The sequence below is a fragment of the Haloterrigena salina JCM 13891 genome (assembly GCF_000337495.1).
In the GTDB taxonomy this organism is placed as follows: Archaea; Halobacteriota; Halobacteria; order Halobacteriales; family Natrialbaceae; genus Haloterrigena; species Haloterrigena salina.
Genome location: NZ_AOIS01000031.1, coordinates 1 through 57671 on the forward strand (window position 1 = coordinate 1; position 57671 = coordinate 57671).

Here is a 57671-nt window from a genome sequence, read left to right on the forward strand (position 1 = left end):
ACCGACGATCACGTACCGGGCGCCGAAGAGGAGGAGTTCGAACCCATCCAGGTGTTCCCCGAGGCCGAGGAGATGGACCTCCGGCCGGGAGCTGACAACTGCTACAAGTGCTCGACCTGCGACACCAACTGTCCCGTCGCCGAGGTCGACGACGAGTTCCCCGGCCCGAAGTTCCAAGGCCCCGAGCAATGGCGGCTCAAGCGCCAGGACGACCACGACGTCGACGACTCGGTGATGAAGTGTTCGAACTGCATGCGCTGTGACAGCGCCTGCCCCTCCGAGGTACCTCTCTCGCAGATGCACAACACGGCCCGCGGGGAGTACGTCGAGGAGCAGATGGACAAATTCTCTCGGGAGTACCTTCGAAACCGTATCCTCGCGAACTACCGGCGACTCGCGCCGCTCGCGGCGGCGTTCCCCCGCACGGCGAACTTCGTGATGGGGCTATCCGTCACGAAGTGGATGGGCGAGAAGCTTCTGGGGATCACGAGCGAACGGGACTTCCCCGAGTTCGCGACCGAGACGTTCCGCGAGTGGTGGACGCAACGCGGCGGCGCGAAGGTCGAAAACCCGGACAAGCGGATCGCCTACTTCCACGGCTGCTACTCGAACTACAACACGCCTGAGGTCGCGAAGGCGCTCGTCCGCGTCTACGAGCACTTCGGCTACGAGATCATGGTCCCCGACCAGTCCTGTTCTGGGACGCCGATGTTCGCCAACGGCATGCTCGAGGACGCCCGGCGGGCCGCCGAGACCAACGTCAGCGAACTCGCCGCGGCCATCGAGGACGGCGCCGATATCGTCGCCTCCTGTAGCTCCTGTTCGATGTCGCTCCGCCAGGAGTACCCCGAACTGTTCGATTTCGAGAACACCGAGACGGTGGCCGAAAACACCTGGGACGCCGTCGAATACCTCCGAGTGCACGAGGATCTCGAGAGCGAACTCGAGGGGCGCTCGGTCGAGGGTGACGAGTTTGACGACTTCGCCTATCACGCACCGTGTCATTCACGTAACCAGGGACTCGACGGACAGACGATCGAAGTGCTCAGCGTGATCGACGGCATCGAGGCCCACGACGTCGGCGACTCCTGCTCGGGGATCTCCGGCACCTACGGCTGGAAGGAGGAGAACTACGAGACGTCGATGAAGATCGGCGAGGAGATGTTCGAGCACATGGACGCGGCCGACGCACAGACCGGGCTGACCGAGTGTCCGACCTGCTCGATGCAGATGGAACACGGCACCGGCTACGAGATCAAACACACGCTCGAGGTCCTCGAGGCGGCGCTGGTTGGGTCCGGCTCGGCTGCGGGCGGACGCCGGGAGGCCGGGTAGATGGAGCTGCGGGAGCGCATCGCCCGGCGACGATCGGCGCGACAGGATCGCGAGATCCTCGTCGACCGGGACTACCTCAGTCCGGTGGTCCACCCCGCGGACCCGATCGGTCGCGGCCCCGTCCTGGAACAGTTGCTCGACGCGCTCGAGGCGGTGTTCGACGGCGAGTTGCCGCCGCCGATCGCTGTGGTCGGCCCGGCGGGCGCGGGCACGTCCGCGATCGTCACCGCCGTCTTCGACGCGTTGAACGAGCAGCTCGGCGAACCGTCTCGGTCGATCGGCACGACGACCCGGGCGGGTCGGACCGGGTCCTCGACGTGGTTCGTCTACGTCGACGGCCGCCGCGTCGAGAGCGCCTTCGCCCTCTACCGGACCGTCCTCTCGGTGCTCTCGAGCGAACCCGTCCCCGAGAGCGGCGTCGGAACCGACGACCTTCGCGACCGGCTTCAGCGACAACTCGCGCGGCCGGATCGCCACGCGGTCGTCGCGGTCGACCACCACGACGAGCCCGAGACGCTCGCCTACGAGCGGGCCCGCGAGTTGCTCGCGCCCGTCGACGACAGCGTCTCGACCGTCGCCGTCGGCCGGGAGGCCCCCGACGAACTGGCGGCCGAGCAGCCGACCGTCACCGTCCCGGCCTACCGCGATCACGAACTCGTCGAGGTGATCTCCGACCGCGCGTCGACCGGGCTCGCCGCCGGCGCGCTCGATCACGAGTCCGTCCGCGGGCTGGCGGCGTGGGCCGACGGGAACGCCCACGACGCGCTCGCGGCCCTGTTCGGCGCCGCCGTCCTCGCGAGTCGGGACGGGAGCGACAGGATCGCCACGGAGCACCTCGAGCGGGCGAAAGCCGACGTTCCAGACGACAGCGTCCACCTCGATCGGGTGCTGGCGCTTTCGGAGACCCGCCAGCGCGTGCTGCTCGATCTCGTCGCCATCGACGCCGCCGACCGCCCGATCCGCGATCTCGCGACCGAGATCGCCGACCGATCGTCGCTGACCGCCGGCACCGTCAAACGATTCCTCTACGAACTCGCCGATCACGGCGTCGTCGAACGCGTCCCGCTCTCGGCGACCGGGAGCGGCCGCCGCCCCAGCACCCTCGCGGTGCGGTTCCCGACGATCGCGTTCCGGACGCTCGGACCGAGCTCCGACGAAACCGACGGTGGAACCGACGAGCCCGCGGACGGAGACGGGACTGCACCCGCATCCTGATCGCTCCGCTCGAGTCTCCGCTGTCGAACCGAATCCTCGCTATCGTCTCGGACGTTCTCCGTCTCGCGTTCCTCGTCGCCGCTCAGTACTCGAGGTCGTCGGTATACCAGTCGACCAGTAACACGGCGCCGGCGCCGACGAACGCCATCGCGACGGCGATACCCGGCGTTCCGAGCGACGTCTCGCCGAGGTTGCTCAGGACGCGCTCGGCGGGCAGTCGCAACGCGCCTACCATCAAGCTCACCAGCGCGGCCAGCGTCGCGGCCCGGTAGCGCTCGAGGGCGTAGCCGACCGCGTGAGCCATCGTGAACAGGCCGACGACCGCGCCGACGCCGAAGACGACGACGATCGTTCCGGTCTCGAGGACGGGCGCCAGCGCGCCGCCGTCGAGCAGGTCGAAGAGGGCGTCGATGAACCCGCGTAACGTTCCCGTCATGTACTCGTACTGGCCGAGGATCAGGAGGAAGAACGCGCCCGACACGCCGGGGAGGATCATCGCACAGATCGCGACCGCGCCGGCGACGAGGACGATCGGCAGCCCGTGCGGGACGTCCCCCGCGGTCGTCCCCGAGACCGCGAACGCGAGCGCGATCGCGCCGACCGAGATCGCCACGCGGCCGACCGTCCACCGGTCGATCTCGCCGTAGAGGACGACCGCCGAGGCCGCGATCAGCCCGAAGAAGAAGCCGTACGTCGCCACCGGATACGTCGTCGCCGCCTCGTGCATGAGACTCGAGAGGAGCACGATCGCCGTCCCGACGCCGAGCCCCAGCGACAGCAGAAACGGAATCTCCATTCGCTCGAGTTCCGTTCGGAGTTGCGCTCGAGCCTCGGGATCGTGCGGCCGCAGCGCCGGGCGAAAGGCCCGGGGATCGATGGCGGTGATCGCGCGGATCAGCCGGTCGTAGATGCCGACGATGAGCGCGATCGTCCCGCCCGAGACGCCGGGGACGACGTCGGCCGCGCCCATCGAGAACCCCTTGCAATACACGGCGAGAAAGTCCCGCATTACCGGAGCTATTTCGGACGGGGAGAAAAGCGTTCTCACTTCCGGAGGTCGCTGTAGGAGGTCGGATTTTGCGACGCGAATTCCGGTCGAAAATCGACTGCGACGGCGGGGATCGGGTCGGGGTCGCCGTTAGTTGTCCTCGGTGTCGGCGCCGTCGTCGGTTTGGTTGCCGTCAGTCTGGTTGCCGCCGTCGGTCTGGTTCCCGTCGGCAGTTTCGTTGCCGCCGTCAGTTTCGTTTCCGTCAGTCTGATTGCCGTCGTCGGTTTCGTTCCCGCCGGTCTCGTTGCCGTCCGACTCGTCGGGGTCCTCGAGTTCGGTCTGCTCGAAGCCGTCGACGGTGATGGTGTTACCTTGGACCACGTCGGTCTCGGGAACCGCCGTCTCCGTTGCGTAGCCGGTTTCGCCCGGCTCGCCGACGGTCACCTCGTACTCGCCGGTCGCTTCGACGGAACTGTTCGTGTAGCCGTCCTCGACGCCGAGTTCGTCGTTAGTCGCGTAGGGGACGGTTAGTTCGAACGAGCCGTCCTCGGCGACTTCGGTCTCCTGGGTGTAGTTGAACGTCCGACCGGCGTTCGTCTCGAGTTCGACTTCGACGCTGGCCGTCGTCTCGTTTCCGAGCACGTCGGCGTCGTCGTCGACGGTGCCGGTGAGCGTCGCGCCCTCGACGCGCTCGAACGTCTTCACCGCGGCGGCGCTTCTGGCACCGAGCAGCTGCTGGGTCGGGCTCTGCTGGATGCTCTGGATCCGCTGGAAGCCCATCTGCTGTATCGCCACCGACGGGCGACCCTCACCGGGCGCCGCGAACTCGCCGTCCTGGTAGTAGATCACGTCGCCCTCCTGGTAGCCCAGTTCCTGCAGTTCCTGGCCGGCCTGTCCCTGGATCGCGGGGGTATACACCTGCGCATAGGCGACGATCGTCGCCGTTCCGGCGTCGGCGTTCTCGTGGACGGTCCGGTAGTGCTCGAGCCCGTCCGCGTCGTCGAAGTACAGCTGGGACTGCATCGTGTTGTAGTAGGGGATGGTCCCATTCTGGTAGTCGTTGATGTTCACCGGTTGTCCGTCCTCATGGCCCTCGGGCGTCACGTAGTGTTCGTAGTTCGGCCCGGACCACGCGGTGATCGCGGAGAACTTCCCGGACGCCATCTCGTAGTCGATCATCACGTACCGCAGTTCCTCGTTGGTGGCGCCCTCGGACAGCGACTCGAGTTCCTCGGTGGACTTATCGGCCGGGTTCTCGCCGGCGGCGATGGTATCCAGCACCAGTTCGCCGCGTTCCTCGGACTCGGCGGTCAGGAACGACGAGGCGGACGGCGCGTTCTGCTGGAACGGGTTCGCGTGGGGTATCCGCTCACCCTGCGTCGTTATCAGGTGGCCGTAGTCCCACCACGACATCACGCCGTAGGCCCCGTCCGGATAGTCGTAATCGCCGTCGGCGGGAGCGCTGTACGTTCCGAAGTACTCGAGCTGATCGGCGTTTTCGTGCTCGCCCCAGTTGCCCGGCGCGGGCGTGTTGTTAGCGAGCCACTCGTTCGATCCCTCCCAGACCATCGCGTCGCCGGAGGGACCTGTGTTTTCGGCCTGTTCCCAGGAGGACGTGCCATCGGCGGCGATCGGCGGGAGCAGCGGCGCGAACAGCAAGATCACGACGAGAAAGAGCACGATCACCTGGTAGGTTTCGATCCCTCGAATCGACTTGAGACTCGCCGTGAGATCTAGGTCGAAGAGGCGAACGAACTCCGCGACGAACGCGGCGTTGACGACCGCGATCGCCAACACGAGATAGTACATGAAGCGAACCTGCGTCGCGGCCATGCTGATCAGGAACAGCGACCAGACGACGACGAGGGTGTGCTCGGCGCGGATCCGGCGGCCGAACAGCGGCCGAATGACGACGAAGGCGAGGCCGGCGAGCATCGTGTAGAACGCGCTCCCGAACTCGCTAAAGACGCGATCGAAGAAGTCCTCCGGGGGTTGGGCCTCGGAAATCGTGAGGTCGGTGGCCGTCCCGCCGATCGGGAGCATGCGCCGCGTCGCGTTCCCGACGGTCGAATCGAACAGGCTGGGGAGGAGGAGCCACATCGCCAGCAGCGCCGCGGCGATGAGTCCCCCGATGGCAACGGGGTAGTACCGTCGCTCGATATCGCGATTATTCCACTGACGGGCGAACCAGGCCATGAAGACGCAGCCGACGGCCACGAGGAAGGCGGCGAGCGGCTGAAGCAGGCCGAAACTCGTCGACCCCGTACTGCTGGGGTTTTCCATCAGGAGCAACGTCAGGATCGTGGTCACGCCGAGACTCACCGCGCCGACGAAGGCGACGTGGTCCGGAGAGATCCCGCGGAGGTAGTCCAGACAGAGCTGGACGGCGAAGAAGACGCCGAAGATACCGACCAGAAGGACCGCAGAGGGCCAGACCCAGATGTACAGCGTGAGCGCGACTCCGGCGAGGACGCTGTAGATAGTCGACGTTCGCAGTGCGTCCCAGTCCCTGTCGACGACCAGTTCGTAGATCGGCTGTTCGCGTTCGGCGACGGTCAGCGCGACCATCATCGCGACGACGGAAATCGCCATGAACAGCACCTCGCCGATGTGGTGGTCGAGTTGGCCGACCGTCGATCGCGTCAGGAACTGTCCCTTCGCGAGTGCGAGCACGAGGACGGAAACGATGCCCCCGAGCGTGCCGCCGAGGCGCCGGCCTGCGTAGAAGACCGGGATCGCCACGAGCGCGGCCATCGCCGGGATCATTAGCAACGCGACAGTGTAGACGGTCTCCGGCGACGGATCGCCGAGCCCGACGATCATCGCGACCGTGACGATTAGTTGGTCGAACAGGGTGCCGAACTGGCCCACGTAATTCCCTTCCGGAAACCCGGTCCATACCTCGTAGGGCATCGTATTCGGGTAGTTCTCCGCCGTCCATTCGATCGTCCGCCACTGATACCACGAGTCGATCCCCGCCAGTGCGGGTGATCCGTCTTCGGTGACAAATTGGTCGTACGCCTGGGTCCGCACCCAGAACATAAACAGCATCACAGCCCCGAGCACGGGGATGTGATACCAGTTAGACCACGTCTCGAGGAGGGAGGATGACGTCTCGGAGTCCTCCTCGACGTGTTCGGTATCCGTACTCATTAGGTTGGACCAGACCCAAGTGGAGAATAAGCCTTGTCATCTACTCGCGGCGGTTTCATGTAGCCGCCTGCGTCGATTCGTATCGTAATCGATGAACGTCGGCACACCGTGAGTAACGGCGAAACACTGACGGGGATATTTATGGAACCGCCATCAATGGAGGGTAACGCGGACGTGGACGTTTCGGTCGTGCTCTCTACCTACGATATGGACGCGTACGACGACTTCGACGACGCCGCGACGAGCGTCCTCGAGCAGACCTACGACGACGTCGAACTCGTGATCGTCGTCGATGGGACCGAGGCCGTCTACGAGCGCGCTCGCGACGACTACGGCGATCGGGACGACATCGTCGTCCACTGCAACGAGGAGAACCGCGGGCTGCTGGCCAGCCGGAATCGGGGCGCCGAGCTCGCGAACGGCGACGAGACGTGGATCGAATCGCTCGTCGAGGCTTACGAGTCGGAGCACGCCATCGCCGCCGGGGGGAAGATGACGCCACGATGGGTCGCCGGGCGACCCGACTTCCTCCCCGACGAGTTCTACTGGCTCGTCGGCGTGACCCACCGCGGGTTCGCCGACGGCGAGGGGGAGGTCCGGAACACGTTCGGCTCGAACATCTCGTTTCGACGCGACGTCTTCCTGGAGCTCGGGGGGTTCGACCCGGACATCGGCGGTCAAAAGGGCGACAAGAACCTCCAGGGAGGGGAGACGGAACTGTGCGCCCGGATGCAACGCAAGTACGGCCGCGGAGTGTGGTACGTTCCCGACGCGGAGGTCGAGCACAAGGTCTTCGAGTACCGGACGAAACCGACGTGGCTGTTCGAGCGCGCGTTCTGGCAGGGCTACTCGAAGCGAGCGATGGAGACGCTCGTACCCGACTCGAGCGACGAGGAGAGCGAGTACCTCGGGAGGCTCCTCCTTGAGTTCGCACCCGACCGGGCGCGATCGCTGGCGGCCGATCCCGATCTCGGGCGGGCGAGTCGCTTCCTCGCGCTGTTCACCTTTACGGCCGCAGTAGGCTTCGGGTACCTGTACGGACTCGTTCGATACCGATGACCGACCCGACCGATTCGACGCGGGTGCTCTGGCTCACGCCGGACAAGCCGGAAGACATCAGCGTCGGTCGCCGCCAGATCGCCGACCATCTCGCCGACGATGGAGTGTCCGTGACGCTCCGCGGGACCACGCCGCGGACAGTCGCACGGTCGCTCCGCGAAACGGATCGATACGACGTCGTCATCGGGACGACGCGTGCAGGCGCCATCGCGGACGCAATGCTGAAAGTCGCGACCGGTACACCGCTGATCGTCGATCACGTAGACCCGATCCGACAGTTCACAGAGAACAACTCGAGGTGGCTCGCGGCGGCCGTTCGTCGCCTCGAGAACGCGGCGTTTCGCGTCGCCGATCGAACCCTCTACGTCTACGCGGAGGAAGCCGACCGCGTCGAACGCTTCGGACCGACGACCAAGACGGCCCTCGGCGTCGACTTCGATCGGTTCGCGGACCCCGGTCGGTCCCGAGATCGTCTCACGGGGCGAATCCGCCCTCGAGGGGCGCGTCTCGGAGAACGTCGCGATCTACGTCGGCGGGCTCGAACCGATCTATCACGTCCTCGAACTGGTGGCCGCGGCGACGGAACTCGACGAGACGTGGACGCTGCTCGTCCTCGGGAAGGGGTCGCTCTCTGACTACGTGGAGCGAGCGGCGGCGTCTCACGAGAACGTCGTCTACCCGGGGACGGTTCCCCACGAGGATATCCCGGGCTATCTCCACGCGGCCGACGTCGGTGTTTGCCTCGTCGACGACCCGCACATGTTGAAGGTCCTCGAGTACGGCGCGGCGGGATTACCGACGGTTCAGGTGCGAGGCCGTGCAGAGGAGCGATTCGACGGACTGGTTGAATACTGTGACACGACGCCGGAGGGCATCGCTCGCGCGATCGAACGCGCCTCGGACTCCGACCGAACGACTGCGTTGCAGTCGTTCGTCCGCGAATTCGACTGGGCCGATATCGCCGATACGTATAAGAAAACGATCACAACCGTGAAATAACCCGACGGTGGAATCGTCGACATGAAGGACGTTCTCCTCGTTACGGTCGACTCTCTCCGCGCGGACCACGTCGGATGGCACGGCTACGAGCGGCCGACGACGCCCAATCTCGATCCCCCGCGGCTCGCGGCCACACTTGCACTAACGCCTTCGCCCACGCCTGCAGCACGCGACCGTCGTTCCCGTCGATTCTCACCTCGTCGTACGCCCTCATGTACGGCGGGTACGAGCGGATCTCCGAGGACCGGACGCTGATCTCGGAGGCGTTCGACGACGCTGGCTATCGGACGGCCGGCTTCCACTCGAACCTCTATCTCAGCGCCGATTTCGGCTACGACCGCGGCTTCGACGAGTTCTACGATTCCAAGACCGATCCGTCGGCGACCGCGCGGCTCCGCCAGTTCGTGAAAGACCAGTTGGACTCGGACGGGATCCTCTATCAGACCCTCGCTCGAGCGTTCGAGACCGCCGAGGAGACTGCTGGGATCAACGTCGGTTCCGCATACGTCAGCGCCGACGAAATCACCGACCGCGCGCTCGAGTGGGCCGAGTCAGTCGCGACCGACGGTCCGCGGTTCCTGTGGGTCCACTACATGGACGTCCACCACCCGTACGTCCCGCCCGAGCGCCACTAGCGGGCGTTCCGCGACGAACCGATCGGCGAGCGGCGGGCGATCCAGCTGCTGCGTTTCTGCATGGACTTACCGAGAAACACGATCTCTCCGAGGCTGAGTTTCTCGTCGATAGTGCTGGCTATCTGACTGCCCTCTCTCGATTAGGATTGAGCGGTCACCTCGACTACGTCGATCGAAACCACATCGAAAAGTGGTTTCAACCCCTCAAAGTGCGGATCGACCGCTTCCATAACTCGTGGGTTGGCAGTCGGGCAAGTGTCAGAGATTGGCTTGAACAGTTCGTACACTACTATAACACACAGCGACCACACCTGTCACTCAACGGATAGACGCCAGCGGAGGTGCTAAACTAGACGGTGACAGCCTATCAGGTCAATCCCTCGTACTCCATGCCGTCGCGGGGCGTGACGGCTCGCCGGCCGTCGACGACGATTTGCTGGTGCATCGCGTCGAACTCCTCGTCGAGTGCTGCGAACTCGTCCCAGTCAGTACAGACCACACACGCCGTCGACTTATGTAACGCGTTGGCCACAGAGGATGCGTAGTCGAGGTTCGGGAAGTATTCGCGCATGTTCTCAGCGGCAACCGGGTCGTAGGCGACGACGTTAGCGCCGCGCTCGCGGAGCCCCTCGATCATCGAGATAGCGCGCGAGTTCCGTACGTCGTCAGTACCTGGTTTGAACGCGAGACCAAGGACAGCGACGCGTTCGTCAGCAACGTCGACGTGGTCGTCAAGTAGTGAGAGCAGTCGCTTCGGCTGGCGATCATTCACCTCGACGGCGGCTTCGAGGACTGCCGGGTCGTACCCTTGTTCGCTCGTGGCATGGATGATCGCGTGCGTATCTTTTGGGAAGCAACTGCCACCCCATCCCAAGCCGGAGTGTAGGAACTGGCCGCCGATGCGGTCGTCTAGCGCCATAGCGTCGGCGACTTCGTAGGCGTCGACGCCGAACTCCTTGCAGATGTTCCCGATGTCGTTGATGTGGCTGACTTTCGCCGCGAGGAAGCCGTTGTTCGCGTACTTGATCATCTCTGCCGTCTTGGTGTTCGTCTCGACGACGGGCGCGCGCGTACGTTCGACCAGCGGGTCGAACACGTCGTGCATGTCTACGAGCGTGCGGTCGCTGTCCGCGCCGAGCACAACCTTGTCTGGGTTCAGGAAGTCTTGAACGGCCGTCCCCTCCCGGAGGAATTCGGGATTCATTCCAGTACCGAACTCTTCTCCGGCAGTTTTGCCGCTCGCGTCTTCGAGTACTGGCGTCACGACATCCTCAGTCGACCCTGGAACAACAGTGCTCTTCACGACGACAGTATGCCAGTCGTCTTTCCGGGCGAGAGTTTCGCCGAGCTGTTCGGCACCAGCCTCCATAATCGAGAGGTCGATGCTGCCGTCCTCGGACTGCGGGGTGGGGAGGCACAGGAACGTCACGTCAGTCTCCAGCACGACGCTATAGTCCGTCGTCGCGCGGAGCCGTCCTGTCCCGCCTTCGCCAGCGTGCTCGGCGACGAGCTCCGGGAGGCGGTCCTCGTGAATCGGGGACTTCCCAGCGTTGATTGTCTCGACGATGTCTTCGTCAATCTCGACGTTCACGACCTCGTGACCCAAGTCGGCGAAACACGTGGCGATGGTGGTTCCGACGTACCCAGAGCCGATGACGGAAATACGCATACTCGCCGTAGTTGGGTCCAGTATAAGAAACGTGCGGGCTACCGGTTCTCGTACCAGTCAACGAACCGTTCGACGCCTTCCTCAAAGTCGACGGTAGGTTCCCAGTCAAGTTCCGCACGAGCACGAGCGATATCCGTAACGTACACCTTCTGGTCGCCTTCCCGCCACTCGTCGAAAGAGACGTCCGTTCGCTCGCCGGTTTTCTCCTCTAGGAGGTCGATGAATTCCAGCAGGCTCGTCGTGTTGTCCGGGCCACCACCGACGTTGTACACCGCCGGCTTCCCTTCGGGGTCAGAGAGGAACGCGTCGTAGGCACGAATCAAGTCTTTCACGTAGAGCACGTCCCGAACCTGCTTGCCATCGCCGAAAATTGTCAACGGCTCGTCGCGGAGCGTGCTGATGGCGAAGTGCGCCACCCAGCCTTGGTCTTCGTTCCCGAACTGACGAGTTCCGTAGATGCAGCTCATGCGGAACGCCGCCACGTCCACTTCGCCGCGGTCGGCGTAGTCCTGCACGTAGAGGTCTGCAGAGAGCTTCGACACGCCGTACGGTGTGTGCTCGCAGTCGTCGATGGACAGTGACTCCGGGATCCCATCCTCGTACTCGGGGTCGTCGTACCAGTACCGCGTCTTCTCTTCGCGAACCGGAATGTCATTGACGTTGTCACCGTATACTTTATTCGTTGACGCCATCACGACTGCCGGATCACTTTCAGCTTTCCGAGCAGCTTCGAGAACGTTAAACGTTCCGAGTGCGTTCACCTCAAAATCAGTTCGCGGGTCTTGAATGGAGGCCGTGACGGCAACCTGTCCTGCGGTGTGGACGACGGCATCGTGGCCCTCCACAACATCTTCCATCAGCTCCTCGTCGCGGATGTCGCCCTCGACGAGTTCGACGTCCGGGTAGTTCTCGGCGATGTACTCCCAGTTGTAGGCGGCCGTATTCCGACTCTCGTCGGCGGTTTCAAGCGTGTCGACGCGGCTGAGGTTGTCGAGTGCCGTGACGTCCGCTCCTTGCTCAGCATAGTACTCTACGGCGTGACTGCCGACGAAGCCAGCACCCCCGGTGACGAGGACGCTGTTTAGTTGGGTCATATCTCGGAGAAATAGGTCAGCATTCATAGTCGTTCCTCATCGGCGTGGCTACTCAGCCACTTACGATTTGAGTCGTATACTGGGTACTGTCGATAGCGATACATCTCGTGATCAGGACAGTACGTCAGAATATACCGAGCGCAATACGGCCCTGAGGTTCGAACTAATTGTCACGAGTGTAAGGCCGTAGACAATAGCGCCAGTTCCAATGATCACCAGCAGATCAGTAGAACTCCGAATTGGGAGTCGCGCGTTCGCAAGTTCGACAACTGCGAACATCACGAGGCCCGCCAAGAACTGCTCAAATAGCGTCCTCGGAAATACGTTGACACCCAATTCGTATTGTTTGACGACAGCGATGTAAAGGACGTATCGGAGGAACTCAGCGACGATTGTCGCGATGACAACGCCGAGCGACCCGTATGTAAAGACGAGCGCTATACCGAGGATGACGTTCACCGCGAGAGTGGCCATGCTGATTCGAAGGTTCACGTCTGGTAGGTCGATTGCATTCACCGCCCGACCGTACATCGTCGTCTGAGTGTTCAGAATCTGGTAGAACGCGAGGCCGACGAGTAGTGTTGCGGCCGCACGATACTCACCGCCGTATACGGTGACAACGATACCCTCTGATATTGAGAGCGCACCGAAAAAGATGGGGATCGCTAACGCACTACTGAACGCGATAGCGTTCGAGATATCCGCCGAAACATCTTCCCCCTTCGAGTGAATCTTCGACACCTTCGGCAACAGTGCCGGTGCGATGGCCATACTGAGAAGCGTCGCTGGCATAGTCAGTTTATACGCGGTTTCGTATTGGCCCGCCGCACCGGTCGTGATGAAAAACGCGATGAGAAGGATGTCTAGCCGGGAAAACGCTGTTCCCATCATGGCATTTGGGATACTGTATCTCGCATACCGCCAGACCGATCGTGCAGTTTCTTTCGTTGGGAACTTCGGTCGAAGCGGTAACACATATTGGACAACTGGCACCGTGAGTATCGTTGCGGCCGCCAGCCCGTACCCCATCCCTGCGGCGCCCAGTCCGTAGAGAACGAACGCCAACTGGAGTACTATCGTCAGAACGGACCGCAACGTGTCGGTCCAGATTTGTAGGGCTGGATGTCCGTGTCCAGAGAGATGGTGCTGGGTGACCAAAAATAGGTTTATGGAGACAAACAGGGCGAAGAAGACCAGGGGTGCGTTCGCCACGTTCGTCTCCGCCGTTAGCAAGTCACCGAAGGCGAATACGAGGACCGCTGCACAAGTAAAGACGACGAGTTGAACGAGTAGGACTCCACCGAGTATTTCTCCGCTCGCCGACTCGGCCTCGGAGACACGCTTTTCGAGTGCGACTGAGAGTCCTCTGAGGGGGTTGTCGAATACATTCACCAGCGATAGGAGAAAGTAAAATCCGCCGAAGGAGGTCGGGCCGAGTATTCGAGCGAACAGAACGGTTCCGATGAATCCGAGGATGAACTGCGTAGACTTGCCGAGAAACCCCTTCAGTGATTCGAGACCCAAGCTGATGGTGTCGTCGTCGCTCATCGATACCCGAGGTTCTCGAGTCGACGTTCTGTTGCCTCGGTGATAGTGTCTTGGTCAGCCTCGATACGGATTCCAGCGTCTTCAAATCCGTCGAAAACAGATTGAATTCGTTCTACCCCTACACCCCGATCGGTAAAGTTCGTCGCCGCATCAATAGAACGTACCGACAGCGTTCTATCATTCCATCTGGCTTGCTTGTAGACGAAGTCATCGCCACTCTCGTAGAGGACATCAGATTCACCGACTAATGGATCGATATCGATGCCTGCCTGACTGAGTTGGCCCTGCTGGGGCGCTAACATCCCCTGTGTGCGGGCCACGACAGGTGGTTCTGTGAACGCTCCTAGGTCCCGCTCGCCTTCCACTGCCCGGCGAACAGCACGTGGAATCGCCGTGAGCGTCGCGGGGGCATCCACCACGCCCCCTTCGTCCTGTTCTGGGTGACTGACGACTAGCGGCACGTGGAGATTTTCCTCCGTCTCACCCACGTTGTGGCCAGCGATACGAACGTTTCGCAGTCTGCTTCGCTCCCCGAATCCCTCGCCATGGTCGCTCGTTACTATGAGGAGAGTATTCTCGAAATCACCACGTTCCCTGAGCGCCTTCACGAGGCGCTGTACTTCCCGGTCCAGTTGTCTAATAGTACCATCATAGAGATATTCGAGCAGTTCGCACTTCCACCACTCGTCGCTCCCGTCGTAGAACCCGAGTGGCATCGAATCGATGGACTGCTGGATAGCAGTGATGGCCCCGTCGTTCCACTTGTCGAACTCGGCGTTCGGGAGATATGGATGGTGGGCGTCCATGAAGTTGATACACCCCGCCCAGGGTTCGTCGGTGCCCTCGACCCAATCCAAGAACAGGTCAGTGAACGTCGATCCGGGAACCGTTCCGGAGCCAAGTCGGCGTTCGAGCCTGTCCGGGAGCAGGTCTGGATAGTCCCAGGCGAGTTTCGCGACCATACCGTTCGCGAGGGAACGGGCTGGTCGCCCAGAGCCGAGGGCCGCTTGGAGGAATCCCCCAACGTCCCCCTTGAACTCGTCTGGGTTGGCACCCTCGAACAGTGGTTCGCGACTCGCCCCCGCCACGGTGTCAAACCCGGAGTCTAGACCGGTTTCGAGCGACGTCAAGTAGGGGTTCTCAGAGAACAGACCAGTCTCGTAGCCCGCTTCGTTCAGTTCATCGAAGATGGTCTCCCCAGAACGGATTCCCGCATCGGCAGCAGTCACGCCGTGTTCGGGAACGTGATAGCCCGTGAACATACTTGTGTGACTTGGAAGACTCCACTGTGAGGGCGCACGTGCCTGCGTGTATTGGGTAGCGGCGTCTGCGGCGAGAGAAGACAAGAAAGGGGTCGTCTCGTGGCGGGCATCATGCAGGGAAGTGTTCTTGGCGCGCACGGAGTCCAAGATGACGAGAAGAACGTTCGGAGAGCTCATGCTCGCCCCAAGGAATTGGCGGAATACAGTCTTTTTGTCTTCGAGTGACACAGAATCTTCTGTTTCGATTTCCCGAAACGCGTTCAAGCATCCACTTCACAAACTCTCTATCCCGGATCACATCTCTAATGTGCTTATTTTTGCTCGAACGTGGGATCGCTACCGCTCCACGGTACGTTGATAGCCGTTCGGTTCCGTGCTTCCTTGACGATGCTCTGGAACTGTCTCTGGTAACGGTCGACGTCGAAGTTTTGTGCGAACTCCCGAAGTTCCGACTCAGTCCACTTGACGCCGTTGCCCTCGAAGGACTCGACCGCTGAGCGTAAATTTTCGACACCACGGTCGAACTGCACGCCGTTTACGCCATCAATAATTTGATACTGAGTGAATCCGTCATTCACTCCGATAACTGGCGTCCCACTCGCGAGGGACTCGATGGGGGTCATCCCGAAGTCTTCGTTTATTGCGTTGGCAATCATCGCTTTGGCCTCGGCCATGTACGCGGCTTTCTCCTCCCCAGAGATGTAGCCGACGAACTCGACGTTATCGCCGGCCATAGACTCCAGTCGGGACCGTTCCGGTCCGTCTCCGGCCACGACGAGTCTCTGGTCGAGTTCGTTGAACGCCTCCACGACCGGACCAATTTGCTTCAGTTTCGACAGTCGCGAAATCGAGAGGTAAAACGGTTCCTCGTCGTTCAGTGGTCCTGCTTTTTCCGGGCCGAATTGGCCAGTATCGACCGGCTCGTAGATGACAGTCACGTCGTCCTCGGAGACCCCCCAGTACTTGCGAAGTCGATGCTTCACGAGGTCGGAGTTCGCGACCATTGCGTCCGGTGTGACGGTATTCGTTTCGAAGAACGTTCGCCACCCGGATTTGAGGAGTTTTCGCGGCGTTCGCGGGGATTCGTAGTGGAACAGGTCGTATCTGCCGCTGGCGGGTGAATGAACGTTCCAGACAACCGTCTGTCGATCCTCCGGGATGAAATACCTTGGTTCGAGTTTGTTTAGGATGAGGGTGTCGAACTCGTATAGTTCCGACGGGTCCTGCCACTGCAATACGCGATACAGTTTATTGTAGAAGTGCCCACCAGACAGTAGCCGCCTCCTGAATCCGTCGGGGCCAATTTTCCGAACATCGACATCATCGGGGACCTTCGCCTGGTCGACTTCCATCGCGAAGAGTGGACAGTCGAACGTTCGCGCCAATATAAACGCGGCCTCTGCCGCACCGCCAATCGTCGACAATTGGTCGTGTACGACAGCGATTTCCTCGTCCATGTCGGACCCAACACAGACGTACGACTAATCAATTATGACTGGACCTTCGGTGCCGGCTTCGGAGAGAAAACACTTTATCCGAACTGGTCCTAGCAAACCCGTGAAGCCGAACGTCCTGGTGGTGGTTCTCGACACGGTTCGTGCAGCGAACTGTTCTGTCTACGGTTACGACCGGCAGACGACACCGAGATTGTCAGCACTTCGCGGTGAGAGCGTTCGATTCGAACACACAATTGCCCCCGCCACTTGGACCGTTCCGAGTCACGCCGCGATGTTCACCGGGCGATACCCAAGTGAGCTCGGAGTACACGCACGGAACAAGATTCTCCCGGCTACGGCTGAGACGGCCGCAGACAGGCTTAGTCATGCGGGCTACGAGACAGCCATCATGAGTTCGAACCCGTTTCTCACGGAAGGGACTGGTCTCCACCGCGGATTCGACCATCGATATACGTCGGGGATGCGAAGAGCGTTGTTCGAGGATGCGTTCGACCCGGCAAGATACATCAAGACCCGCGAACACGAGCAGGGGATTCAGAAAATCGCTGAACTCGCCGGAGAACTGAGTTCGCCGCTCCGAGACCTCCCAAAGAACGTCCTGAACGCATTATATTACAAGTACAGAACGACTTGGGGAACTGGCGATGGCAGCGACAGTCATGACCCAACTCAGGACGACGGTGCGACCGAAACCATCTCCGAGTTCAAGCAGTGGGTTCCAGATGACGAACCGTTCTTTGCGTGTCTCAATTTCATGGAGGCACATACGCCATTCCGGTACCGAGACCGATTCCTTCCTGAGTGGGCTTCCATGGAGGACGTTCGGGCGTTAAGTCAGGACCGCGAAACCTATTTCAGGGGAGAAGCGACGCTGGACGACCGACAGAAGGAACTCTTGCAGTCCCTCTACGACGCCGAGATTCGATATCTGGACGAGCAACTGCAGTCTCTATGGACGTATTTGCGGGACAACGACATGTGGGAGGACACGCTTCTCGTCGTGACCAGCGACCACGGCGAGAATCTCGGCGAAGACGGTTACATCTTCCACCACTCGAATCTCCTTGGTGAGCACCTCGTACACGTACCATTACTGGTGAAGTACCCCGACAACAAGCACGCAGGAGCAACCGTCGAGGAGACAGTTAGCCTCACCAACCTCTATGATACTGTGGTCAATGCCGGAGAGGAGTCGACGGGTAGGCTGAACCCACTCGAACCCGGCATGGTCACTGATCTGGTGCGTAGCGAGTTCGTCTGTTTGGACCCACAACACTCCACGGAGGAATACGTGGAACCGTACCGACGCCTCGACGTTCCGTCCCGTGCAGTCTACGAGGGCGGAACGAAGTACGTTCTGTTCGGCGACGGACGTGCGTACACCTTCGAAGGTTCAGACGACTACGGTTCACTACTCGACATCGAACCAGGGCCTCTCGAGAAAGTGCCAGCACACGTGCGGTCGTTCGCGAATCTAGATGTCGATCTCGATTCGGGCGAAGGCATCGAGGTATCCGACTCTGTTGAGAGTCGTCTCGAGGAACTGGGCTACCGCTGATACGGATATCTCAACCGTCACGGACGGCGGTTACTTTGGCTGCTTCGTATCCAGTTCTCGCAGTACTTCCTGCCAAGTGACTCTCGTATTTCGAACGTCGTATGTGCGAGCGGCCGCCTGAATCTGGGCCTCGTCCCATTCGGCGTCAGTGGTACGTTCGACAGCTGCCACGAGATCCGAGACATCGGGCTTGAACAGCACGCCTGTCTCTCCTGGGTCAACCTGATACTTGGTGAACCCTTCGTCGACGCCAACGACTGGTTTACCGGACGCCATGGCCTCCACCGGTGGCATCCCGAAGTCCTCGTGTTTACCCGCGAATATAAGCCCGCGAGATTGTGCCAGAAGGTCAACTTTCCCCTCGCCTTCTACCCAGCCGAGGAATTCGATGTTGTCGTTCGCAAGTTCCCGACAGGCCTCGGCGTAGTCCTGTGTCGTCGGTCGGGTGTCACCAGCAATCTTGAGTGGCAGGCCCAGGTCGTTGAACGCCTCGATGACGAGTTTTACGCGCTTCTCGGGAACCAACCGATTGACCATAACGTAGTAGTCTTCGCTCTCTTCAGCACGATACTGGTATGTGTCGACGGGACAGTACGCCACCGTCGCATCTTCACCGTAGTAGGCGTCGATTCGTCCGGCAACGAGATCGGAGTTACCGACTATGCGGTCAAACCGGCGGATGCTGCTGACGTCGGTATTCCGAATGTGATTCGCGAAGGCCCGCATGAACCAACGGATGGGGCCAAATCGGTCGTTCCAGAGATCGTGAGTGAGATCCCACAACCAGCGAGCAGGCGAGTTGAAGAAGTGGATACGGGCCTGTTCCGGATGTTGAATCACCTGCTGGGAGAGCGGACCGGTGGTAACGATGACATCGAATTCCCGGGGTGGATTCCAGTCCTGATAAGCCAGCATCTGGTGGAGGTAGAACAGTCGGTTAAGGCCGCGCCGTCGGATCTGACGCTGGAGCCAAGATTCCCTACTCCCGAACGACCGAACGTCGACGTCTTCGAGCGGTTTCGGTGATTCGGTCTGCCGGAGGGTGTAAAGCGGCGCGTCGAGAAACTTCGTGATGTTCGCGATGACGTCGATGCCGCCGTTCTTTGACCAGATTGGATCGGTCACCACAGCGATTTTTAGGTGGCGAAGATCGTCGGCGAGGCCATATTGGGGGTCAGTCTCAGATACCATTGACTGGGTCGCTTGCGATTTCACCACGATTTCGGAAGTGTCTTTGCATTTTGGAGGACTCAGAACACAGAAGCCGGGTCTTGGGTCACTCCTCGGCGTATCCGAGAGCTGCCAGGTGTTCCTTAACCTCTCTTTCGGTCGCCTCTGTCTCGGAACTAACGTCGCTAGTGTTGATGCCCCTACGTTTTCCATCCACGACAGCCCACGGTACGTCCGTCAGTGCTGAGTGTCGTCGATGGCCGGGGTGACCGAACAATCGAACCGGAATCGGCCAGGATCGCTCACCGAAGGCATTCCCGTGGTCGGACGTGACCACCACCCGGCGGTCCGTGGACTCGAGAAGTGCCGCGACTTCATCCATCACGATTTCGAGATTGTGTTCGTAGGCCTCCCAGACGTCGGCGGCGTCGATGGCACCTGCTTCGAGTGCCTCCCAGGGATTGTTGTAATCATCGCCAGCGTCGAAGTTCGGGTGTGCTTCGCTGACCTCGAGTCCCCATACGTCCGCATCCCCGCTGAAATTCAGTTCTGGGTAATCTATGAACGGCGCGTGGGGCTGCATGTAGTGGACGATGACCCGCTTGTTTGGATGTTCGCGAAGGGCAGTTCTAGCGGCCTCGGTAATCGGCTCTGGCCTAAGCACACCACTTTCCTCGTCCCAGGCGTCACGCCAGACCTCGATGAGGTCGTGGAAGGCCCCCGGTTTCACGTTGGATACCATCGGGTTCCCGGCCACGTACACGATGTCTCCGAACGTGCCATCGAAGGTCCGGTTGAGCCACTCTTTCGTTTCCGTCGCCGGACTCCGAACCGTGGTTACGTCGTCGAAATAATCTTCGTCGACGACGTTCTCGAAGAGGTCGGCACGGCAGGCGTCGAGCACGACCAATACGTTCCAGTCTTCTTCGAGGTAGTTCAGCGTGTTCTCTCGACTCCGCAGCAATCGCTGGACCGGGCTGTTCACACGTGTTCTGATGCGCTCTGCCCACCAGGCGTCGCTCCGCCAATTTGCTCGCAACTCGGCGATTACGTCCTCGATGCGACGTCGCAACCCACTCATTTCCCTTGCGTTAGCGACAACGACGTTTCAATCTCTCGCCTCGTTTCCCGCCCCAGAACGTCGAGTCACTAACACTACTACCTGCTGATTGGTCGAAACCTTCAACTTCGGTCATCGCCACCGGACACATCATGACCTCTCTGTTGGGGAGGGCTCGGAATGCTCTCCGGAAGGGCGGGCTATCATACGTCATTCGCGAGGCCATCCCGCATCTCCACAAGCATTACCTCCGGGACCATCTGCCCAGAACGAAGACGAAACTCAACGGGGTAATCGTCAAGAGGAATCGTATCTTCGACGGACTCGTCCCCTGGGAAGTGAATCGACCGGACCCGGAAAATTACGAATCGGCCATCGTTTCCAGACTCAAATCCGGGGTCACTACTGGTGACACCGTCGTCATCGTCGGTGGCGGGTGGGGTGTCTCCACCGTGGTTGCTGCCCAGGCGGTCGGTGAGAGTGGCTCAGTCCATACCTTTGAGGCGTCACCCGAATACGCGGAATATACCAGAGAAACCGTTCGATTGAACGATGTCGCAAACCGCTGTACAGTGACTACTGCAGTAGTGGCGAAAGCGGTTTCCACTCAGGGGGATGCCGAGAGTGAGGTCGTTCTGTCGCCGGCAGAACTCCCCGACTGCGAGGTCCTTGAACTGGACTGTGAGGGAGCAGAAATCGAGATACTCCAAGAACTCCAAAGTCAACCACGAGTCATCATTGTTGAGACTCACGGCGTGTTCGGTGCGCCGACCGAAGCGGTAGCAGAGGCACTAGAATCAATGTCATACGAAATTGTTTCAACAGAAATTGCGGATAGGGGACTAGCGGAGATGCACGAAGCACAAGACGTCAGGGTGCTGACCGCGCGAGACGAGACTCAATAAACTCAGTTCGTCAACCAGCCTAACCACTTACCTAAGCGTCGGTTAACGAGTACACCTTATCCTCTGTCGCATTGAAGCACGCTTGGTCCACGTGCTGCGGTGGTGTTAGTCGGATATCCTCGTAGGTTCCCTCTTCACAGCCTTCGTAGAGCTCTTTGTCGATTTCGTACGCGAGCGGATCCCTTTTGTCGAACGTCTCGTAGTGTTCCTTATTGAGTCCCCAGAGATACGTGAGAAGAATCGTTCCGGTGTCCAGTAGCTTCCGCCAGATCGGCAGGTTCGATGTGTAGAGATGTTCGTAGGCGTATCGAAGGGAGATTCCACACCTAAGCTTTTCCCGGTAGTTGTAAAGGTAGCGGCGAACGGCCGTCTCAAAACCGAATTCAGGATGCAGATGCTTGGCAACTCGAACGTCCATTAGGCGGAGATACCCGTGACCGAAGAATCGCCGCGTCAGTTCGTTCTCTTGGAACCCATGGGGGAACGGCCGCCAACCGCCGAGTTCTTCGTGGAGTTCTTGAGGAGTAATCCGCAGACCCTTAGTATACAATTGGAAAGGTCCCTCGGTTTCGACCGTTTCGAGATAGAACTTGACGAGTTCGTCGAAGCAGTCCGCGAACACCATATCGGCGTCAACCTGCTCAAGAAGGTAGTCTCCGCGCGCGTTGTCGACACAAACCTGACGAGCAACTCCAAGGCCTGGTTCCTCCTGGGTAAAGATTCGAATTGGGACATCCGATTTCGCAGATCGCTCCTTGACGTGTTCCAGCGTCCCGTCTACGGAGCCGCCGTCCGTCACGACTAGTTCGTAGCGGTGGTCCAACTGGGGAAGAATACTATCTAGACAGGCCTCGATAGTCTCGGCGTCGTTGAACGTACACAGACAGACGCTGAATATTGGAGTGTCCGAATCAGTCATCGTTGGAGTGTTCTGGGTGATCATTCGATGTACCCGAGTTCGCGGAGTCGCTCCTCGGTCGCTTCGTCGAGATCTTCGTCACCGGAGGAAACCTCAGAGAGGTCCGCATTGAGCTGTTCGACGAGTGCCTCCTCGAGTTCGACTGGGTGGTCTCCCCACCGATTGTCCCGTTCCATTGGGTCTTCAGGCCGGTAGTAGGCTTCCCAGCTTTCCTCGTCGAATCGCTTGGCGCCCCAGTCTCCTTCGGGGTGATAGAGGACCTTCCACTCCGCCCCGACTGCTGCGGCCATGCGTTTGCCGTCTTCCATCACGTTCTGGACGGTCACGTAGTCACGGTCCGAGCGTTCGTCGCCCAGCAGTGACGGTCGATCGCCGAGGCGCTCCGCGGAACCCGCCAGGTCGAGAATCGTGCTGCCGAGGTCCAGCAGCGACGTCGGTCCCTCAATGCGTCCCGACTCGCCTACATTGTCCATCACGAGAGGGACCCTGGTGACGGTGTCGTACATGAGTGGCCGGTGGCCGTAGTTCGCGTGTTCGCCGAACTCGTCTCCGTGGTCACTGTGGACGATGAGAGGAGCGTCACCGTGGCCTGCCTCCTCGAGGCGCTCGGTGAGTTCGCCGACGAACGTGTCCGCGTACCGAATCGTGTTGTCATAGGCGTTGACGATGCCGTTTCGTCTCTCACCGACGAGATTCCGATGGCGGCGCATCGCGTAGTTCCAGGCGTACGTCGAGCGGATACCCGGTTGGTCCCACTTATGGTGTTCCTCGGGGACGTAGTAGGGGTGATGTGTGTCGATGAGCAGCACCCAGAGGAAAAACGGCTCCGGGGCTTCCTCGATGAACGACTCGATGTCTGCCCACATGTCCTCCCAGGTTGGTGGCGTTTTCCCTTCGGCTGTCCGTTTGAGATCCACCACGAAGTTCCCCATCCCGGCCTGCTGGAGGGCGTCGTGGGCGCGTTTCTTCCATCCTGATTCGGTGCTATCGTCGGCATCCCACATGTGATCCTCGTAGACATCCCAGCCCCGATTCCAGCCGAAGGACGAACTCACTAGGGCGTTGTAATGGAACCCGCCCGTGTGGTAGCCCTCATCCTGGAGAACTTCCGGAAGGAACGTCCGGTCCGCGTTCGCTTCTCGCCAGTGCTGCGGGTTCGGATACTCCATGCTTCCCGAAGCGTGTTCGCCCGAGAACATGCCAGTGAAACTGGCCGGTGTTCCGACAGCTGGGACCTGCGGGTCGTTGAACACGAGGCCATCTTCCGCTAACGCTTCAAGGTTCGGCGTTGTATTGCGGTCGTATCCGTACAGCGGCAAGTGATCGGCCCGGACGCTATCCCACGAAACGAGGACGATATTATCTTTGTCTATCATTTGTTGGCGGTCAGACGTACCCGATGTCTGCCAGTAGGTTTCCGTACTCATAGGCGAATGCTTTGAGGCCGGACGCTTCGTTGAAGCCAGCACCGTACCCCGACGCCAGCGTGCTGAATTGCTCTCGTTTATTCTCGGAGAGCGAGAAATACCAGTCTATCGCTACGGCGATGGCAGTCGGGTCTGCATCCGCGACGAATCGACCGTGAACGCCACGAACCAACGTTGCAGTCCCGACACCCGGCGTCGTCACGACGGGCAGGCCGGCACAGAGCGCCTCTAACGTCGCGACCGGGAATGCCCCGGCAGGCGCTGGAAAGACCATCAATGCGGCCGATTCGAAGAGGTCGACTAGCTTTGCTTCACTTACGAAGCCGTGTGTGTTCACGGCCTCTGGCCCTTCGATTTGCTCCGTGTCCGGGCCGACGAAATCGACCGTGCAGTCCAACCCTACGTTCGATAGCGCATCGACGAGGACATCTTGGCCGTTCTTTCGCCGATACTTTCCAAGACACAAAATGCGAGTTCCGTCCAGTGAAGGGTCAAGCGACCTGAGTTCCTCGTACCGGTTTGCCTCGACAAACGGGTGGGTCACTCGTGTCGGCTCGTTGGTCAACTCTGCGGCAATCGTCGCGATGCGTTCGCTGACAGCGAGCGTCCCGTCAACGAATCGCTGGGCGAAACGGTGGGCCAACCGACTCGTCGCCGTACGGCCCGTCATCGGATTGCGGATGTCGTGGTAGGTCGAATCGGCGCCGAGCGCTATTACCGGCCCAGACGACCCCAGAAGTTTCAACGCGGCCCCTTCGACAAGCGGCACCCCGCCCTCAAGGATTACCGGCCGATTCCCAAAGTCGTGGCTTCGACCGGCCCGAATACGAGCGAACGCACCATCCGTCTCGCACTGCACCATCTCGGCGTCGAGGTACGACGCCATCTTCTCGTGGACCGGATGCGGGTCGTAGTAGAGAAACACCGGCGGGGGGATGTCCGGACCTGCAGTGACCATCTCAACACCCGAATGCTGGCGTGACGGCATTAAAAGTACTCCGCTTCGACGAACCCCTCGACTTGCTCCCTGAACCTGTCGGTGCTATACGCCGTCGCACGTTCGCGGATGGCGGCGTGGTCCCATGTCGTCTGTTCGACGCGCCGGACGCCCTCGGTAACTGCGTCAGGTGTCGGGTTGACCAGGACACCGGTCTGCTCGTCCACCTGGTTTTTCGTGTTGGGTTCGTCCACCCCGACGACCGGCGTTCCCGCCGCCATATACTCGATGGGGGTGATTCCAAAGTCCTCGCGTTCGGCGAGGAACAGTCCGGCGACGCTCTGTTCGACCGTCCGCCTGAGTGTCTCGTCGTCGACGTAGCCCTTGAACTCGACGTTGTCTGGCGCATTCCGCTCCAGCATACCTCGGAGCGGCCCGTCTCCGAGCACCTTCAGAGTGTACTCCGGCAACTGGCGCATCGCATCGACGGCGACTCCTGGTCGCTTCCGCTCCTCCAGTCGACCCACCAACACCAGTTGCTTGGATCTGCGGTTTCGCGTCGCGTCGAAGGACTCGACGTCGACAGGAGGACAGATAACCTTGTCCACCGACTCCCCGTAGTGTCGCTCCGCTCGGGTCGCCGTAAGTTTGCTGTTCGCGATCACAGCAGGTATCGTGAGCGTCTCGAGTCGGTCGAGGGACTTCACGAGGTACGACAGCAAGCCGCCCTCGAACCACAGCGCCGCTAGCGGAGGGTGATGCAGGTAGTGAACCCGGAGTTGATCGTCGTAGGGCTGGACGAACTTTGCGGCCGGGCCACTCGTGAACAGTACGTCGTAGTCGTGTAACTCGAGGTTGAGCATGGAATGAGCGGTCCGAATGTCGTTCAATCTGCCGCTCCGTGACGTCCGGCGGAGAATCGACACGTCGTTTGGCACACGCTGCTGCCACCATTCTCGTTCTTTCCCGGAGAACCCGACGTAGAGGTCGGCATCCAGTGCCCTTGCGGCCTCGGTGACGACTCGCACCGCACCGCCCGGATTAATGGTGCCATCGTGGACGACAGCGACTCGCATCTGGCCCACTGTTCACGGGCCCCCGTGCTAAACGCATCGGTCACCGTGGCGGTCTGACGGAGTTCCTAGACTCGCTTCCTGAACTCTTCGAGAGTGCGGCGAAGCCCCTCTTCGAGCGTGACCTTCGGCTCCCACTCAAGGAGTTCCTTCGCCTTTGTGATGTCTGGACGGCGCTGGGATGGATCGTCCTGAGGTAGTGACTCGTAGGTCAGTGCGGCGTCAGTTTCGACGACGTTGAGGACGCGGGCTGCCAGCGCTCGAATCTCGATTTCGTCCGTACTCCCGAGGTTGATGGCTTCGCCAGCAACTCGGTCGGGAGGCGCGTCCGCGACGGCAAGAATTCCACGCACCAGGTCCGAGACGTAACAGAAACTACGAGTCTGGGTTCCGTCGCCGTACACCGTCAGATCCTCATCAGTGAGGGCCTGCGTGAGGAAGTTCGGGATGACGCGCCCGTCGTCAGTGCGCATCCGTGGCCCGTACGTGTTGAATATCCTTACAGTCCGCACGTCGATTCCGTACTGTTGTTCGTAGGCGACGGCGAGCGCCTCGGAGAATCGCTTGCCTTCGTCGTAAGGTGCGCGTGGCCCGCGGATGTTGACGTTCCCATTGTACTGTTCGTGCTGGGGATGGACGTCTGGGTCACCGTAAATTTCACTGGTCGAGGCGAGAATCGCCTTCGCTTCGTGCTCCCGAGCCGCGTCAAGGATGTTTCGCGTCCCCTCGCTGTTCGTCAGAGCGATTTCGACGGCGTGGGAGGCAAAGTCCTCGGGACTCGCGCGCGAGGCGAAGTGGTAGAGTTCGTCGACGTCGGTAAACGCTGGAAGCGGGTCACAGATGTCGTGTTCCCGGACCTCGAGGTGGTCGCTCTCAACTGATGCGAGGTTCTCCGGTCGGCCGCTCCCGAAGTTGTCGAGGACCGTCACGCGCCGATTCGCATCTAGAAGGGATTCGGTGAGATGGCTCCCGACGAAACCGCCACCCCCGGTGACTACCGCGTGTGGTCTGTCCTTACTCATAGTTGAATCGAACTGTTGGCCCCAATGTCGAGATGATCCGGTTTGCCTCGTACTGTCGTGTTGTCCCCAACGATGCTGACTTCGAGATTCACGCCGAGTAGTTCCGCGTTCCGCCCGACGATACTGTCTCGGACGAGGCTATTCTCGACCTGCACACCGTCGTCGATGCTTACGTTCGGGCCGACCACGCTGTTCACGATTTCCACGCCCGCGCCAAAGTCGACAGGTGGAACGACGACAGATTCCTCAAGACCGTTTGACTGGTTCGTCTCGAGGCGGTTGAGGAGTACTCGATTCGCGTCCAGTAGCGTCTCGGGGCGGCCGCAGTCGTACCAGTTCTCGACGGTGAACGTCGTCAGGTCACAGTCCTGTTCAACCATCCGCTGGAAGGCGTCGGTGAGTTGATACTCGGCGTCAGCACCCCGGATATCCTCTTCGACGAGCATCTGCAGGGCGTCGAACAGCATCCCGGTGGCTTCAACGATGTAAATGCCACTGATTGCGAGATCCGAGATCGGTTCAGACGGCTTCTCGACGAGTTGTTCGATGGTGCCGCGGTCGTTCGTCCCAACGACGCCATAGTGCTCGGGGTTCTCGACTCGCTTGACGCCGATGCTCCCATCCGTCGGCCGACAGTCGTCGTGGGCATCAAGGAACTGCTTGTAGCCGTTCTCGAACAGCATGTCCCCGAGCGCGATTAACACCGGTTCGCCTCGGACGGCGGATTCAGCCTGGTAGATACTGTGTCCTAAGCCCTCTGCCCGTTCTTGTTCGACGAAGGTGAATTCGAAGGCGTCGCCGAACAATTCGGTGGCGTACTCGGTGATTTGGTCCTGCATCGACCCACCGACGACGATGACCACTTCCTCGATGGGGGTCTCGGCAAGCGAGGAGAGGATGTGGCCGAGAATCGGCTTCCCCGCCAACCGAACCATGGCCTTCGGTTTCGTGTGCGTGTGCGGGTAGAGGCGTGTCCCCTGTCCCGCCGCGGGAATGAGCGCCTTCATGCTCGCATCCTCGGATACCGTTCATTAAATACTCCCGGTTCCCTGCTATCCGATCCCTCGTCACACCGCGAGACTATCCCGCCTTTCATTCGAAGGCCTCCCGCAACTCAGCGTCCACGTCCCACGTCCCATCCGAATCCCCAACCAACAACTCCACACTCGCCCGCAGCAGCGACACCTGCGTGTCGAAAATCGAGTACAGCGCCTGCACCGGACCGAGCGCGTCTTTCTGTCCGAGGTACGCGAACGCGGTGACCGCAGCAGGCAACACCAGCCCACCTGTTCCGAACAGCGAGAGTGCTGCACCAGTCCCGACGACGAGCGTCGCCGCCAGCAGCCACGGGGAGATAATCATGAACCACCAGTTGAACGGGAGCACGACCTTGCCGTACTTCCCGTACTTCCCGAGCGCGTCACGGTGGTGAACCAACAACCGAATCAGCCCCATCCCACGCCTATCTTTCTGCTTGCGGCGCTTCACGAAGTCCGAGAAGCTGGCTTCCATGTACTGCACGGCAGGGTCGAAAATCACGCGGCCACCTTGCCGACGAATCTTCAACGCGAGCTCCGTGTCGTCGGCCAGCGAGTTCGGGTCGATTGGCAGCAGCGCGTCGTTCTCGAATGCGGAGAACGGCCCGTGGAAGATGAGCGTCGAGTCGAGGTGCGACTCCAACTGCTGGATGTGCGACTGCACGCCGCGATATCCGGACTCCACTTCACTGCCACCCAAGACTTCTACGTTCCGCCCAGTCACGGCCGCGATGTCGTCGTCTGCGAGATTGGCGGCGGCTTCCCGAAGGACATCGGGCGCGAGTTTGGAATCGCAGTCGGTCTTCACGACCATCTCGTTCGACGCGGCGGCGTACGCGTCGTTGAGCGCCGGCGCGAGGCCGCGGCGTTCGTCTTCCTCGAGCAACACCAACTCAGGGGCCTCGAGATCTGCGAAGTACTCCCGAATGATGTCGCGGGTTTCGTCGGTCGACGAGTCGACGACGACGAGCTCGATCTTCTCCATCGGATAGTCGAGTGCGAGTAAATCGTCGAGTTTCGTCTCGACGATCTGTGCTTCGTTGTACGTCGGGAGTACGATACTGACCGTCGGCTCCGCGGGCGTTTTCTCGGCGGGCGATCCCTGTGGCCGAATCCACGCGTAGAGTGTGAGATAGCAGAGGTAGGGAAGCGCCGTCACTGTGAGAAGAGAAACGGCAGCAATTGCAAGCAGGTTCATGGAGTTGCCGTTGACAGCGACGGATCAAAACTCCTTCGCTGTCGATATGGACGGGTTAATCCGTTATTATCCAGTCGATCTAGAAGTCCGACGGGGAGTAGTTGAGACGCCTGTCCGATTCCCGTTGAACTACTCGTTCCGTTCACCTCGGATACCGGCCCTGAGAGGCGTTCGTCAGGTGGGTGGTAATGCACAGAGCAGATAAGAGGGTCAGAGTCCCGCTATCATTAGTAGAGTCGATTTTTGTGGTGGCGAATGCCCCCCTCTAACTACTCCATATCCCAAATTTGCATCATCGGCGTCCTACATTGATCACAGACGACAGCGTCATTTCCCTTGTACTGCCCCCGTACGAGCGATCCCTCATCACAGAACGTACAGGAACGGTGCTCGAGTCGAGTAAGGAGGTCGGATCCCGAAAGTGACTGTCTAATCGTACTCATTTAGAGAGGAATTCATCATATGCATCAAGTACTTTTTGGCTATGTGATCTTTACAGACTCGAGAAACCGGGCTGTGGATCACGCCAAACTGTCATTCCAAATTCGTCGCAGATAGGCTCCCTCGAGAGTTACTTCATGACTCGAGTCGCTCCGTCGCCCATTTGGACAGTCGCGTCCACCCCGAGTCGCGCTCCGTGCGTTCGATGTAGCGCTCGAGGGTCAGCTCCGAATTCCGACGCCACTCGGTCGGGATCGCACCGGCGAGACCGTAGTCGTACTGCGTCTCGGGTTCCCGAAAGACGGTGTCGGTCGTTTCGTCGTAGTAGTCGAGATAGCCGTCTGCACGAATACCGATAAGTCGGAGTTCGGAGTCGTCGGTCGCGGTCATTTCGGACCACCGTTCCGTCGATTCTGTTCGAGGGATTCCATGAGCGTTGCCTCCTCACGAGTGTAGTCTGCCAAAGGTTTTCCAGAAGGATGGGTCCGAAAACAGTGTCTCTCCGAAGCTCCGTTCGCTCGATTACTCGAAGAAATATCCCCGCAGATGAGGAGTTCCTGATCGTATGCAAGCAGTCGTGCTGGCTGTGGGCAAGGGCGATCGCCTCCGGCCGCTGACCGACGACAAGCCGAAGGCGCTCGTCGAGGTCGACGGGACGCCGCACATCGAGGACGTCTTCGACAACCTCCTCGAGCTCGGCGTCACGAAATTAGTCGTCGTCGTCGGCTACCAGAAGGAACAGATCATCGAACGCTACGGCGACGAGTACGAGGGCATTCCCATCACCTACGCCCACCAGCGCGAGCAACTCGGCCTCGCACACGCCATCCTGCAGGCCGAGCCTCACGTCGACGACGATTTCGTCCTTATGCTCGGCGACAACGTCTTCCGCGCCAATCTCGCGGACTTCGTTAATCGCTAGCGGGAGGACCGCGCCGACGCCGCCTTTCTCGTCGAGGAGGTCCCCTACGAGGAGGCTTCCCGCTACGGCGTCCTCGACACCTACGAGTACGGCGAGATCGTCGAGGTCGTCGAGAAGCCCGACGATCCGCCGTCCAATATCGTCATGACCGGCTTCTACACGTTCACGCCGGCGATCTTCCACGCCTGTCACCTCGTCCAGCCCAGCGACCGCGGTGAGTACGAACTCCCCGACGCGATCGACCTGCTCATCCAATCGGGTCGAACCATCGACGCAATCCGCATGGACGGCTGGCGGGTCGACGTCGGCTATCCCGAGGACCGGGAGAAAGTCGAAGAACGATTACAGGAGCAAACCGACGCCGAGAGCGAGGCATTGACGACTGTCGAGTGAGAATGCAAATTTCGTTTCCGTCTCAAGGCTCGACGCGTTCGGATCACCGCTCGGTCGCTGGGGCTCGTGTGACTGGGACGGTCGGTGTCGTCGCACGAGCGCTCGAAGACGGACTCGATGCGACCGACGGGAAAGAGTTCGTCTACCGAATCGATAGTTACGGACTACACGCGACTGGGGAGCTCCGAGAGAAAGAGCTCAATCTCCTAGAAGAGCAGCTGAAACGTGGGAATTGTAGTAAAGCCTTCGAGTCCCGGACCGCCTCACCATGGTTCGTTCTTCAGACCCAGTTTGTACGCGATCATGTTCGTCGTGACGTGAAGGATCGGCGTCAGGATCACGACGACGGCGACGACCGCCCACGTGAAGACGTTAAAGAACCACTCCGGAGCCAACAGCGCGGTCAGGGGGAGCGAGACGACGACGAAGTCCAGTTGATCGAGGCCGGGGAACATCGCGCCGCGCTGGCGGCCGGTGCGTCGCTTCAGAAATGACGCGAGGATATCGCCGAGCATGGCCCCGCCGGCGAGTCCCAGCGCGGCGAGGGGTGCGAACTCGGGAACCTTCATGCCAGTCGCGTCGCTGACGCCGGGCGCGAGCACCGTCAGCAGACCCGCAAGCACGAGACCGGCGGTGATCCCGGCGGCGGTGCCCCGCCAGGTCTTCCCGTCGCCCAGCATGCGCTTGTCGCCCCACGTCCGGCCGCCGTCGATCGGTCGTCCGCCGCCGGCCAACACCGCGGCGTTGTTGGGAACGTAAGCGGGCAACATCGCCCAGAACGCGATCACGATTGTCTCGAGGATTGCCATATCCGCCGGAACGAACCCGGGTCTCTTAACCGCCGGTGGTTTGCAGCGAACGGGCGAGTCGACGAGTCCCTGCGGGTCCCGTGACGGCACGGCCCTTCACGGCCTCGTCAACGTGTCCCAAAATCGCTCCCGTTTTGCCCCATTCATGAACAGTATCCGTATCTACCATACACGAAAAACTTTTAGCACTCCTCGTCGAGCCTCTTCGTAGGTCCTGTTACCATGTCCCGAGATATTTTCGACGACGCCGAATACGAACGTCGGGTCTCCCGGACGAAAGAGCGATTGGGCGAGGAGGATCTCGACGCGATCGTCGTCTCTAATCCGGCCAACATGAACTACCTCACCGGCTACGACGGCTGGTCGTTCTACGTCCACCAGGCGGTCGTCGTCACGCCCGACCGCGACGAGCCGGTCTGGATCGGCCGCGACATGGACGGCGGCGGCGCTCGAGCGACCACGTCCCTCTCCGACGAGAGCATCCGCGCCTACAGCGACGACCACGTCCACTCGCCCCACGACCTCCATCCGATGGACTACGTCGCGGGCGTCCTCGAGGAACTCGACGTCGCGGACGGCCGCATCGGCCTCGAGATGGACGCCGCTTACTTCACCGCGAAGTCCTACACGCGCCTGCAGGAGAACCTCCCCGAGGCCGAGTTCGAGGACGCGACGCTGCTGGTCGGCTGGGTGCGAATCAAGAAGTCCGAACAGGAGCTCGAGTACATGCGCGAGGCCGCACGCATCTCCGAGAACGCGATGCAGGCGGGACTGGACGCCATCGAGGAGGGCGTCCCGGAGTACGAGGCCGCCAGGGAGATCTACGACGCCCTCATCGCGGGCACCGACGAGTACGGCGGGGATTACCCGTCGATCGTTCCGCTGATGCCATCCGGCGACCACACCGACACGCCCCACCTGACCTGGACCGACCGCGAGTTCGAGGACGGCGACCCGGTCATCATCGAACTCTCGGGCTGTCGCCACCGCTACCACTCGCCGCTGGCGCGGACGACCTTCGTCGGCGATCCGCCCGCCGAACTCGAGGAGACCGCCGACATCGTCGTCGAGGGGATCGAGGCCGCACTCGACGCCGTCGAACCGGGCGTCACCTGCGAGTCGGTCGAGAAGGCCTGGCGCGAGACGATCGCCCAGTACGGCCTCGAGAAGGAGGACCGCATCGGCTACTCGATGGGGCTGGGCTACCCGCCGGACTGGGGCGAACACACCGCCAGCATCCGCCCCGGCGACGAGACCGTCCTCGAGGAGGACATGACGTTCCACATGATTCCGGGCATCTGGACCGAGGCGGTCGGCATGGAGATCAGCGAGACGTTCCGCGTCACGAGCAACGGTGCGGAGACGCTGGCGGACTTCCCCCGGCAACTGTTCACGACCTAACCCGACCCACACCGACCATGGTACCGTCGACATACTACTGTCACCGATCTCACTAGCCGATAGATGACTACGACACCCCCAGAAGAGGCCGAGGCCGGATCGGACAACGCCCCAGCATCAGCGCTCGTCACGGCGCGCCGCCAACTCGAGCGGGCGGCGACCCACGTCGACGTCGATTCCGGCGTCGTCGAGCGATTAAAACACCCGACCAGGGTCCAGCAGGTCTCGGTGCCCCTCGAGCGCGAGGACGGCTCCGTCGACGTCTTCACCGGCTACCGGGCCCAACACGACGACGTTCGCGGCCCGTACAAGGGCGGCCTGCGCTTCCATCCCGAAGTCGACGCCGAGGAGTGCACCGGGCTCTCGATGTGGATGACTTGGAAGTGCGCCGTGATGGACATCCCCTTCGGCGGCGGGAAGGGCGGCGTCGCCGTCGACCCGAAGCAACTGACCGCGGACGAGACCGAACGGCTCACTCGCCGATTCGCCGAGGAACTGCGCGACGTCGTCGGGCCGACGAAGGACGTCCCCGCGCCGGACATGGGCACCGACGCCCAGACGATGGCCTGGTTCATGGACGCCTACTCGATGCAGCAAGGCGAGACCATCCCCGGCGTCGTCACCGGCAAACCGCCCGTCATCGGCGGCTCCTACGGCCGCGAGGAGGCGCCCGGTCGCTCGACCGCCATCGCCGCCCGCGAGGCAGTCAACTACTACGACCGCGACCTCGAGGAGACGACCGTCGCCGTGCAGGGCTTCGGTAGCGTCGGCGCGAACGCGGCGCGCCTGCTCGAGGACTGGGACGCGACCGTCGTCGCCGTGAGCGACGTGAACGGCGCGATCTACGATCCCGACGGGCTCGACACGCACGCGGTTCCGACCCACGAGGAGGAGCCCGAAGCCGTCCTCGAGCAGGACGCCCCCGAAACCCTCTCCAACGAGGCGATCCTCGAGCTCGACGTCGACGTGCTGATCCCCGCGGCCGTCGGCAACGTCATCACCGCGGACAACGCCGACGCGATCGACGCGGACATCGTCGTCGAAGGCGCCAACGGCCCGACCACGTTCGCCGCCGACGCCATCCTCGCGGAGCGCGACGTCCACGTCATCCCGGACATCCTCGCCAACGCCGGCGGCGTCACCGTGAGCTACTTCGAGTGGCTTCAGGACATCAACCGCCGGCAGTGGTCCCTCGAGCGCGTTAACGAGGAACTCGAGGAGCACATGCTCGAGGCGTGGGCCGACGTCCGCGAAGAGGTCGAAGAGAAGGACCTGACGTGGCGCGACGCCGCCTACGTCGTCGCGCTCTCGCGGATCGCCGAGGCGAAGGCGACGCGCGGACTCTGGCCGTAAGTCGTTCGCGTCGGGTTTTCGGATTCCGTTTCAATGCCGTATCGCGCACGATCCGCTTGCAGCCGCGTCTATCAGTAGACATCACTGAGCTCCCTGTCCCACTTCGGCTACACAACTCCGGATCGAAACGCCGACGTGCGGTGGCGCGCGCTGGGACGTGACGAACAGATCGTGAGTCTCGTCACAAAGTCGCGCGAGGGATGAGTGAGCGACTGCAGGGAGTGAACGAATCGGTTGGGGAGGATGTGGTAAACCCTCGCCGCCAGCCGTAGCAGAACATTTCGTTTTCACGTCCACGTTCGAACGACTCCGTTCAATAACTGAATAGCTGCTCGCAATATGTTGGGATAGAACTCCTGTCTTGCTACCGTGGCAACGGGGAGTACCACGACCTCCCCAGCCGATTCTCTCACTCCGTTCGCTCATCCACAGACAGAGCAAGCTCTGACAAGCCTTCGCTCGTGAAACTCGCGAAGACCTCGCACGGTTTCGGGACGCGATTCATCAACGACTCACTGCGTCCCAGCGCGCGCCACCCAGCATCGGATGGGTCGCCAGAAGCGATGGGGAGGGTTCCGTATGAACCAGACGAACGGTGATTCTACAACACGCCAGTTGTCATACGATTACCGCGAGCGAAAGCGTGATCAGTCCGATGGTTGAAACTTCGACATGGCCAGCCTCACTGGATACCTCACGAAGGGATTCGAACTCGCCGCCGCGGTCGGCACCCTCGAGGTCGCCCGCCAGACCGACCGAGGCGTCGACCGCGAGTACCTCGTGCTGGGCTTCAGCCTCGGCATGGCGTACCGAATCCTCGAGGGGGAGTACGTCGGCCGGTTCCGGGAACACCCGCTGCGATACCTGACCGTCCTGTCGCTGTGGCTCGCGATCACGCGGGCCGTCCTCCCGATGGACGACGAGTCGGGCAACTACTCGGTCGGGAGCGGCGTCGGCATCGGCTCGCTGGTCTTCGATGTCGTCGACCGAAAGCGGAAGTCGTAGCCAGCCGGAACTGTCCTCGAGTCCCCACGTCACTGACTCGAGTCACCTGACTACGGCCTCGAGCTTCTCGACCGGATGGGCCGGATAGTCGCCCTCGTGGCCCTCCAGTTGGGTTCGACAGGAGGCCCCGGGCGCGACGACTTCGTCGCCGTCGCTGTCGTCGACCTGTTCGAACAGGATCGAACCGATCTTCTGACTCAGCGAGTAGTGTTCGGCCTCGTAGCCGAAGCTCCCGGCCATTCCGCAGCAGCCCGAATCCAGAGCGTCGACCTCGTATCCGGCGGCCTCGAGGACGCTCGCGGCGTGACCGTCCTTCTTCGTCGCCTTCTGGTGGCAGTGGCCGTGGTAGGTCAGCCGCTCGCGGGCGGCCGACTCGTCGACACCGACCTCAGCGAGCAGATCGAACCGGTCGACGTACTCCATGACGCCGTAGGTGTTCGCCGCCACCCGCTCGACCTCGGGCCCGGAGAGCAGGTTCAGGTAGTCCGACTGGAGCATCACGGCGTCGGAGGGCTCGACGAGGACGACCTCCCAGCCGTTCTGGACGAACAGCTCGAGGGCGTCGACGTTCGTCCGCGCCCGCTCGCGGGAGAGATCGAGGAAGCCCTTCGAATGGGCCGGCCGCCCCGTCGACGTGACCGCGTTCGGGACCGTGACGTGCACGCCCGCGGCCTCGAGCACCCGAATCGCGGCCTTCCCGGCGTTGGGATGGTTGTAGTTCGTGTACGTGTCGGGGACGAGCACTACCCGGCGGCTGGCCGACTCGCGGGGCACCGTCGCACCGCCCCGCGATGTAAACCACTCCTCGAGGCTCTCGCTCGCGAACGTCGGCAGCTCTCGCTCGCGGGCGATCCCGACCGTCTTCTCGGCGATGGCACCCGACCCGGGAAGCGACGCCGCCCAGTTCGACAGCGGCGCGAGCGCGCTCCCGACGGCGTTCAGCCGGTCGACGTTCGCGAACAGCTTGTCGCGCAAGCCGGCGCCGTTCTTCTGGTGGGCAGCGTGCTCCACCTCGGCCTTGAGCTTCGCCATGTCGACCTCGCTCGGGCAGTCCCGCGCACAGCCCTTGCAGCCGACACAGAGGTCCATGATCTCCGCTAAGAACTCCTCGTCGACGGCGTCGGTCTCGAGGTCGCCGCTCATCGCCTGTCGGAGCATGTTCGCCCGCCCGCGGGTGCTCAGGCTCTCCTCCTCGGCGGCGCGGTAGGTCGGACACATTACGCCGCCGGTGGTCTCCTGCTCGCTCCGACAGCCGCCGCAGCCGTGACAGAGTTCGACCATCCCTTGGAAGCCGTTGTCGTTGTCCCACTCGAGTTCCGGCTCGAAGCCGGCCTCGAACTCGTAGTCCGGGTCGAACCGGAGCCGTTCGATCATGCGGTGATCGCCGCAGACGTTGCCCGGGTTCAGGAGCCAGTCGGGGTCGAACGCCGTCTTCAGCTCGCGGAAGAGTTCCCAGACGTCGTCGCCGTAGAGCTTGCGATTCCACTGGGTTCGAGCGCGGCCGTCACCGTGCTCGCCCGACACGCTCCCGCCGTACTCGACGACGAGGTCGGTCACGCCGTCGGCCAGCGACTCGAACGCCTCGAGGCCGGCCGTGCTCTTGGTGCTGACCAGCGGCCGCATGTGCATACAGCCGGGACCGGCGTGGGCGTAGAAGCTCGCGAACGTGTCGTACTCCTCGAGGACTTCCCGAAAGTCCGCCACGTAGTCCGCGAGATTCTCGGTCGGGACCGCGGTGTCCTCGATGAAGGAGATGTGCTTCTCGTCGGAGGTGCGAGAGAGCAGAATGGGCGCCGCGCTCTTGCGGAGCTTCCAGAGTTCGGCGATGCCCGCGGGGTCGTGGGCCTCGAGGGCGTCGAAGGCACGAACCGGCGCGGAGCTACCGGTCTCGGAACCGCTCGGATCCGGATCCGGCACTTCCCCGTCCGGCAGCCGATCGACCAGCAGCTCCGCGACCTGCTCGCGGCCGTGGTCGTCGTTCTCGGCGTAGAACTCCACGAGCAGCGCGGTCTCGGTGCCTTCGGGGAGTCGATCCGCGACGGCGGCGAACTCCTCGGTGTTCTCCGCGAGCTCGATTAAGACGTCGTCGATCGCCTCGACGGCCGCCGGGTCGTGATTTTTGACGATGGTGTCGACGTCGGCCATCGCCTCGAGCAGGTCGCGGTAGGTCAACAGCACCACCGAGGTGGTCTCGGGAACGGTCTCGAGCGAGACCGTCGCCTCGGTGACGACGCCGAGGGTCCCCTCGCTGCCGGCGAAGACGCGGGCGAGGTTGACCGTCGCGCCGGGGGCGGGTTCGGAGTCGGCGTCGATCGCGACCGACTCCGCGGCGTTCTCGTCGAAGGCCTCGGGCGTCCCGTAGGCCTCCGCGACCAGCCGGTCGAGGTTGTAGCCCGAGACGTTGCGCTTCAGTCGCGGGAAGACCTCGCCGATCGCGGCGGCCTCCTCGTCGATCACGCGGCGCAGTGCCTCGTGGATTCGCTCGAGCAGGTTTCCGTCCGGATCGGCCCGCTCGCGAAGCTCCGCCACCGTCACCTCGCCGAAGCGCTCGACGGAGCCGTCGGCGAGGACGACCTCCACCTCCTCGACGTAGGCGTCGGTCTTCCCGTACTGCAGCGAGTGGGCGCCCGTCGAGTTGTTGCCGACGGCGCCGCCGACGGTGCTGCGGTTGCCCGCCGCGGGGTCGGGCGCGAACTTCAGTCCGTGGGACTCGAGGGCGCCGTTCAGGTCGGCGAGGACGGCTCCGCCCTGCACGGTCGCCCGCCGAGCGTCGGGATCGATCTCGAGGACGTCGCCCATGTGCGCCGTGAAATCGAGGACGACGGCCTCGTTGACCGCCTGGCCGGCGAGACTGGTGCCGCCGCCCCGCGGGAGCACCGGGATCCCGTGTTCGGCGCAGTAGCCGACGACGCTCGCGACGTCGTCGGTCGATCGCGGGAGGACGACGCCGACGGGCGTCATCTCGTAGGCGCTCGCGTCGGTCGCGTACAGCTGTCGGCTGTACTCGTCGAAGCGTACCTCGCCGTCGATCCGCTCGCGCAGCGCCGCCACGAGCGCGGGGCGGTCGACGTCGCCGCCGACGTAGTCGTAGTTGGCTCGCGGATCCGCCGCCGGGTCTCCCTCGCGGGGATCCGCCGGCGACCCGAGTCGCTTCTCGTCCGGAGTCGACGTCTGGTCGCTGTGGTCGGTCGTGGACTGCGTCTCTTCTGTGGCCATCGTGCTGTTAGCTCCCCTCGGGCTGATAGACGGCGTTCTCGAGGTCGTCTCCCTCGCCCGCCTCGAGCGCCCGGAGGTTGGTCGCGACGATGTCGGCCAGCCGATCCCAGTGTTTCGGCGTGTGGCCGCCCGTATGCGGCGTGATCAGGCAGTTCTCGAGGTCCCAGAGCTCGTGGTCGTTCGGCAGCGGTTCGGGGTCGGTGACGTCCAGCGCGGCCCCGCGGATCCCCTCGTACTGCAGCGCCGAGACGAGCGCGTCGGTGTCGACGATGCCGCCGCGGGCCGCGTTGACGAGCACGGCCTCGGGCGGCAGCGTCGCCAGCGCGTCCTCGTCGACGAGATTGCGGGTCAGATCGTTCAGCGGGCAGGCGAGGACGACGTAGTCGCTGCGCGAGAAGGCCTCGTGGACGTCGTCCTCGTCGAAGCCCAGCACCTCGTCCGTCGGACCGCCCTTCTCGGGGGTGTACCGGATCCCGATCGTCTCGACCTCGAACCCCTCGAGGCGCTGGACGACCGCCTGGCCGATCGAGCCGAGGCCGACGACCGTGACCGTGCTGTCGGTGAATTCGTGGGACTGGAAGTGACGCCACTCGCCGTTCTCCTTGCGGCGCCAGCCCTCGTGGAGGTTCCGCGCGAAGACGAGCATGTTGGCGATCGTCTGCTCGGCGATGCCGGGCGCGTGGATCCCGCCCGCGTTCGTGACGGCGACGCCGTGATCTGCCAGCGCGTCCATCGGCACGTGGTCGGTGCCGGCGAACGTGCAGGCGAACAGCTCGAGGCGGTCGGCCTCGGCGAGCAGGTCCTCGTCGATCGTGATTCCGGTCACGACCCGCGCCTGCGGGACGCGCTCGCGCTCTTCCTTCGGCGTCCGCGCGAGCGCGACGGCGTGTTCAGGCAACCGCTCGCGGAGGGTCTCGGCGTACGATTCCATCGACAGCCCTTCCGTTCCCTCTCTCAGAACGACGATGTCTGGATTCGTTCTCATAGTGGTGAGTGTGCGCGCCACACCGGCGCGTCGCCGCTGCAGCGCAACTATACGTGATGGTTGTCAGCGATTCTCTTATCCCTTTTGTGTAGCCGACGTCAACACTGATTGTGTATAATTAAGTCGTTGGAGCGCGTCAGTGTCTCGCATGACCGAGCCGATACGGGACCGCCTCGTCAGCCTCCGCCGGAGCCTGCACCGCCACCCCGAACCCGCGTGGCGCGAGTTCTCCACCACGGCCCGCCTCGTCGAGGAGATCCGGGCGATCGGCGTCGACGAACTCGCCGTCGGACCGGACGCCTACGACCCCGCCGACCGGATGGCCGTCACCGACGACGACGAACTCGAGCCCTGGCTCGAGCGGGCCCGCGAGCGCGGCGCGGACCCGGCCCTCTTAGAGCGGATGACCGGCGGCAACACCGGCGCCGTCGCGGTGCTCAAGCGCGGCGAGGGGCCATCGATCGGGCTGCGCGTCGACATCGACGGGCTGTTCATCGAGGAATCGACCAGTCCGGACCACGACCCCGCAGACGAGGGCTTTCGCTCCGAAATCGAGGGGACGATGCACGCCTGCGGCCACGACGCCCACATGACCTGGGGGCTGGCCGTCCTCGAGGCGATCGCCGAGAGCGACTTCTCGGGCCGCTTCGTGGTCTTCTTCCAGCCCGCCGAGGAGACCGGCGGCGGCGGGTGTCCGATGGCGAAGAGCGAGTTCGCGGACGGACTGGACTACCTGCTGGCGGTCCACGTCGGCCTCGATCACCCGACGGGCGAAGTGGTCGCGGGGATCGAGAAGCCGCTGGCGATGTGCCACGTCGATCTGACGATCGAGGGGACCTCCGCCCACGCGGGGAAGGCGCCCAACGAGGGCGACAACGCGATGCACGCGATGGGGACGACGATCGAGAACGCCTACGGCATCCCCCGCCACAGCGACGGGATGACCCGGGTGAACATCGGCAAGGCCGAGGCGGGGACGGCGAGCAACGTCATCGCCGAGCGCGCCCACATGGCGGCCGAGGCCCGCGGCGAGACGACCGAGCTGATGGAGTACACGAAGGACCGACTCGAGCGGACGGTGAAGAACGCGGCCCGGATGCACGGCTGTCGGGCCGAGTTCGACGTCGTCAGCGAGTCGCCCCGCGCCGACAGCGACCCCGAACTGCAGTCGCTGGTCAGCGAGGTGGCGGGCGAGGTGCGGGGGATCGATCACGTGATTCCGGCGGCCGACTTCGGCGCGAGCGAGGACGCGACGTTCCTGATGGACCGTGTCCAGCGCGACGGCGGGTTGGCGACGTACATGATCGTCGGCACCGACCACCCGACGAGCCACCACACGCCGACGTTCGACGTCGACGAGCGCAGTCTCGAGCACGGCGTCGAGGTGCTGGTCGGGACGATCGAGGAACTCGAGCGCCGGCATCCCGTTCCACACGTCGGGGACGGAGCGGACGTGGCGCACGGGGAAGGGAGGCCGATCGGGGAGAGCGGAGCGATCGGGGAGGACGGAGCGCTCGGGGAGGACGACGGATGAACGAGGCGAACGAGATCGACGAGGAACTGGTCACCCGCGAGGACGTTGAAGACGCCCGCGAGCGCATCGACGACGTCGTCCACCGGACCCCGCTCGATACGTCGCGAACGTTCGCCGAGATGGCGGGCGCGGCTTCGGTCGGGCTCAAACTCGAGAACGTCCAGCGGACGGGCTCGTTCAAGATCCGCGGCGCGTACAACAAGATGGCCCAACTCTCCGAGACGGATCGAGAGGCCGGCGTCATCTCCTCGAGCGCGGGTAACCACGCTCAGGGCGTGGCGCTCGCCGGCCAGTTGCTCGACATCGACACGACGATCGTCGTCCCCGAGGTGACGCCTGCAGCGAAGATCGAGGCCACTCGCGGCTACGGCGCCGAGGTCGTCGTCGAGGGCGACATCTACGAGCGCTCCTACGAGCACGCCATAGAGCGCGCCGCGGAAACGGGCGAGACGTTCGTCCATCCCTTCGACGACGAGGCGATCGTCGCCGGCCAGGGAACGATCGGTCTGGAGTTGCTAGAGCAGTATTCCGAGATCGACACCGTCCTCGTCGCGATCGGCGGCGGCGGGCTGATCTCGGGGATCGGAACCGTGCTGAAAGCTGCCGAGCACAACGTTCGGGTAATCGGCGTCCAGCCCGAGGGCGCGGCCCACGCCAAGCCGTCGCTCGAGGCCGGCGAGATCCGGGAACTCTCCGGCGTCGACACCGTCGCCGAGGGGATCGCCGACACGCGGATGCTCGAGACCACGTTCGCGATCGCCCGCGAGGTCGTCGACGACGTGGTCAGCGTGACTGATCGCGAGATCGCCGCCGCCGTGACGCTGCTCGCCGAGCGCGCGAAAACCGTCGCCGAGAGCGCGGGTGCGACCCCGCTGGCCGGCGCGCTGTCGGACGCGGTCGATCTCGAGGGTGAGCACGTCGGCGTCGTCATCTCCGGCGGGAACGTGAACCTCACCGAGCACGCCGAACTCACCCGGACCGGGCTCCACGAACTCGAGCGCTACGTCGAGGCCAGACTGGCCGTCGCGGGGTGGCCGACGAGGGTAAGCGAGGTGGTCGAAACGATCGAAGCCGAAGGCGCGGAACTGGACGTCTTAGAGCGCGCCCGGCGAACGTCGCTCGACGAGCCGAATCGGGTCCCCGTGACCGTCGGCCTCGAGGGCAGCGGCCCGGAGCATCTCGAGGGGGCTCTGGACGGGCTGAACTCGCTCGAGGGCGTTTCGGTGCTCGAGCGCTCGTTCGACTGATCGGTTCGGCGAGGGCTCGGGGAGAACAGTGTCGAAGAGCTGTGTCCTGTTATCGTGGCAACGGGGAATCGCCACGTCCTCCCCAACCGACTCGCTCACTTCGTTCGCTCGTCCCTCGCACGTTTCGGCGACCAGCCTCGCAAGTGCTCGGCTGGTCGCCAGCGCGCGCCACCGCATGGACGGTGTCTCATCACGAGAGATCGAAGAAACGGAAGCGGGAACGAGGACGGTAATCAGTCGCGACGAACCGTTCATCTGCGGTAACCGAGGGGCTTTGTAGCCCGCGCCGAAAGACGGGAGTAGAATGGGATCGCCCTCCTCGACCGACCCCGGGGTTCAGGCCCGAATCCGGCAGCAAGAGGTCATCGCGGAACTCGGACAGCGAGCGTTGGAGACGGACGACCTCGATCAGTTGATGCACGACGTCTCGGTCGCCGTCGCCGAGACGCTCGACAACGAGTACTGCAAGGTGCTCGAGCGGTTACCGGGCGGCGACGAAGTCTTCCTGCGACAGGGCGTCGGCTGGCGAGACGGTCTCGTCGGAGCGGTGACGGTGTCTACGGATCTCGATTCGCAGGCCGGCTACACGCTCATCAGCGAGGAACCGGTCATCGTCGACGACCTCCGCGAGGAGGAGCGTTTCTCCGGCCCTGAATTGCTCACGAACCACGACGTGGTCAGCGGCGTCAGCGTCATCATCGGTTCGGTCGAGGAGCCGTGGGGCGTGCTCGGCACGCATACGACCGACCGCAAGGAGTTCACCACGCACGAGGCCAATTTCGTGCAAAGCGCCGCGAATATCCTGGCGGCGGCGATCGAGCGCGCGAACAAGGAAGACCAGCTCCGCGAGCGCGAAGCCCAACTGAGCGTCGCGACCGACGCCGCGTCGATCGGACTCTGGCTGTGGGACGTCCAGGAAAACGTCTTCACCGCCGACGAGTTTCTCGCGGAAGCGTACGGAATGGATCCGGAGATCGTGACGACGGGCGCGCCGATCGAGGCGTTCTTCGAACCGGTCCCCGAGACCGACGAGGACGGAATTTGGGACCGACTCGACCGAGCGCTGGAGACGGGCGTGTTCAGCGCCGAATACCGCATCGAGAACGGCGACGGCGACGTCATGTGGATCGTCTCTCGCGGCGAGGTGGAGTACGACGCGAGCGGCGACCCGGTTCGGATGCACGGCGCCGTCACCGATATCACGGAGCGAAAGCGCCGCGAGCAGCAACTCAGGGAGAGAGAGGCGCGGTATCGGGACCTGTTCACCTCGATGTCCGAGGGGTACTGCGTCATCGAGCGGGTCGACACGCCGCCGGCGGAGCCGATCGATTTCCGCTATATCGAGGCGAATCCGGCGTTCGAAGAGCACACGGGACTGACCGACGTCGTCGGAAAGACGATCCGAGAACTGGTGCCGGAAGAGCGAGAGGAGTGGTTCGAGACCTACGATACCGTCGTGGAGACCGGCGACCCGGTCAGGTTCGAGCGCGAACTGACGACGCAGGGGCGGTTCCTCGAGTGCTACGCGTTTCCGGTCGGTGACGAAACGGACGCACAAGTGGGGGTTCTCTTCACGGACGTCACCGAACGAGTGGAGCGCGAACGGCGGCTGGAGGAGCTCGTCGAACGGCTAGAGACCTCGAACGAGCGCCTGGAGCAGTTCGCCTACGCTGCCAGCCACGACCTCCAGGAACCCCTGCGGATGGTCTCGAGTTACCTGCAACTCGTCGAGAGGCGGTACGGTGACGAGCTCGACGCCGAGGGGAGAGAGTTTCTCCAGTTCGCGGTCGACGGCGCTGACCGCATGCGCGAGATGATCGACGGCCTGCTCAAGTACTCTCGCGTCGAGACCGAGGGCGACCCCTTCGAACCGGTCGATCTGAACGCGGTCCTCGAGGACGTTCTCGACGATCTCCGACTTCGGTTCGAAGAGAGTAACGGTGAGGTGACTACCGAGTCCCTCCCGGCCGTCGAGGGCGACAGCGGGCAGTTACGACAGATCTTCCAGAATCTGCTGGACAATGCCATCGAGTACAGCGGAGACGGCCCGCCGCGCATTCACGTCTCCGCCGAACGCCGTTTCGAAAGCGGCGCCGAGTGGGAAATCTCGGTCAGCGACGACGGAATCGGCATCGATCCGGAGTACAGCGACCAGATCTTCGACGTCTTCCAGAGCTATCAGGAGGGGGAGGGGTACAACGGAACGGGGATCGGACTCGCGATCTGCGAGCGGATCGTCGAGCGCCACGGCGGCGAAATCTGGGTTACGAGCGAACCGGGCGAGGGCTCGACGTTTACGTTCACGCTGCCGGCGGCGAGCGACTTCGACTAGGGATCGAATCGACCGCGACTCCCAGGAACCGGCGACGGTCCGACGTCACAGGATTCGTTTATCGATCTCCTCGAGACGATCGGCGACCGCGCTCGAGACGGCCGCGAAAACGAAAATCGAAGTAGCGGTGACGCGAAACTCGGGGATCGTCTCAGTCGGCCACTTTCGCGCTCGGGCCGACGGCCTCGATGGCCTCGAGGAAGATGCCGATCCCCAGCTCGATCTCGCGTTCGGTCGAGTCCAGCGGCGGGAGCAGCCGAATCGTCTTCTTCCCGCACCCGAGGGTGAGCAGGCCGCGCTCGAGGGCAGCCTTGACCACGTCGGACCGACGCTCCGCCGTGTCGAACTCGACGGCGAGCATCAGGCCCTTGCCGCGGACGTCCTCGACGTACTCGGGTGCGTCGTCGCCCAGGAGTTCCGTGGCCTGTTCGCCGCGTCGGGTGGCGTTGTCGAGCAGATCGTACTCGTCGATGGCCTCGAGGGTGAACGCGCCCATCATCGACCCCAGCAGGTCGCCGCCGCCGAAGGTCGACCCCAGCCGGTTCTTTTCGTCGGGGAAGACCTCCGAGCGCGAGATCGTCGCGCCGACGCGAAGCGCCTTCGCGCTGGCGATGACGTCGGGTTCGATCGGGTAGTGATCGGACGCCCAGATCTCGCCGGTGCGGCCGACCCCGGACTGGATCTCGTCGACGACCAGCGGGATATCGTACTCGTCGGTGACGTCGGCGACCTCTCGCATGAACGCCTCGCTGGGGAACCGGTAGCCGCCGACGCCCTGGATGGGTTCGAGCGCGAGGAATGCGATCTCGTCGGGGTTGACGTGGCCGCCTTCCGGCGAGAGCATGTTCCGGAGCTGCGAGCTGCCGCCCGCGAAGAAGCCGCAGTCGCAGCTGTCGGCGTCGCAGCCGCGATCGGCGCAGAACGGGACCGTCTCGATCCCGCTGATCTCGGGGTAGTGGCGCGTGTAGACCTCCTTGGATTTCGTCAGCGAGAGGGTGCCGAGCGTGCGCCCGTGGAAGCTGCCCGCGAAGGAGATGCCGTACTTGGATGGAGCGCGATAGTCGTTCGTGATCTTCATCGCGTTCTCCATCGCCTCGGCGCCGGAGTTCGAGAGGAAGACCGTGTCCATCCCGTACTGACTCGAGACCTCGGTCAGCTTCTCCATGAGGTGACTCGAGCCGGGGAACTCGGCCTCCTCCGGGCTCGGGCCGGAGCCGAAGTACATGTCCTGGCCCGCGATCTTCATCGGTTCGACGAGATCGAACTCGCGGACCTTCTCGAGGACCTTCTCGTTGTTGTACCCCAGCGGTGCCGCACCGATGTGACAGGTGAAGTCGAGGAGGACGTTCCCGTCGACGTCGGTGACGAAGGGGCCGTCGGCCGCCCGCGTCACGTCCCAGACGAACTCGTGGGAGTACTCGCTGGGCGCGGAATACTCCTGGTGGAAGTCGACCCACTGCTGGGCGTTCGGGCCCGGAAGCGCGTCCGCGTCGGGTTCCGCGGTATCCCTATCCATACACAGTTTATGTATACCTCGTACATTAAATCTTGTTATCGGTTGGCGGGGAGTGCGGCGCGAACCGCGAGCGAATCGCCCGCGAAAATCGAACAACACGACGGCCGCCGCGGATCGATCGGCGCGGCGGAGGGCCGAAGCGGCTAGTCGTCGTCCGTTTCGACGGCACCGCCGGGACCGGACGGCGATTCCGTTTCCGGCTTCCTGCTCGAGCCGATGAGGACGGTTTCCTCCTGGAGTAACAGCCGACCCTCGGTCGAACTGAAGTGTTTGATCAGCCCGAGCATGGCGATAAAGCAGACGAACGCGAACGGCGCGCCGGTGATGATCGCTGCCGACTGCAGGGCGTCGACGCCGCCGAGGATCATGAGGATCGCGGCGGTCATCCCGAGGACCACGCCCCAGAAGATCCGGTTGATGTTCGAGGGGTGTGCTTTCCCGCCGGTCGTCATCATCGAGACGGCGAGCGTTGAGGAGTCGGCGGACGTGATGAAGAACGTCGTGACGAGGAACATGAACGCGATCATGAACACCGTCCCGAGCGGGAACGCGTCGAACATGATGAAGCCGGTCGTTTCGGCGCCGAGTTCGAACGCCATCACCTGACTGAAGTCGGCGACCCCGTTGTGTTGCATCCAGACGGCCGTTCCGCCAAGCGAAATGAACCACGGAATCGTCGCCGCTGAGGTCGCGACGATACCGGTGAACGCGACCTCGCGAACGCTTCGACCGCGGGAAATTCGCGCGATGAACAGTCCCGCGAACGGAGACCACGAGAGCGCCCACGCCCAGTAGAAGACGGTCCATGTGTTGGCCCACTCGGTGCCGCCTTCGACGCCGGCACCGGTAAAGAGGCTCATCGCGACGAAGTCGGTGATCATCCCGCCGATCGCCTGCGTTCCGAGCATGACGAGGAAGATCGACGGACCGAGAATGAAGGTCGCGAGCAGCAAGGCGACGAAGAGGATCATGTTGAAGTTCGAGAGCCGCCGGATCCCCTTATCGACCCCGAGCACCATCGACAGCGTGAACAGGAGCGTCATCGTCGTCACCACGAGGATGATCCCGGCGTTACCCAGGTCGATCCCCCACTGGTAGTTGAGGCCGCTGACGAACTGGCTCCCGATGAAGCCGAGCGACGTCGCGACGCCGCCGATCGTCGCGAAGACGGCGAGGATGTCGATGACCTTCGCGGCCGGCCCGTCCAGGTTCTCCTTCCCGAGGACCGGCGTGAGCGCCGAGGACACGCGGAGAGGGACGTTCTCGTAGTTGTACGCGAAGTACCCGATCGCGATCCCCATGATCGTGAACACGGCCAGCTGCGGCAGCGCCCAGTGGAAGAGCGTCTGCTGGATGGCCACGCTCATCGCCGCCCCGGACTGACTGCCGACGTCGAACAGCGGTGACGGGTTGTCGTAGTAGAACAGCGCCTCGGTCGGCCCCCAGAACACGACGCCCGCCGCGAAGCCTGCGGAGTACAACATCGCGAAGAACGAGAGGAAACTGTACTCGGGTGGATCGTCACCGAAGCGAAGCTTCCCCCACGGACTGACGATCAGGAACAACAGGAAGACGACGATCGCGAACACGATCGCCAGCAGTGCCCAGTTCAGGTACTCGAGCATCACGGTGTTGAGCGTCGAAATCGTGTTCTCGACGAGGCTCTGGTTGATGAAGAACGTCCCGATGACACCGACGGTCAACAACGCTCCGAACGCGAAGACGATCGGATCGATCTCCTCGAGGAACGTACCGACCGCCCCCTTCTCGGCGTCGCTCATCGTTTCCCCCCCGCGATCGACCGACAGCGTGCTGATTGAGCGTGCCTCCACCTGCCGATCGCCATGCTGTGTGATGGCATACCGGATCAATCTACTGCGTACACAATAAGTGTTCCTCACATTGCCAGAATATATACAAATTATGTTTATTAGACGATCGTTCGTGAAGATCGGGCCCGCTCTCGAGATTTTAGATATCCGTCCACCGATGCCGGAATTAGCGTATATTCGTTCCCTGAACGCTCTCAAAAATACCCTTCACGAGCCTCTGTCGGAGTAGCGGAGCGGATTCGAATCCCCGACCTGCAGAACAGCGGCGGGCGCAGAATTCGGCGCCGCGGTACGACGACCGCCGCCAGCGAGGACGTGCCGGCCGACGACCGGACAGACTCGAGGCGGCCGCACGATCGGTAGCCGATTCGGAGATGGGCGGCGTCGATCGGCCGGCGATCAACGGTGATCGTATTCAGTCAGTTCGTCAGTTCCTCGAGTTTCTCGTCGCGGGCCGCGGCGCTCTCGGCGACTCGCTCGGAGAACTCGTCGACCCGGTCCTTGATCTGTTCGCGGGCGGATTCGGGCGAGAACCCGTCTGACATCGTCAGCAGCCGGACGAACGCCCGGAGCTCCTCGTCGGTCAGCTGGGCGAACTCCTCGTTGTCGAGTTTCTCGACGACCTCGTCGACGTCGATCTGGCCGACCGGTTCGACGTTGAACTCGACGTTGACCATCCGGTAGTTCGAGCCCGCGAGCCGCTGTTCGGCCTTGCCGACGCCCTCGGAGAGCATGTCCTTGAACGGCGTGTGGTACCCCATCGTCCCGAGGTGCAGAAAGGCGAGCATGTCGGTGATCCCCTGCGTGTAGGCGTCCCGATCCTCGTCGTCGGGATCGAACACCGTCTCTCGGTCGCGCTCCTCCATGTACTCGAAGAGGATGCTGAAATCGAGGATCGCGTTGCGCACCCGCCGCCGGATACGATTTCGCTTCTGTTTCTTCGAGTGGTCCGTGTAGTCGGTCTTCCGACCGAGCAGGAAGTCGCGATCGGAGGGTGTGAGAATGCCGCGCGGTCGATCTGAGTCCGCCGCCGTCCGCAAGGACTCCGGCACGTCGTCCTGGCTCATACAGGACACACAGTCGGCCGCCGAATTAACGTTTCTGTTGCGAAGAACGTGATGCTGAACTCACAGGGCCGCGGCTCGAGGCGCCGTTCACACCGGCCGTTTCGAGAGTTCGATGGCGGTCTCGGCCAGCACCGAGACGCCGATCTCGAGGCTCGCCTCGTCGATGTCGAACGTCGGCGTGTGGTGGCTCGTCGGGTGATCGGTACCGACGAGCACGTACGACGCGAGGCCGCCGCCGTCCTGCACGCGATCCATGAGGTAGGTGACGTCCTCGCTGACGCCGAACTCCTCCGTCGGGACGATGCGCTCGACGCCATCGACCTCGCGGGCGACGCTCCCGACGAGATCGCGGAGGGCGGGGTGGCTGTCCGCCCGGGGCGACTCGCTGATGACTCGCGGCGTCACGTCGCAGTCGTGCATCTCCGCCGCCGCGTAGCAGACCCGCTCGAGCTCTGTCCGCATGTACTCCATCAGGCCGGTCGTCTCGCCGCGCACCTCGGCCTCGATCGTGACCTCTTCGGCGATGACGTTGCTCGCGGTGCCGCCCTCGATACGGCCGACGTTGACCCGAGTCATCCCGTCGCTGTGTCTGGGGATCCCGTACGCGTTCTGGATCGCGGTCGCGGCCGCCTGCATCGCGTTGCCGCCCTCGTTGGGCGCCTTCCCCGCGTGGGCGCTCGCGCCTTCGAAGGTCGCCGTCAGGTGGGCCATCGCCAGCGGCTTCTCGACGCCGGCGACGATCTCGCCGGTGGGGTGGTCGAGGCCGACGTGGACCGCCAGCAGGTAGTCGACGTCGTCGACGTAGCCGCCCTCGGCCATCGCCTTCCCGCCGCCCGAGATCTCCTCGGCGGGCTGGAAGAACACCTTTAGCGTCCCCGAAAACTCACTGTTCTGGACGGCTTCGATCGTCCCGAGGGCCATCGCGATGTGGGCGTCGTGACCGCAGGCGTGCATGTAGCCGTCGTGCTCCGAGCGAAAGCCCTCCGCCACCGGTCGGTGGTCGTCGGCCGACGACTCCGCCATCGAGATCGCGTCGAGATCGACTCGCAACCCCACGGTCGGCCCCTCGCCGCGGTCGACGACCGCGACGACGCCGGTGTGGCCCCCCGCGGTTCGCTCGAGGACGTCCTCGCGAACGCCCGCCTCGCGGGCCCGCTCGAGCCAGGGCTCGAGTTCGTCGTCGTCGGGGACGGCCATGCGGTCGTCGGTCGCCAGCGCCTCCCGCCCGACGGCGATCTCGTCGACGCCGAGTCGCTCGAGTTCGGCGACGACGCGGGCGGTCGTCTTGAACTCGCGCCACCCCGGTTCGGGGTGGCGGTGAAAGTCCCGGCGGAGATCGCGCAGTCTGGTTCGCACGTCGTAGGCCATTATTGCCGCATCTAGACGGCCGAACTACTTAATCGTAATCAATAATCGTATATATGCCACTCGCAGACGGTGTACGATAGCGAACCAAACCGGGTTCGACGGATCGTCTCGGCAGTTCTCTCCGCGAGCGGTCTCAACGTCCGATCGCTGCCGGCAGCGACGAGCGACGGACGCGACCGCCTCAGCCGACGTACGCCGTCGCGTCCATCTCGACGCGGACGTCCTCGGGGAGCCGCGAGACCGCCACGCAGACGCGGGCCGGCAGTTCGTCGCCGAACTGCGCACCGTAGGCCTCGTTGACCCGCTCGTAGTCCTCGAGATCGGTCAGGTAGACGGTCACCTTGACGACGTCCTCGAGACCGTTTCCGCCGGCCTCGTCGACCACGTTCTCGATGTTCTCGAGGACGCGGTCGGTCTGGGCTTCGATATCGCCGTCGACGGTCTCGCCCGTCTCGGGATCGACCGGGCCGTAGCCGGAGACGTAGCACGTGTCGCCGGCCACCACGCCCTGCGAGTAGGGGTTGTCGTTGCTGGGTGCGCCGTCGGTCTCGATGGGATCGGTGTCTGCCATGGTGTCTCGAGTGGGGTGGATCGGATTCGGCTTCAGGCGGTCTGCTTCGCTTCCGCGGTCGCGTGCTCGATCGCCTCGACGACGACGTCCAGCGCGGTCTCCGCGAGGTCGCGAGTGAGCACGAGCGGCGGGAGGAACCGAAGGACGTTGCCCTCCCGGCCGGCCGTCCAGACGAGGACGCCGTGTTCGAAGCAGTACCGCTGGATCTCGTCGACGAGGTCGCCGTCGGGCTTCCCGTCCGCGTCGACGAACTCGGCGCCGATGAACAGCCCCTTGCCGCGGATGTCGGCGAGCCGTTCGGTCCCGTCGGCGGCCTCCTGCAGTCGACCTCGGATGTACTCGCCGAGGTCGCGGGCGTGGGCGAGAAGGTCGTGGTCCTGGATGTACTCGATGGCGCGGGTGCCGGCGCGCATCCCGACGACGTGGCCGCGGTAGGTGCCGGCGTGGTCGCCCGACCCCCACGTGTCCAGTTCCTCCCTGTACATCGTCGCCGAGAGCGGGAAGCCGACGCCGCCCAGCGCCTTCGCGGAGGTCATCACGTCGGGGGTGACGCCCTCCCAGTCGCTGGCCCACCACTGCCCCGTTCGACCGAGACCGCTCTGGATCTCGTCGAAGACGAGCGTGATGTCGTTGTCGTCGGCGATGTCGCGCAGCCCCTGCAGGAAGCCCTCCGGCGGCGTGACGATGCCGCCCTCGCCCTGGATCGGTTCGACGATCATGCCGGCCGGATTGGCGAGCCCGCCGTAGGGGTCCTCGACGATCGCCTGGACCTCCTCGAGGGCGTGATCGACCGCCTCCTCGGGCGTCTTGCTCTGGCGGAACGGATGGGGATAGGGCGCGTGAACGACGTCCGAGAGCAGGGGCGTGTAGTGACCCTTGAACTTCTTGTTCGACGTGACGCTCATCGCCCCCGTCGTCGCGCCGTGGTAGGCGCCGCGGAACGCGATGAGGCCGTCGCCGCCGGTGTTGTACTTGGAGAGTTTGATCGAGGCCTCGATGGCGTCGCTGCCGGTCGGCCCGCCGAAGACCACCTTCTGGTTACCCTGCAGGCCGTCGGGGGCGATCTCGTCTAACTTCTCGATCAGCTCGAGTCGGGCCTCCGTCGGGAAGTCGACCGTGTGGACGAACTTGTCGGCCTGCTCGTGGACGGCCTCGAGCACGTACGGGTTCGAGTGGCCGACGTTCAGGACTCCGATCCCCGCGAAGAGGTCGATGTAGGTGTTGCCGTCGGCGTCGCGGACCGTCGCTCCCTTCCCCTCCTCGAAGGCGATCGGGATGTCGTCGGGGTACGCGACCGCGCTGCTGTCGATCTCGCGCTGCTTCTCGAGCAGCTCTCGGGTGTTCGGTCCCGGGACGGAGTCGACGTTCGGTGCGTCATCGAAGTGGAGTTCGTCGATCGGCGGTCCGCGCGTCATACGTAGGCACAGGTGAAACGATCATAAATAGCTTGTCCACAGTATCCATATAGGACATATACAGATATTGGGTATAGTGGAGGTTTTGAAACCCGTTGCTGCGTATAGTGGTGTCGAATATCGTAGACGGACTGCGACGGGTCGCAGTGGGGTAGCCCCAGTAGAGGAGAGGTGATCGACGGTCAATCCGTCGGCATTTTCAGCCGAACTGCGCCGATTCCGCTCGCTCGACGTCGTCGGGGAGGTCCGATCGCTCGACGTCGTCGGGAGCAGCCGGCCGTTGGACGGCGACGGGACCGTCCGCCCGTTCGCCGGACGTGAGCGTAAAGGAAAACGTCGAGCCCGTGCCGGACGCCGAGTCGACCCGGATCTCGCCGCCGTGGCGGTCGACGATCCGGTCGCACAGCGCCAGCCCGATTCCCGAACCGGCCCGTTCGTCGGCCGAGTTGAGACGTTGAAAGACGTCGAAGATCCGGTCGGCGTCGTCGGAATCGATGCCGACCCCCTCGTCGCGGACCGAAACCGTCCACGTCGCCCCCTCTCGGGTCGCCGACACGCGTATTCGCGGCGGGTCGTCGCCGCTGTAATCGATCGCGTTCGTCAACAGATTCTGGAAGAGCTGCTGTAACTGTCGCTCGTCGCCCTCGACGGTGGGCAACGGCTCTCGCGTGAGTTCGGTAGCGGTCTCGTCGATCCTGAACTGCAGGTCGGTGAGCACGTCGTCGAGGACCGGTCCAGATCGACGGCCTCGAACGGTTCCCCCCGCGTGTCGACCCGGGAGTACTCGAGTAGGCCGTCGATCATCGCGTGCATCCGCTCGGCGCCGTCGACCGCGTACGCGAGGAACTCTTCGCCGTCGTCGTCGAGTTCGTCGCCGTACCGATCTTCGATGAGTCCCAGATAGGTTGTCACCATTCGCAGCGGCTCCTGCAAGTCGTGGCTGGCCGCGTGCGCGAACTGCTCGAGTTGCTCGTTCGACGCCTCCAGTTCCGCCACGACCTCCTCGAGTCGCCGTTCGGTCCGGTTCAGCGTTTCGTTCCGTTTCTCGAGCGTTCTGGCGTGGGCGAGCGCCTGGGCCTCGTGGATCCCGATCCCCAGCCCCGCGAGCGAGCCGATCGCGAGCAGGACGGCCTGGGTCCCGAACGTGAACCGGACCGTGACTCCGGGGTGGATGACCCGCAGGCCCATCACGAACGCCATGACCGCGACCCCGCCGAACACCCACATCACGATACGCGGATAGAACTCGGACGGGATCGTCGTCTCCGGCAACCAGCGACCGATATACAGCATCGCGATTCCCGGCGTACTGATCAGCACCAGATCGAGTGTTGCCTCCAGGAGCACGCCGCTGCTCACCAGCGCGAGGGCCGATTTAACGATTGCACTGACGAGCAAAACCACGCCGAAGGCTGGAATCACGTACCGCCACCCACCGATCTCGTCTCCCGGAGACTCGAGACCCACGCCGAACTCGAAGGAACGCCTGCTCATTGGTCGACAGACGGCCGCCGCGCTGTTCAGGCTCTCTTTTTAGTATACAATCCGTTTAAATATGGCCGCGCGAGGGAAACCTCATTCGGACAGGGCCGTCTCGAGGATCTGATCGGGGCCGCGTCGGAGCCGCGACGCGACGGCCTGCTGTGTGATTCCGAGTTCGTCGCCGAGTTCCGCCGTCGTCACGTCCCGCGGAGAGTTGAAGTGGCCGCGATCGGAGGCGAGGACGAGGGCGCTACGCCCGATCGCCGGGATCGACGGGATCGCCGGGACGGAACGTCTCACGCTGCGAACCGGAAAAACTCCCTTAGGAACGGCCGTCGAACGGACGATCATGCTCCCGCCGATCGCGAACCGCTTCGTCGCCGGGGAGTCCCCGGCAACGGCCCTCGAGCGCGTCCGACGGCTCAACGAGCGCGGTATCGCGGGAATCGTCAACCTCCTGGGTGAGCACTACGACGACCGCGAATCCGTTCGGGCCGACGCCGCCGAGTACCGCGCGCTGGTTCGGGACATCGCCGCGTCGGACCTCGAGGCCTGCATCTCGGTCAAGCCGTCGCAACTGGGACTCGACCTCGGTGAGGTTCTCTTCCGCGAGACCGTGACGAACGTCGTCGACGCGGCCGCCGCCGAGGACGTCTTCGTCTGGATCGACATGGAGGATCACACGACGACCGACGCGACCCTCGACGCGTTCGAGGAGCTCGCTCGCGAGCACGAGGGCGGTGAGCGATCCGCTGGATCGCGATCCTCGTCGGATCACGGATCCGACGCTGGCGTCGGTGTCTGCGTGCAGGCGAACCTCAAGCGCACCCGCGAGGACGTCGAACGACTCGCGGACGTGCCGGGGAAGGTGCGGTTCGTCAAGGGCGCCTACGACGAACCGGCCGATATCGCCTACCGCGACGGCGACCGGATCGATCGGGAGTACGAGTCGCTGCTCGAGTACGCCTTCGAGCGGTACGACGGCGGCGTCGCCGTCGGCAGCCACGACCCGGCGATGATCGAGCACGCGATCGACTGTCACGAGCGGTACGGCACCGACTTCGAGATCCAGATGCTGATGGGCGTCCGCGAGGACGCCCAGGACGACCTCGCCGCCGAGTATCCCGTCTCCCAGTACGTCCCGTACGGCAACCGGTGGAAATCGTACTTCTACCGGCGGCTGACCGAACGGACGGGGAACGTTCGGTTCGCGCTCCGCGCGGTTCTCGACCGCTAAAGGGAAGGGCTCATTAGCCCCTAGTGAGAGGTGCTCCACATGGCTTCGTGGAAGCGGGATTTCGCGAGCGGGCTGATCGTCCTCGGCCCGATCCTGGTCACTCTCTACGTCATCTACTGGCTCTACGGCCTCGTCGCCGGGCTGACGCCAGGGCTCATTCTCCAGCCCGAGGCGCTCAAGCCGTTTATTCCCGGCGACGGAGCGCAGGCCATCCAGACCCGCGAGCAACTCGCGCAGTTTCTCCGGGTCATCGTCGCGCTAACCGTCTTCACGATCCTCACCTTCTCCATCGGCTATCTCATGCGGACGACCGTCGGCGGACTCGTCGAACGGGTCGTCGACAACGTCGCGAATCGCGTCCCCGTGATGCGGGTCGTCTACAACGCCTCGAAAATGGCCGCCGAGACCGCCTTCGGCGAACAGGACTCGCTGCAGAAACCGGTCAAGATCGAGACCTGGAACGGACTTCGGATGACCGCGTTCAAGACGGGAAAGGTGACCGACGACGGCCGCGAGGTGCTCTTCTTGCCGACGTCGCCGAACATCACGACGGGGTTCGTCGTCGAGGTCGAATCCGACCGAATCACGGAACTCGACGAGGACGTCGAGGACGCACTGACGCGCGTACTCAGCGCCGGATTCGGCGACGCGAGCCGCAACCGCGGGATGGACGCCGGCGTCTCGATCGACGTCGTCGACGAGACGAACGCCGGCGCGATAGAGGACGCCGGCACCGAACGAGCTGACGACGACTGATGCGCGGCGTCGCCGTTTCGACGATCAGACGCGCGTCGACGTGACGGCCGAACGGCGGTCGGTACGATCTCGGCACGGCGCGGTTCGATCGGCGGTTAGACGCCCTGACTCATCAGGTGGCTGCGAAGCACATCGCCTTCCTTGTTGCCGGCGGTCGTGTTGACGATGACGACCGTCTCCGACCCGTCGAACTCGCCGCGCTCGGCCAGTTCCCACGCCCCGCTCGCCGCCGCGGCCGGGCTCGGCGCCAGCTCGAGGCCCTCGTGGGTGGCGACGCGGACGCCGGACTCGAGGATGTCCCGATCCTCGGTCGCGACCGCACCGCCGGCGGTCTCGCGGACGGCCTCGAGGACGCGCGATCCCGCCGGCGGATCGGCGATTTCGATCTCGCCGCAGATCGTGTCGGGTCGATCGACCGATTCGTGATCGTCGCGGTCGTTCTCGAGGGCGTCGACGATCGGCGCACAGCCCGCGGCCTGTGCGGCGTACAGCGGCGGGAGCTCGTCGATGAGCCCGAGTTCGCGAAGCTCCGTCGCTCCCTTGTACGCTCCCACCAGCCCGACGCCGATGCCGGTCGGGTAACAGATCGCGTCGGGAACCTCCCACTCGAGGGACTCGACGATCTCGAAGAGGGTCGTCTTCGCGCCCTCGTGGCGGTAGGGCGTCTCGAAGGGCTGCAGCGAGTACCAGTCGTCGTGTTCGCCCATCCCCTCCTCGTAGGCGCCGACGGCGTCGTCGAACCGGCCGCCGACGACGTTCATGTCGCCGCCGTGGACGTTGATCATCGCCTTGTTCGTGAAACTCGAGCGCGAGGGGACGTAGACGTGGGACTCGAGGTCGGCCCGGCCGGCGTAGGCCGCGGCCGCCTGGCCGCCGTTGCCCGTCGACGCGAGCGCGACGTCGGTCGCGCCGTGCTGGGCGGCGGCCGTCGCGGCGACCGATGCCCCGCGGTCGGTCGTCGACCCCGTCGGATTTCGACTATCGTCCTTGATCAGCACGCGTTCGACGCCGAGTTCGTCGGCCAGGTCGGGACAGTCGACCAGCGGCGTCGCCCCCTCGTTGGTCGTCACCGCCGACTCGCGGGGAAACGGGAGCAGCTCCTCGTAGCGCCACTGCGAGTCGAACGGTCGGTCCGCGAGAGTCTCGCGGTCGAGGTCGATCGCGTCGTACTCGTAGCTCGGATCGAGAAAGCCGTCGCAGTCGGGACAGCGGTGCGAGACCGCCTCGGCGTCGTAGGTAGCCCCGCAGTCGACACACTCGAGTCCGGCGAAGGCGTCGGTCGTCTCCATACGCGAGTGTTCGCGGGATCGGACTAATGGCTGTTCATCGGTAGACGACTGTCGTTCGCCGCGGCTGACCGTCGTTTGACGGGGTACTGTATTCGACGACGGAAAAACGAATTCGGTTCAAATCGCCGGGCGTTCGGCCGACGGCTGCTCTCGAGTCTCCTCGAGCGAGACGGAGTGGAGCCGCTCCCAGGTCCGCCCGATGACGTAGTAGGCGCTCACGAGCGCGTAGAACGACACGACCGCTCCGAGGACGGCCCCGAGAATCGGGATCTCGGTGAGCAGCCCGGAGAGCAACGCGCCCGCGAAGACGATCCCGACGGCCTGCAGCCAGCCGACCGCGTACGTCCCGGTCGCGAGACTCGGGCGCAGCGTACCGAACTCGAAGCCGGCGCCGAGTCGGCCCTCCGTCGCGAAGCGGGCCAGCGCGGCGGGGACGGTGTAGGCGACCGCGAGCATGGCCGCGAGCGTCAGCAGGCTCGCGATGCCGAACGCCATGGTCCCGATCGTTCCCGGGTCGCCGCCAACCGCCAGCCAGACGCCCCCCAACAGGAGGGCACCGACGACGAACGGTAGCAGGCCGTACGCGAGGAGGATCGCGACGGCTTTCGCGCCGTCGACCGTCAGCGCCCGCCAGTCGTCGAACCGCGGCGCCTCGTCGTCGCCGCGACTCGTTCGCTCGAGCACTCGGACGACGTAGCCCCAGACGAGAACGGCGGGGAGCACCAGAACGCTCGCCAGTACGAGCAGCCCGCCGATGATCGCCGTCTTCCAGACGTCGTC

Annotated in this window: 45 protein-coding genes and 4 pseudogenes (1 of these 49 running past the window's edge); 18 read left to right on the top strand and 31 right to left on the bottom strand. The window is 63.3% G+C overall.

Annotated elements, in window-relative coordinates:
- Nucleotides 1-1335 (top strand): anaerobic glycerol-3-phosphate dehydrogenase subunit C (locus C477_RS08760; protein WP_008894112.1); only part of this gene is annotated, 1335 nt, incomplete at its 5' end.
- Complete coding sequence (locus C477_RS08765) at nucleotides 1336-2550, top strand: Cdc6/Cdc18 family protein (RefSeq protein ID WP_008894113.1); 1215 nt, start codon at nucleotides 1336-1338, stop codon at nucleotides 2548-2550.
- 82 nt (nucleotides 2551-2632) lie between these two features.
- Here C477_RS08765 and C477_RS08770 read toward each other — a convergent pair whose 3' ends face one another.
- Together C477_RS08770 and C477_RS08775 are read right to left on the bottom strand one after the other, a co-directional pair.
- The gene (locus C477_RS08770) at nucleotides 2633-3559 is read right to left on the bottom strand and encodes a DUF368 domain-containing protein (protein ID WP_008894114.1); all 927 of its coding nucleotides are present in this window, start codon (nucleotides 3557-3559) and stop codon (nucleotides 2633-2635) included.
- Between the two features lie 129 nt (nucleotides 3560-3688).
- Nucleotides 3689-6691 carry an oligosaccharyl transferase, archaeosortase A system-associated gene (locus C477_RS08775; protein WP_008894115.1) on the bottom strand — a complete coding sequence of 1001 codons (3003 nt, stop codon included), beginning with the start codon at nucleotides 6689-6691 and terminating at the stop codon, nucleotides 3689-3691.
- A 174-nt stretch (nucleotides 6692-6865) separates the two neighbouring features.
- Here C477_RS08775 and aglG point away from each other — a divergent pair, with 174 nt between their 5' ends.
- The 5 genes and pseudogenes from aglG to C477_RS22865 form a co-directional block, all read left to right on the top strand.
- A complete protein-coding gene (gene aglG / locus C477_RS08780) occupies nucleotides 6866-7750 on the top strand; it encodes a glucosyl-dolichyl phosphate glucuronosyltransferase (protein WP_049914446.1) in 885 nt (294 codons plus the stop codon).
- On the top strand, nucleotides 7747-8385 hold the full coding sequence (locus tag C477_RS24500) for a glycosyltransferase family protein (protein ID WP_239641859.1): 639 nt from the start codon (nucleotides 7747-7749) through the stop codon (nucleotides 8383-8385). The genes aglG and C477_RS24500 overlap by 4 nt, the downstream gene beginning before the upstream one ends.
- Nucleotides 8318-8749: a glycosyltransferase gene (locus C477_RS24505; RefSeq protein WP_239641860.1), complete on the top strand. Its 432-nt coding sequence runs from the start codon at nucleotides 8318-8320 to the stop codon at nucleotides 8747-8749. Before C477_RS24500 ends, C477_RS24505 begins: the two co-directional genes overlap by 68 nt.
- Nucleotides 8750-8823: 74 nt before the next feature.
- Nucleotides 8824-9384 (top strand): sulfatase-like hydrolase/transferase, encoded by a 561-nt coding sequence (locus C477_RS22860; protein ID WP_204366222.1) that lies wholly within the window; start codon nucleotides 8824-8826, stop codon nucleotides 9382-9384.
- Between the two features lie 26 nt (nucleotides 9385-9410).
- A pseudogene (locus tag C477_RS22865) lies at nucleotides 9411-9713 on the top strand (IS6 family transposase); the annotation flags it as partial.
- 38 nt (nucleotides 9714-9751) lie between these two features.
- On the opposite strand, the gene aglM reads toward C477_RS22865, so the two are convergent.
- The 5 genes from aglM to C477_RS08815 form a co-directional block, all read right to left on the bottom strand.
- On the bottom strand, nucleotides 9752-11053 hold the full coding sequence (gene aglM, locus C477_RS08795; RefSeq protein WP_008894119.1) for a UDP-glucose 6-dehydrogenase AglM: 1302 nt from the start codon (nucleotides 11051-11053) through the stop codon (nucleotides 9752-9754).
- 38 nt (nucleotides 11054-11091) lie between these two features.
- Nucleotides 11092-12147 (bottom strand): NAD-dependent epimerase/dehydratase family protein, encoded by a 1056-nt coding sequence (locus C477_RS08800; protein WP_049914447.1) that lies wholly within the window; start codon nucleotides 12145-12147, stop codon nucleotides 11092-11094.
- A gap of 111 nt (nucleotides 12148-12258) precedes the next feature.
- Nucleotides 12259-13695: an oligosaccharide flippase family protein gene (locus tag C477_RS08805; protein ID WP_008894121.1), complete on the bottom strand. Its 1437-nt coding sequence runs from the start codon at nucleotides 13693-13695 to the stop codon at nucleotides 12259-12261.
- The gene (locus C477_RS08810; RefSeq protein ID WP_239641861.1) at nucleotides 13692-15134 is read right to left on the bottom strand and encodes a sulfatase; all 1443 of its coding nucleotides are present in this window, start codon (nucleotides 15132-15134) and stop codon (nucleotides 13692-13694) included. The genes C477_RS08805 and C477_RS08810 overlap by 4 nt, the downstream gene beginning before the upstream one ends.
- A gap of 134 nt (nucleotides 15135-15268) precedes the next feature.
- A complete protein-coding gene (locus C477_RS08815; protein WP_008894123.1) occupies nucleotides 15269-16414 on the bottom strand; it encodes a glycosyltransferase in 1146 nt (381 codons plus the stop codon).
- Between the two features lie 100 nt (nucleotides 16415-16514).
- On the opposite strand from C477_RS08815, the gene C477_RS08820 reads away from it, so the two are divergent.
- Nucleotides 16515-17972 carry a sulfatase gene (locus tag C477_RS08820; protein WP_160168010.1) on the top strand — a complete coding sequence of 486 codons (1458 nt, stop codon included), beginning with the start codon at nucleotides 16515-16517 and terminating at the stop codon, nucleotides 17970-17972.
- Nucleotides 17973-18002: 30 nt separating this feature from the next.
- Here C477_RS08820 and C477_RS08825 read toward each other — a convergent pair whose 3' ends face one another.
- The gene (locus C477_RS08825; protein WP_008894125.1) at nucleotides 18003-19163 is read right to left on the bottom strand and encodes a glycosyltransferase; all 1161 of its coding nucleotides are present in this window, start codon (nucleotides 19161-19163) and stop codon (nucleotides 18003-18005) included.
- An 85-nt stretch (nucleotides 19164-19248) separates the two neighbouring features.
- A complete protein-coding gene (locus C477_RS08830) occupies nucleotides 19249-20223 on the bottom strand; it encodes a hypothetical protein (RefSeq protein ID WP_008894126.1) in 975 nt (324 codons plus the stop codon).
- Between the two features lie 131 nt (nucleotides 20224-20354).
- Here C477_RS08830 and C477_RS08835 point away from each other — a divergent pair, with 131 nt between their 5' ends.
- The gene (locus C477_RS08835) at nucleotides 20355-21107 is read left to right on the top strand and encodes an FkbM family methyltransferase (protein WP_008894127.1); all 753 of its coding nucleotides are present in this window, start codon (nucleotides 20355-20357) and stop codon (nucleotides 21105-21107) included.
- Between the two features lie 31 nt (nucleotides 21108-21138).
- Here the strand turns inward: C477_RS08835 and C477_RS08840 are convergent, their stop codons facing one another.
- The 9 genes from C477_RS08840 to C477_RS08875 all read right to left on the bottom strand — a co-directional run bounded on the left by C477_RS08840 (nucleotide 21139) and on the right by C477_RS08875 (nucleotide 29551).
- On the bottom strand, nucleotides 21139-22026 hold the full coding sequence (locus C477_RS08840) for a glycosyltransferase family A protein (RefSeq protein WP_160168011.1): 888 nt from the start codon (nucleotides 22024-22026) through the stop codon (nucleotides 21139-21141).
- 20 nt (nucleotides 22027-22046) lie between these two features.
- Nucleotides 22047-23453, bottom strand: a complete 1407-nt coding sequence (locus C477_RS08845; RefSeq protein WP_083870271.1) for a sulfatase-like hydrolase/transferase — start codon at nucleotides 23451-23453, stop codon at nucleotides 22047-22049.
- Nucleotides 23413-24411 (bottom strand): glycosyltransferase family 4 protein, encoded by a 999-nt coding sequence (locus C477_RS08850; protein ID WP_160168013.1) that lies wholly within the window; start codon nucleotides 24409-24411, stop codon nucleotides 23413-23415. Before C477_RS08850 ends, C477_RS08845 begins: the two co-directional genes overlap by 41 nt.
- Before the next feature lie 29 nt (nucleotides 24412-24440).
- A complete protein-coding gene (locus C477_RS08855; RefSeq protein ID WP_152423296.1) occupies nucleotides 24441-25466 on the bottom strand; it encodes a glycosyltransferase in 1026 nt (341 codons plus the stop codon).
- Between the two features lie 65 nt (nucleotides 25467-25531).
- Nucleotides 25532-26485, bottom strand: a complete 954-nt coding sequence (locus C477_RS08860; protein ID WP_008894132.1) for an NAD-dependent epimerase/dehydratase family protein — start codon at nucleotides 26483-26485, stop codon at nucleotides 25532-25534.
- A complete protein-coding gene (locus C477_RS08865) occupies nucleotides 26482-27492 on the bottom strand; it encodes a sugar nucleotidyltransferase (RefSeq protein ID WP_008894133.1) in 1011 nt (336 codons plus the stop codon). The genes C477_RS08860 and C477_RS08865 overlap by 4 nt, the downstream gene beginning before the upstream one ends.
- An 85-nt stretch (nucleotides 27493-27577) precedes the next feature.
- Nucleotides 27578-28720, bottom strand: coding sequence for a glycosyltransferase (locus C477_RS08870; RefSeq protein WP_049914442.1), 1143 nt, complete (start codon nucleotides 28718-28720; stop codon nucleotides 27578-27580).
- Nucleotides 28721-28989: 269 nt separating this feature from the next.
- On the bottom strand, nucleotides 28990-29163 hold the full coding sequence (locus C477_RS24815) for an HVO_A0556 family zinc finger protein (RefSeq protein ID WP_338032986.1): 174 nt from the start codon (nucleotides 29161-29163) through the stop codon (nucleotides 28990-28992).
- A 133-nt stretch (nucleotides 29164-29296) separates the two neighbouring features.
- Complete coding sequence (locus tag C477_RS08875) at nucleotides 29297-29551, bottom strand: hypothetical protein (RefSeq protein ID WP_008894135.1); 255 nt, start codon at nucleotides 29549-29551, stop codon at nucleotides 29297-29299.
- 175 nt (nucleotides 29552-29726) lie between these two features.
- Here C477_RS08875 and aglF point away from each other — a divergent pair.
- Nucleotides 29727-30476 (top strand): annotated as a pseudogene (gene aglF / locus C477_RS08880) (UTP--glucose-1-phosphate uridylyltransferase AglF).
- Nucleotides 30477-30739: 263 nt separating this feature from the next.
- Here aglF and C477_RS08885 read toward each other — a convergent pair.
- Entirely contained in the window at nucleotides 30740-31285 is a 546-nt protein-coding gene (locus C477_RS08885; protein ID WP_008894136.1) for a CDP-2,3-bis-(O-geranylgeranyl)-sn-glycerol synthase, read from the bottom strand.
- Between the two features lie 222 nt (nucleotides 31286-31507).
- Here C477_RS08885 and C477_RS08890 point away from each other — a divergent pair, with 222 nt between their 5' ends.
- From C477_RS08890 to C477_RS08900, 3 genes are all read left to right on the top strand, one after another.
- Complete coding sequence (locus C477_RS08890) at nucleotides 31508-32686, top strand: M24 family metallopeptidase (protein WP_008894137.1); 1179 nt, start codon at nucleotides 31508-31510, stop codon at nucleotides 32684-32686.
- 63 nt (nucleotides 32687-32749) lie between these two features.
- Entirely contained in the window at nucleotides 32750-34039 is a 1290-nt protein-coding gene (gdhB, locus tag C477_RS08895; protein WP_008894138.1) for a glutamate dehydrogenase GdhB, read from the top strand.
- Nucleotides 34040-34711: 672 nt separating this feature from the next.
- The gene (locus C477_RS08900) at nucleotides 34712-35044 is read left to right on the top strand and encodes a hypothetical protein (RefSeq protein WP_008894139.1); all 333 of its coding nucleotides are present in this window, start codon (nucleotides 34712-34714) and stop codon (nucleotides 35042-35044) included.
- Nucleotides 35045-35086: 42 nt separating this feature from the next.
- Here C477_RS08900 and C477_RS08905 read toward each other — a convergent pair whose 3' ends face one another.
- Entirely contained in the window at nucleotides 35087-38260 is a 3174-nt protein-coding gene (locus tag C477_RS08905) for an FAD-binding and (Fe-S)-binding domain-containing protein (protein ID WP_008894140.1), read from the bottom strand.
- 7 nt (nucleotides 38261-38267) lie between these two features.
- Nucleotides 38268-39245 (bottom strand): NAD(P)-dependent oxidoreductase, encoded by a 978-nt coding sequence (locus C477_RS08910; RefSeq protein ID WP_049914443.1) that lies wholly within the window; start codon nucleotides 39243-39245, stop codon nucleotides 38268-38270.
- A 148-nt stretch (nucleotides 39246-39393) separates the two neighbouring features.
- On the opposite strand from C477_RS08910, the gene C477_RS08915 reads away from it, so the two are divergent.
- From C477_RS08915 to C477_RS08925, 3 genes are all read left to right on the top strand, one after another.
- Entirely contained in the window at nucleotides 39394-40779 is a 1386-nt protein-coding gene (locus C477_RS08915) for an amidohydrolase (RefSeq protein WP_008894142.1), read from the top strand.
- Nucleotides 40776-42026, top strand: coding sequence for a threonine ammonia-lyase (ilvA, locus tag C477_RS08920; RefSeq protein ID WP_008894143.1), 1251 nt, complete (start codon nucleotides 40776-40778; stop codon nucleotides 42024-42026). The genes C477_RS08915 and ilvA overlap by 4 nt, the downstream gene beginning before the upstream one ends.
- Nucleotides 42027-42330: 304 nt before the next feature.
- On the top strand, nucleotides 42331-44358 hold the full coding sequence (locus tag C477_RS08925) for an ATP-binding protein (protein ID WP_008894144.1): 2028 nt from the start codon (nucleotides 42331-42333) through the stop codon (nucleotides 44356-44358).
- A gap of 151 nt (nucleotides 44359-44509) precedes the next feature.
- On the opposite strand, the gene C477_RS08930 is transcribed toward C477_RS08925, so the two are convergent.
- The 8 genes and pseudogenes from C477_RS08930 to C477_RS22870 form a co-directional block, all read right to left on the bottom strand.
- Nucleotides 44510-45874, bottom strand: coding sequence for an aminotransferase class III-fold pyridoxal phosphate-dependent enzyme (locus tag C477_RS08930; protein ID WP_008894145.1), 1365 nt, complete (start codon nucleotides 45872-45874; stop codon nucleotides 44510-44512).
- 143 nt (nucleotides 45875-46017) lie between these two features.
- Nucleotides 46018-47655 carry a BCCT family transporter gene (locus C477_RS08935; protein ID WP_008894146.1) on the bottom strand — a complete coding sequence of 546 codons (1638 nt, stop codon included), beginning with the start codon at nucleotides 47653-47655 and terminating at the stop codon, nucleotides 46018-46020.
- Nucleotides 47656-48125: 470 nt separating this feature from the next.
- Nucleotides 48126-48773 carry a hypothetical protein gene (locus tag C477_RS08940; protein WP_008894147.1) on the bottom strand — a complete coding sequence of 216 codons (648 nt, stop codon included), beginning with the start codon at nucleotides 48771-48773 and terminating at the stop codon, nucleotides 48126-48128.
- An 87-nt stretch (nucleotides 48774-48860) separates the two neighbouring features.
- On the bottom strand, nucleotides 48861-50141 hold the full coding sequence (locus C477_RS08945) for an amidohydrolase (RefSeq protein ID WP_008894148.1): 1281 nt from the start codon (nucleotides 50139-50141) through the stop codon (nucleotides 48861-48863).
- A 181-nt stretch (nucleotides 50142-50322) separates the two neighbouring features.
- Nucleotides 50323-50712, bottom strand: coding sequence for a Rid family detoxifying hydrolase (locus C477_RS08950; protein WP_008894149.1), 390 nt, complete (start codon nucleotides 50710-50712; stop codon nucleotides 50323-50325).
- A 32-nt stretch (nucleotides 50713-50744) separates the two neighbouring features.
- On the bottom strand, nucleotides 50745-52127 hold the full coding sequence (locus tag C477_RS08955; protein ID WP_008894150.1) for an aspartate aminotransferase family protein: 1383 nt from the start codon (nucleotides 52125-52127) through the stop codon (nucleotides 50745-50747).
- 199 nt (nucleotides 52128-52326) lie between these two features.
- Nucleotides 52327-53621: pseudogene (locus C477_RS08965) on the bottom strand (sensor histidine kinase).
- Between the two features lie 81 nt (nucleotides 53622-53702).
- Nucleotides 53703-53864 (bottom strand): annotated as a pseudogene (locus C477_RS22870) (helix-turn-helix domain-containing protein); the annotation flags it as partial.
- Nucleotides 53865-53958: 94 nt separating this feature from the next.
- Between C477_RS22870 and C477_RS08975 the strand changes: the two are divergent.
- Together C477_RS08975 and C477_RS08980 are read left to right on the top strand one after the other, a co-directional pair.
- Nucleotides 53959-54846 (top strand): proline dehydrogenase family protein, encoded by an 888-nt coding sequence (locus tag C477_RS08975; RefSeq protein ID WP_008894154.1) that lies wholly within the window; start codon nucleotides 53959-53961, stop codon nucleotides 54844-54846.
- A 39-nt stretch (nucleotides 54847-54885) separates the two neighbouring features.
- On the top strand, nucleotides 54886-55602 hold the full coding sequence (locus C477_RS08980) for a DUF502 domain-containing protein (RefSeq protein ID WP_008894155.1): 717 nt from the start codon (nucleotides 54886-54888) through the stop codon (nucleotides 55600-55602).
- A 95-nt stretch (nucleotides 55603-55697) separates the two neighbouring features.
- Here C477_RS08980 and C477_RS08985 read toward each other — a convergent pair whose 3' ends face one another.
- Both C477_RS08985 and C477_RS08990 read right to left on the bottom strand, forming a co-directional pair.
- Nucleotides 55698-56891, bottom strand: a complete 1194-nt coding sequence (locus tag C477_RS08985) for a threonine synthase (RefSeq protein ID WP_008894156.1) — start codon at nucleotides 56889-56891, stop codon at nucleotides 55698-55700.
- 117 nt (nucleotides 56892-57008) lie between these two features.
- Nucleotides 57009-57671, bottom strand: partial view of a DUF4013 domain-containing protein gene (locus tag C477_RS08990; RefSeq protein ID WP_008894157.1) — the 3' portion only. 36 nt of this gene lie beyond the right edge of the window; 663 of the gene's 699 nt are visible here — the last part of the coding sequence; its start codon lies beyond the right edge, outside the window; its stop codon occupies nucleotides 57009-57011.

Bases quoted from the DNA above. Each gene is read 5' to 3' on its own strand.
- C477_RS08765 (WP_008894113.1), top strand. From the start codon at position 1,336: ATGGAGCTGCGGGAGCGCATCGCCCGGCGACGATCGGCGCGACAGGAT.
- C477_RS08770 (WP_008894114.1), bottom strand. From the start codon at position 3,559: ATGCGGGACTTTCTCGCCGTGTATTGCAAGGGGTTCTCGATGGGCGCG.
- C477_RS08775 (WP_008894115.1), bottom strand. From the start codon at position 6,691: ATGAGTACGGATACCGAACACGTCGAGGAGGACTCCGAGACGTCATCC.
- C477_RS24500 (WP_239641859.1), top strand. From the start codon at position 7,747: ATGACCGACCCGACCGATTCGACGCGGGTGCTCTGGCTCACGCCGGAC.
- C477_RS22860 (WP_204366222.1), top strand. From the start codon at position 8,824: ATGGCACGGCTACGAGCGGCCGACGACGCCCAATCTCGATCCCCCGCG.
- aglM (WP_008894119.1), bottom strand. From the start codon at position 11,053: ATGCGTATTTCCGTCATCGGCTCTGGGTACGTCGGAACCACCATCGCC.
- C477_RS08800 (WP_049914447.1), bottom strand. From the start codon at position 12,147: ATGACCCAACTAAACAGCGTCCTCGTCACCGGGGGTGCTGGCTTCGTC.
- C477_RS08805 (WP_008894121.1), bottom strand. From the start codon at position 13,695: ATGAGCGACGACGACACCATCAGCTTGGGTCTCGAATCACTGAAGGGG.
- C477_RS08810 (WP_239641861.1), bottom strand. From the start codon at position 15,134: ATGAGCTCTCCGAACGTTCTTCTCGTCATCTTGGACTCCGTGCGCGCC.
- C477_RS08815 (WP_008894123.1), bottom strand. From the start codon at position 16,414: ATGGACGAGGAAATCGCTGTCGTACACGACCAATTGTCGACGATTGGC.
- C477_RS08825 (WP_008894125.1), bottom strand. From the start codon at position 19,163: ATGGTATCTGAGACTGACCCCCAATATGGCCTCGCCGACGATCTTCGC.
- C477_RS08830 (WP_008894126.1), bottom strand. From the start codon at position 20,223: ATGAGTGGGTTGCGACGTCGCATCGAGGACGTAATCGCCGAGTTGCGA.
- C477_RS08835 (WP_008894127.1), top strand. From the start codon at position 20,355: ATGACCTCTCTGTTGGGGAGGGCTCGGAATGCTCTCCGGAAGGGCGGG.
- C477_RS08840 (WP_160168011.1), bottom strand. From the start codon at position 22,026: ATGACTGATTCGGACACTCCAATATTCAGCGTCTGTCTGTGTACGTTC.
- C477_RS08845 (WP_083870271.1), bottom strand. From the start codon at position 23,453: ATGAGTACGGAAACCTACTGGCAGACATCGGGTACGTCTGACCGCCAA.
- C477_RS08850 (WP_160168013.1), bottom strand. From the start codon at position 24,411: ATGGTCACTGCAGGTCCGGACATCCCCCCGCCGGTGTTTCTCTACTAC.
- C477_RS08855 (WP_152423296.1), bottom strand. From the start codon at position 25,466: ATGCGAGTCGCTGTCGTCCACGATGGCACCATTAATCCGGGCGGTGCG.
- C477_RS08860 (WP_008894132.1), bottom strand. From the start codon at position 26,485: ATGAGTAAGGACAGACCACACGCGGTAGTCACCGGGGGTGGCGGTTTC.
- C477_RS08865 (WP_008894133.1), bottom strand. From the start codon at position 27,492: ATGAAGGCGCTCATTCCCGCGGCGGGACAGGGGACACGCCTCTACCCG.
- C477_RS08870 (WP_049914442.1), bottom strand. From the start codon at position 28,720: ATGAACCTGCTTGCAATTGCTGCCGTTTCTCTTCTCACAGTGACGGCG.
- C477_RS24815 (WP_338032986.1), bottom strand. From the start codon at position 29,163: ATGAGTACGATTAGACAGTCACTTTCGGGATCCGACCTCCTTACTCGA.
- C477_RS08875 (WP_008894135.1), bottom strand. From the start codon at position 29,551: ATGACCGCGACCGACGACTCCGAACTCCGACTTATCGGTATTCGTGCA.
- C477_RS08885 (WP_008894136.1), bottom strand. From the start codon at position 31,285: ATGGCAATCCTCGAGACAATCGTGATCGCGTTCTGGGCGATGTTGCCC.
- C477_RS08890 (WP_008894137.1), top strand. From the start codon at position 31,508: ATGTCCCGAGATATTTTCGACGACGCCGAATACGAACGTCGGGTCTCC.
- gdhB (WP_008894138.1), top strand. From the start codon at position 32,750: ATGACTACGACACCCCCAGAAGAGGCCGAGGCCGGATCGGACAACGCC.
- C477_RS08900 (WP_008894139.1), top strand. From the start codon at position 34,712: ATGGCCAGCCTCACTGGATACCTCACGAAGGGATTCGAACTCGCCGCC.
- C477_RS08905 (WP_008894140.1), bottom strand. From the start codon at position 38,260: ATGGCCACAGAAGAGACGCAGTCCACGACCGACCACAGCGACCAGACG.
- C477_RS08910 (WP_049914443.1), bottom strand. From the start codon at position 39,245: ATGAGAACGAATCCAGACATCGTCGTTCTGAGAGAGGGAACGGAAGGG.
- C477_RS08915 (WP_008894142.1), top strand. From the start codon at position 39,394: ATGACCGAGCCGATACGGGACCGCCTCGTCAGCCTCCGCCGGAGCCTG.
- ilvA (WP_008894143.1), top strand. From the start codon at position 40,776: ATGAACGAGGCGAACGAGATCGACGAGGAACTGGTCACCCGCGAGGAC.
- C477_RS08925 (WP_008894144.1), top strand. From the start codon at position 42,331: ATGGGATCGCCCTCCTCGACCGACCCCGGGGTTCAGGCCCGAATCCGG.
- C477_RS08930 (WP_008894145.1), bottom strand. From the start codon at position 45,874: ATGGATAGGGATACCGCGGAACCCGACGCGGACGCGCTTCCGGGCCCG.
- C477_RS08935 (WP_008894146.1), bottom strand. From the start codon at position 47,655: ATGAGCGACGCCGAGAAGGGGGCGGTCGGTACGTTCCTCGAGGAGATC.
- C477_RS08940 (WP_008894147.1), bottom strand. From the start codon at position 48,773: ATGAGCCAGGACGACGTGCCGGAGTCCTTGCGGACGGCGGCGGACTCA.
- C477_RS08945 (WP_008894148.1), bottom strand. From the start codon at position 50,141: ATGGCCTACGACGTGCGAACCAGACTGCGCGATCTCCGCCGGGACTTT.
- C477_RS08950 (WP_008894149.1), bottom strand. From the start codon at position 50,712: ATGGCAGACACCGATCCCATCGAGACCGACGGCGCACCCAGCAACGAC.
- C477_RS08955 (WP_008894150.1), bottom strand. From the start codon at position 52,127: ATGACGCGCGGACCGCCGATCGACGAACTCCACTTCGATGACGCACCG.
- C477_RS08975 (WP_008894154.1), top strand. From the start codon at position 53,959: ATGCTCCCGCCGATCGCGAACCGCTTCGTCGCCGGGGAGTCCCCGGCA.
- C477_RS08980 (WP_008894155.1), top strand. From the start codon at position 54,886: ATGGCTTCGTGGAAGCGGGATTTCGCGAGCGGGCTGATCGTCCTCGGC.
- C477_RS08985 (WP_008894156.1), bottom strand. From the start codon at position 56,891: ATGGAGACGACCGACGCCTTCGCCGGACTCGAGTGTGTCGACTGCGGG.